Origin of the sequence: Salinihabitans flavidus (assembly GCF_900110425.1) — a bacterium.
GTDB classification, from domain to species: domain Bacteria; phylum Pseudomonadota; class Alphaproteobacteria; order Rhodobacterales; family Rhodobacteraceae; genus Salinihabitans; species Salinihabitans flavidus.
Window position 1 is genome coordinate 109,381 of sequence record NZ_FODS01000006.1, and the last position, 54,683, is coordinate 164,063.

General features: G+C 64.2%; 59 protein-coding genes and 1 other RNA gene (1 of these 60 running past the window's edge). 42 read left to right on the forward strand and 18 right to left on the reverse strand.

Annotated elements, in window-relative coordinates:
• The 15 genes from BMW66_RS07300 to BMW66_RS07370 all read left to right on the forward strand — a co-directional run.
• Nucleotides 1-282 carry the final stretch of a thioredoxin family protein gene (locus tag BMW66_RS07300; protein ID WP_093116973.1) on the forward strand. 297 nt of this gene lie to the left of the window's left edge, so the window shows 282 of its 579 coding nt (coding positions 298-579); the start codon falls outside the window, past its left edge; it ends in the stop codon at nucleotides 280-282.
• Nucleotides 283-431: 149 nt separating this feature from the next.
• Entirely contained in the window at nucleotides 432-908 is a 477-nt protein-coding gene (soxX, locus tag BMW66_RS07305) for a sulfur oxidation c-type cytochrome SoxX (RefSeq protein ID WP_093116975.1), read from the forward strand.
• A gap of 33 nt (nucleotides 909-941) precedes the next feature.
• Entirely contained in the window at nucleotides 942-1,361 is a 420-nt protein-coding gene (gene soxY / locus BMW66_RS07310) for a thiosulfate oxidation carrier protein SoxY (protein WP_093116977.1), read from the forward strand.
• 19 nt (nucleotides 1,362-1,380) lie between these two features.
• Entirely contained in the window at nucleotides 1,381-1,710 is a 330-nt protein-coding gene (soxZ, locus tag BMW66_RS07315; RefSeq protein ID WP_093116979.1) for a thiosulfate oxidation carrier complex protein SoxZ, read from the forward strand.
• Between the two features lie 74 nt (nucleotides 1,711-1,784).
• Complete coding sequence (gene soxA, locus BMW66_RS07320; RefSeq protein ID WP_093116981.1) at nucleotides 1,785-2,639, forward strand: sulfur oxidation c-type cytochrome SoxA; 855 nt, start codon at nucleotides 1,785-1,787, stop codon at nucleotides 2,637-2,639.
• Nucleotides 2,640-2,737: 98 nt separating this feature from the next.
• Nucleotides 2,738-4,435, forward strand: coding sequence for a thiosulfohydrolase SoxB (soxB, locus tag BMW66_RS07325; protein ID WP_093116983.1), 1,698 nt, complete (start codon nucleotides 2,738-2,740; stop codon nucleotides 4,433-4,435).
• Nucleotides 4,436-4,477: 42 nt separating this feature from the next.
• Nucleotides 4,478-5,761 carry a sulfite dehydrogenase gene (gene soxC / locus BMW66_RS07330; protein ID WP_093116985.1) on the forward strand — a complete coding sequence of 428 codons (1,284 nt, stop codon included), beginning with the start codon at nucleotides 4,478-4,480 and terminating at the stop codon, nucleotides 5,759-5,761.
• Nucleotides 5,745-6,782: a c-type cytochrome gene (locus tag BMW66_RS07335; RefSeq protein ID WP_093116987.1), complete on the forward strand. Its 1,038-nt coding sequence runs from the start codon at nucleotides 5,745-5,747 to the stop codon at nucleotides 6,780-6,782. The genes soxC and BMW66_RS07335 overlap by 17 nt, the downstream gene beginning before the upstream one ends.
• A 3-nt stretch (nucleotides 6,783-6,785) precedes the next feature.
• Complete coding sequence (locus BMW66_RS07340; protein ID WP_093116989.1) at nucleotides 6,786-7,499, forward strand: c-type cytochrome; 714 nt, start codon at nucleotides 6,786-6,788, stop codon at nucleotides 7,497-7,499.
• 35 nt (nucleotides 7,500-7,534) lie between these two features.
• Entirely contained in the window at nucleotides 7,535-8,797 is a 1,263-nt protein-coding gene (locus tag BMW66_RS07345) for an NAD(P)/FAD-dependent oxidoreductase (RefSeq protein WP_093116991.1), read from the forward strand.
• Nucleotides 8,798-9,109: 312 nt separating this feature from the next.
• The gene (locus BMW66_RS07350) at nucleotides 9,110-9,742 is read left to right on the forward strand and encodes an ATP-dependent Clp protease proteolytic subunit (RefSeq protein ID WP_093116993.1); all 633 of its coding nucleotides are present in this window, start codon (nucleotides 9,110-9,112) and stop codon (nucleotides 9,740-9,742) included.
• Between the two features lie 146 nt (nucleotides 9,743-9,888).
• Nucleotides 9,889-11,154 (forward strand): ATP-dependent Clp protease ATP-binding subunit ClpX, encoded by a 1,266-nt coding sequence (gene clpX / locus BMW66_RS07355; protein WP_093116995.1) that lies wholly within the window; start codon nucleotides 9,889-9,891, stop codon nucleotides 11,152-11,154.
• Nucleotides 11,155-11,310: 156 nt separating this feature from the next.
• Entirely contained in the window at nucleotides 11,311-11,694 is a 384-nt protein-coding gene (locus BMW66_RS07360) for an NADH:ubiquinone oxidoreductase subunit NDUFA12 (RefSeq protein ID WP_093116998.1), read from the forward strand.
• 17 nt (nucleotides 11,695-11,711) lie between these two features.
• Nucleotides 11,712-12,179: an outer membrane lipid asymmetry maintenance protein MlaD gene (mlaD, locus tag BMW66_RS07365; protein WP_093117000.1), complete on the forward strand. Its 468-nt coding sequence runs from the start codon at nucleotides 11,712-11,714 to the stop codon at nucleotides 12,177-12,179.
• A complete protein-coding gene (locus BMW66_RS07370) occupies nucleotides 12,176-12,757 on the forward strand; it encodes a DUF2155 domain-containing protein (RefSeq protein ID WP_245729397.1) in 582 nt (193 codons plus the stop codon). Before mlaD ends, BMW66_RS07370 begins: the two co-directional genes overlap by 4 nt.
• Here the strand turns inward: BMW66_RS07370 and aat are convergent.
• From aat to BMW66_RS07410, 8 genes are all read right to left on the reverse strand, one after another.
• Nucleotides 12,721-13,359: a leucyl/phenylalanyl-tRNA--protein transferase gene (gene aat, locus BMW66_RS07375; protein WP_093117002.1), complete on the reverse strand. Its 639-nt coding sequence runs from the start codon at nucleotides 13,357-13,359 to the stop codon at nucleotides 12,721-12,723. The genes BMW66_RS07370 and aat overlap by 37 nt on opposite strands.
• A 22-nt stretch (nucleotides 13,360-13,381) precedes the next feature.
• Nucleotides 13,382-14,734 carry an acetyl-CoA carboxylase biotin carboxylase subunit gene (gene accC, locus BMW66_RS07380; protein ID WP_093117004.1) on the reverse strand — a complete coding sequence of 451 codons (1,353 nt, stop codon included), beginning with the start codon at nucleotides 14,732-14,734 and terminating at the stop codon, nucleotides 13,382-13,384.
• Nucleotides 14,735-14,743: 9 nt separating this feature from the next.
• Nucleotides 14,744-15,250 (reverse strand): acetyl-CoA carboxylase biotin carboxyl carrier protein, encoded by a 507-nt coding sequence (gene accB, locus BMW66_RS07385; RefSeq protein WP_093117006.1) that lies wholly within the window; start codon nucleotides 15,248-15,250, stop codon nucleotides 14,744-14,746.
• A gap of 138 nt (nucleotides 15,251-15,388) precedes the next feature.
• Entirely contained in the window at nucleotides 15,389-15,925 is a 537-nt protein-coding gene (locus BMW66_RS07390) for a helix-turn-helix domain-containing protein (protein WP_093117146.1), read from the reverse strand.
• 71 nt (nucleotides 15,926-15,996) lie between these two features.
• Nucleotides 15,997-18,237 carry a phosphoenolpyruvate--protein phosphotransferase gene (ptsP, locus tag BMW66_RS07395; protein WP_093117008.1) on the reverse strand — a complete coding sequence of 747 codons (2,241 nt, stop codon included), beginning with the start codon at nucleotides 18,235-18,237 and terminating at the stop codon, nucleotides 15,997-15,999.
• A 62-nt stretch (nucleotides 18,238-18,299) separates the two neighbouring features.
• A complete protein-coding gene (locus tag BMW66_RS07400; RefSeq protein WP_093117010.1) occupies nucleotides 18,300-19,535 on the reverse strand; it encodes an aspartate kinase in 1,236 nt (411 codons plus the stop codon).
• Between the two features lie 95 nt (nucleotides 19,536-19,630).
• The gene (locus BMW66_RS07405) at nucleotides 19,631-20,077 is read right to left on the reverse strand and encodes a DUF1178 family protein (RefSeq protein ID WP_093117012.1); all 447 of its coding nucleotides are present in this window, start codon (nucleotides 20,075-20,077) and stop codon (nucleotides 19,631-19,633) included.
• An 81-nt stretch (nucleotides 20,078-20,158) separates the two neighbouring features.
• Nucleotides 20,159-20,632 (reverse strand): NUDIX hydrolase, encoded by a 474-nt coding sequence (locus tag BMW66_RS07410; RefSeq protein ID WP_342741851.1) that lies wholly within the window; start codon nucleotides 20,630-20,632, stop codon nucleotides 20,159-20,161.
• 155 nt (nucleotides 20,633-20,787) lie between these two features.
• On the opposite strand from BMW66_RS07410, the gene BMW66_RS07415 reads away from it, so the two are divergent.
• The 6 genes from BMW66_RS07415 (at nucleotide 20,788) to BMW66_RS07440 (ending at nucleotide 27,954) form a co-directional block, all read left to right on the forward strand.
• Nucleotides 20,788-21,927: a zinc-dependent alcohol dehydrogenase family protein gene (locus tag BMW66_RS07415; protein ID WP_342741853.1), complete on the forward strand. Its 1,140-nt coding sequence runs from the start codon at nucleotides 20,788-20,790 to the stop codon at nucleotides 21,925-21,927.
• A 344-nt stretch (nucleotides 21,928-22,271) separates the two neighbouring features.
• Nucleotides 22,272-25,067, forward strand: coding sequence for a [protein-PII] uridylyltransferase family protein (locus BMW66_RS07420; RefSeq protein ID WP_093117016.1), 2,796 nt, complete (start codon nucleotides 22,272-22,274; stop codon nucleotides 25,065-25,067).
• The gene (locus tag BMW66_RS07425; protein WP_093117018.1) at nucleotides 25,048-25,320 is read left to right on the forward strand and encodes a hypothetical protein; all 273 of its coding nucleotides are present in this window, start codon (nucleotides 25,048-25,050) and stop codon (nucleotides 25,318-25,320) included. Before BMW66_RS07420 ends, BMW66_RS07425 begins: the two co-directional genes overlap by 20 nt.
• Nucleotides 25,321-25,497: 177 nt before the next feature.
• On the forward strand, nucleotides 25,498-26,184 hold the full coding sequence (locus tag BMW66_RS07430) for a DUF6778 family protein (protein WP_093117020.1): 687 nt from the start codon (nucleotides 25,498-25,500) through the stop codon (nucleotides 26,182-26,184).
• Nucleotides 26,185-26,221: 37 nt separating this feature from the next.
• Complete coding sequence (locus BMW66_RS07435; RefSeq protein WP_093117022.1) at nucleotides 26,222-27,418, forward strand: RSP_2647 family RNA methyltransferase; 1,197 nt, start codon at nucleotides 26,222-26,224, stop codon at nucleotides 27,416-27,418.
• The gene (locus BMW66_RS07440; RefSeq protein WP_093117024.1) at nucleotides 27,415-27,954 is read left to right on the forward strand and encodes an RSP_2648 family PIN domain-containing protein; all 540 of its coding nucleotides are present in this window, start codon (nucleotides 27,415-27,417) and stop codon (nucleotides 27,952-27,954) included. The genes BMW66_RS07435 and BMW66_RS07440 overlap by 4 nt, the downstream gene beginning before the upstream one ends.
• A gap of 165 nt (nucleotides 27,955-28,119) precedes the next feature.
• Here BMW66_RS07440 and BMW66_RS07445 read toward each other — a convergent pair whose 3' ends face one another.
• From BMW66_RS07445 to BMW66_RS07470, 6 genes are all read right to left on the reverse strand, one after another.
• Nucleotides 28,120-28,812 carry a M48 family metalloprotease gene (locus tag BMW66_RS07445; RefSeq protein WP_093117026.1) on the reverse strand — a complete coding sequence of 231 codons (693 nt, stop codon included), beginning with the start codon at nucleotides 28,810-28,812 and terminating at the stop codon, nucleotides 28,120-28,122.
• Nucleotides 28,813-28,931: 119 nt separating this feature from the next.
• Nucleotides 28,932-30,116 (reverse strand): vWA domain-containing protein, encoded by a 1,185-nt coding sequence (locus BMW66_RS07450; RefSeq protein WP_093117028.1) that lies wholly within the window; start codon nucleotides 30,114-30,116, stop codon nucleotides 28,932-28,934.
• Nucleotides 30,117-30,120: 4 nt separating this feature from the next.
• Nucleotides 30,121-30,288, reverse strand: coding sequence for a hypothetical protein (locus BMW66_RS20290; RefSeq protein WP_093117030.1), 168 nt, complete (start codon nucleotides 30,286-30,288; stop codon nucleotides 30,121-30,123).
• Between the two features lie 5 nt (nucleotides 30,289-30,293).
• Nucleotides 30,294-31,676: a DUF2927 domain-containing protein gene (locus BMW66_RS07460; protein ID WP_093117032.1), complete on the reverse strand. Its 1,383-nt coding sequence runs from the start codon at nucleotides 31,674-31,676 to the stop codon at nucleotides 30,294-30,296.
• Nucleotides 31,673-32,134 (reverse strand): GNAT family N-acetyltransferase, encoded by a 462-nt coding sequence (locus BMW66_RS07465; RefSeq protein ID WP_093117034.1) that lies wholly within the window; start codon nucleotides 32,132-32,134, stop codon nucleotides 31,673-31,675. Before BMW66_RS07465 ends, BMW66_RS07460 begins: the two co-directional genes overlap by 4 nt.
• A 115-nt stretch (nucleotides 32,135-32,249) precedes the next feature.
• Nucleotides 32,250-33,089: an AAA family ATPase gene (locus BMW66_RS07470; RefSeq protein ID WP_093117036.1), complete on the reverse strand. Its 840-nt coding sequence runs from the start codon at nucleotides 33,087-33,089 to the stop codon at nucleotides 32,250-32,252.
• A gap of 182 nt (nucleotides 33,090-33,271) precedes the next feature.
• Here BMW66_RS07470 and dksA point away from each other — a divergent pair, with 182 nt between their 5' ends.
• On the forward strand, nucleotides 33,272-33,694 hold the full coding sequence (gene dksA / locus BMW66_RS07475; RefSeq protein WP_093117150.1) for an RNA polymerase-binding protein DksA: 423 nt from the start codon (nucleotides 33,272-33,274) through the stop codon (nucleotides 33,692-33,694).
• Between the two features lie 86 nt (nucleotides 33,695-33,780).
• Nucleotides 33,781-34,956, forward strand: coding sequence for an FAD-dependent monooxygenase (locus BMW66_RS07480; protein ID WP_093117152.1), 1,176 nt, complete (start codon nucleotides 33,781-33,783; stop codon nucleotides 34,954-34,956).
• A 3-nt stretch (nucleotides 34,957-34,959) separates the two neighbouring features.
• On the opposite strand, the gene xth is transcribed toward BMW66_RS07480, so the two are convergent.
• Entirely contained in the window at nucleotides 34,960-35,739 is a 780-nt protein-coding gene (xth, locus tag BMW66_RS07485) for an exodeoxyribonuclease III (protein WP_093117038.1), read from the reverse strand.
• Nucleotides 35,740-36,204: 465 nt separating this feature from the next.
• Between xth and BMW66_RS07490 the strand changes: the two genes are divergently transcribed.
• Genes BMW66_RS07490 through BMW66_RS07500 form a run of 3 tightly spaced genes read left to right on the forward strand, consistent with a single transcriptional unit; the run spans nucleotide 36,205 to nucleotide 38,764 of the window.
• Complete coding sequence (locus BMW66_RS07490) at nucleotides 36,205-36,714, forward strand: DUF6749 family protein (RefSeq protein WP_093117040.1); 510 nt, start codon at nucleotides 36,205-36,207, stop codon at nucleotides 36,712-36,714.
• 56 nt (nucleotides 36,715-36,770) lie between these two features.
• Nucleotides 36,771-37,844, forward strand: coding sequence for a DUF6902 family protein (locus BMW66_RS07495; RefSeq protein WP_093117042.1), 1,074 nt, complete (start codon nucleotides 36,771-36,773; stop codon nucleotides 37,842-37,844).
• The gene (locus BMW66_RS07500) at nucleotides 37,841-38,764 is read left to right on the forward strand and encodes a DMT family transporter (RefSeq protein ID WP_093117044.1); all 924 of its coding nucleotides are present in this window, start codon (nucleotides 37,841-37,843) and stop codon (nucleotides 38,762-38,764) included. The genes BMW66_RS07495 and BMW66_RS07500 overlap by 4 nt, the downstream gene beginning before the upstream one ends.
• Nucleotides 38,765-38,772: 8 nt before the next feature.
• On the opposite strand, the gene BMW66_RS07505 is transcribed toward BMW66_RS07500, so the two are convergent.
• Nucleotides 38,773-39,096 (reverse strand): HesB/IscA family protein, encoded by a 324-nt coding sequence (locus BMW66_RS07505; protein WP_093117046.1) that lies wholly within the window; start codon nucleotides 39,094-39,096, stop codon nucleotides 38,773-38,775.
• Nucleotides 39,097-39,184: 88 nt separating this feature from the next.
• On the opposite strand from BMW66_RS07505, the gene BMW66_RS07510 reads away from it, so the two are divergent.
• The 9 genes from BMW66_RS07510 (at nucleotide 39,185) to BMW66_RS07550 (ending at nucleotide 48,135) form a co-directional block, all read left to right on the forward strand.
• Entirely contained in the window at nucleotides 39,185-40,327 is a 1,143-nt protein-coding gene (locus BMW66_RS07510) for a deoxyguanosinetriphosphate triphosphohydrolase (RefSeq protein WP_093117049.1), read from the forward strand.
• Between the two features lie 62 nt (nucleotides 40,328-40,389).
• Nucleotides 40,390-42,135 carry an arginine--tRNA ligase gene (gene argS, locus BMW66_RS07515; RefSeq protein WP_093117051.1) on the forward strand — a complete coding sequence of 582 codons (1,746 nt, stop codon included), beginning with the start codon at nucleotides 40,390-40,392 and terminating at the stop codon, nucleotides 42,133-42,135.
• A gap of 85 nt (nucleotides 42,136-42,220) precedes the next feature.
• On the forward strand, nucleotides 42,221-43,201 hold the full coding sequence (locus BMW66_RS07520) for an SPOR domain-containing protein (protein ID WP_093117053.1): 981 nt from the start codon (nucleotides 42,221-42,223) through the stop codon (nucleotides 43,199-43,201).
• A 95-nt stretch (nucleotides 43,202-43,296) separates the two neighbouring features.
• Nucleotides 43,297-44,205: a glycoside hydrolase family 3 N-terminal domain-containing protein gene (locus BMW66_RS07525; RefSeq protein ID WP_425441315.1), complete on the forward strand. Its 909-nt coding sequence runs from the start codon at nucleotides 43,297-43,299 to the stop codon at nucleotides 44,203-44,205.
• Nucleotides 44,195-44,998 (forward strand): segregation and condensation protein A, encoded by an 804-nt coding sequence (locus BMW66_RS07530; RefSeq protein WP_093117057.1) that lies wholly within the window; start codon nucleotides 44,195-44,197, stop codon nucleotides 44,996-44,998. Before BMW66_RS07525 ends, BMW66_RS07530 begins: the two co-directional genes overlap by 11 nt.
• Nucleotides 44,988-45,650 (forward strand): SMC-Scp complex subunit ScpB, encoded by a 663-nt coding sequence (gene scpB, locus BMW66_RS07535; protein ID WP_093117059.1) that lies wholly within the window; start codon nucleotides 44,988-44,990, stop codon nucleotides 45,648-45,650. The genes BMW66_RS07530 and scpB overlap by 11 nt, the downstream gene beginning before the upstream one ends.
• A gap of 75 nt (nucleotides 45,651-45,725) precedes the next feature.
• Nucleotides 45,726-45,950 (forward strand): hypothetical protein, encoded by a 225-nt coding sequence (locus BMW66_RS07540; protein ID WP_093117061.1) that lies wholly within the window; start codon nucleotides 45,726-45,728, stop codon nucleotides 45,948-45,950.
• Between the two features lie 159 nt (nucleotides 45,951-46,109).
• Nucleotides 46,110-46,802, forward strand: coding sequence for an HAD-IA family hydrolase (locus BMW66_RS07545; RefSeq protein ID WP_093117154.1), 693 nt, complete (start codon nucleotides 46,110-46,112; stop codon nucleotides 46,800-46,802).
• A 136-nt stretch (nucleotides 46,803-46,938) separates the two neighbouring features.
• Nucleotides 46,939-48,135, forward strand: a complete 1,197-nt coding sequence (locus BMW66_RS07550) for a DegT/DnrJ/EryC1/StrS family aminotransferase (protein ID WP_093117156.1) — start codon at nucleotides 46,939-46,941, stop codon at nucleotides 48,133-48,135.
• 4 nt (nucleotides 48,136-48,139) lie between these two features.
• On the opposite strand, the gene BMW66_RS07555 is transcribed toward BMW66_RS07550, so the two are convergent.
• Nucleotides 48,140-48,919 carry a pseudouridine synthase gene (locus tag BMW66_RS07555; protein ID WP_093117063.1) on the reverse strand — a complete coding sequence of 260 codons (780 nt, stop codon included), beginning with the start codon at nucleotides 48,917-48,919 and terminating at the stop codon, nucleotides 48,140-48,142.
• Between the two features lie 62 nt (nucleotides 48,920-48,981).
• On the opposite strand from BMW66_RS07555, the gene BMW66_RS07560 reads away from it, so the two are divergent.
• On the forward strand, nucleotides 48,982-49,431 hold the full coding sequence (locus BMW66_RS07560) for a nucleoside deaminase (RefSeq protein WP_093117065.1): 450 nt from the start codon (nucleotides 48,982-48,984) through the stop codon (nucleotides 49,429-49,431).
• Between the two features lie 7 nt (nucleotides 49,432-49,438).
• Here BMW66_RS07560 and BMW66_RS07565 read toward each other — a convergent pair whose 3' ends face one another.
• Nucleotides 49,439-50,131 carry a metal-dependent hydrolase gene (locus BMW66_RS07565; RefSeq protein WP_093117067.1) on the reverse strand — a complete coding sequence of 231 codons (693 nt, stop codon included), beginning with the start codon at nucleotides 50,129-50,131 and terminating at the stop codon, nucleotides 49,439-49,441.
• Between the two features lie 63 nt (nucleotides 50,132-50,194).
• Between BMW66_RS07565 and BMW66_RS07570 the strand changes: the two genes are divergently transcribed.
• From BMW66_RS07570 to rnpB, 6 genes are all read left to right on the forward strand, one after another.
• Complete coding sequence (locus BMW66_RS07570; RefSeq protein ID WP_093117069.1) at nucleotides 50,195-50,851, forward strand: ceramidase domain-containing protein; 657 nt, start codon at nucleotides 50,195-50,197, stop codon at nucleotides 50,849-50,851.
• A gap of 33 nt (nucleotides 50,852-50,884) precedes the next feature.
• A complete protein-coding gene (gene gatC, locus BMW66_RS07575; protein WP_093117071.1) occupies nucleotides 50,885-51,172 on the forward strand; it encodes an Asp-tRNA(Asn)/Glu-tRNA(Gln) amidotransferase subunit GatC in 288 nt (95 codons plus the stop codon).
• Nucleotides 51,172-52,659, forward strand: a complete 1,488-nt coding sequence (gatA, locus tag BMW66_RS07580) for an Asp-tRNA(Asn)/Glu-tRNA(Gln) amidotransferase subunit GatA (protein WP_093117073.1) — start codon at nucleotides 51,172-51,174, stop codon at nucleotides 52,657-52,659. The genes gatC and gatA overlap by 1 nt, the downstream gene beginning before the upstream one ends.
• Nucleotides 52,660-52,697: 38 nt before the next feature.
• Nucleotides 52,698-53,369 carry a hypothetical protein gene (locus tag BMW66_RS07585; RefSeq protein ID WP_093117075.1) on the forward strand — a complete coding sequence of 224 codons (672 nt, stop codon included), beginning with the start codon at nucleotides 52,698-52,700 and terminating at the stop codon, nucleotides 53,367-53,369.
• 49 nt (nucleotides 53,370-53,418) lie between these two features.
• Nucleotides 53,419-54,039, forward strand: coding sequence for an N-acetylmuramoyl-L-alanine amidase (locus tag BMW66_RS07590; RefSeq protein WP_093117158.1), 621 nt, complete (start codon nucleotides 53,419-53,421; stop codon nucleotides 54,037-54,039).
• 93 nt (nucleotides 54,040-54,132) lie between these two features.
• Nucleotides 54,133-54,542, forward strand: an RNA gene (gene rnpB, locus BMW66_RS07595) — RNase P RNA component class A.
• Nucleotides 54,543-54,683: the final 141 nt, after the last annotated feature.

Sequence of the window (54,683 nt, forward strand, 5' to 3'; positions counted from 1 at the left end):
CTGATCGACACCGATGGCGAGGCGCTGTCCGAGAAGGCGGCGGCCCGCAAATGGAACGTGATGTTCACGCCGACGATGATCTTCATGCCGCCCGAACTCGACGAGAGCAAGCCGGCCGTGGCGCAGGCGGTGGCGGTGATGCCGGGCGCCTTCGCGGCGGGCACCACCTTCGACATGATGACATGGGTGGCCGAGGAACGTTACCTTGATCAGTCGGAGGAGGATTTCCAACGCTACCACGCGCGCAAGATCCGCGAAAGGAACGACGGCAGCACCGATTGATCCGCATGGGGGACAAAGGGCGCAGCATCGCCGGAGAATCATTCTCAATTATTCATTTCCATGAATTTGATGTTGCGTTTCCATCCCGCTGTGGACTACGGTATGCTTAATGACTGCAAGCCACGAACAGGCATTGAATGGGAGGAGACATGAGGCTTTGGACACTCACAGGGGCGGCGATCATCGCGGCCGGAAGCGCAACGGCGGGGCCGGTTGCCCCAACTGACGTCGCGTTTGGCGAATATGGCTCGGTAAGCGAATCGCTGACCGGGGTGCCGGGCGATCCGGAAGCTGGCGCCAATGTCGTCAAGAACAAGGGAATCGGCAATTGCATCGCCTGCCATCAGGTGAGCGCGCTGAGCGATACGCCGTTTCAGGGTGAGATCGGGCCGCCGCTTGACGGTGTGGCCGACCGCTGGAGCGAAGCGGAGATTCGCGGAATCGTCGCCAACGCCAAGAAGACGTATGATGGCACGATGATGCCGTCCTACTACAAGGTCGAAGGATATATCCGTCCCGGCGATGCCTACACCGGCAAGGCCGCGGAGGAACCTCTCGATCCGCTTTTGACCGCGCAGCAGATCGAGGACGTGGTCGCATTTCTCATGACGCTCTCGGAAGAGTGATCAGGACCGGACAACACCAAGGAGAGAAGAGACATGGAATTCACAAGACGTGACACTCTGGCGCTGGGGGCGGCCGCTGCGGCGATGACCGTTCTGCCGTTCCGCGCCAATGCCGCGACGGTGGATGAGCTGATAAACGAGTTCACCGGCGGCGCCGACGTGGCGGACAGCGGCGTGACGCTGACCGCGCCCGAAATTGCCGAGAACGGCAACACGGTTCCGATCGAAGTGGCCGCCGAAGGCGCGAGCGCCATCATGGTGCTCGCCGCGGGCAACCCGACCCCGCCGGTCGCAACGTTCAATTTCGGCCCGCTGGCCGGTTCGCACGCCGCGTCCACCCGGATTCGTCTGGCGGGCACACAGGACGTGATCGCGATTGCCCAGCTTGCCGACGGCAGCTTTGCGCGGACCAGCAAGAACGTCAAAGTCACCATCGGCGGCTGCGGCGGCTAAGGCATAAGGAGAGCAAGATATGGCATCTGGTGTAAAACCCCGCGTCAAGGTCCCGAGTTCGGCCGACGCAGGTGAGGTGGTCACGATCAAGACCCTCATCAGCCACAAGATGGAATCGGGCCAGCGCAAGGACAGCGACGGCAATACCATTCCGCGGTCGATCATTCACCGCTTCACCTGTGATTTCAACGGTGAGAACGTGATCGACGTGAAGATGGAACCGGCGATTTCGACCAACCCCTATTTCGAGTTCTACGCCACCATCCCGGAATCCGGTGAGATGAAATTCACCTGGTATGATGACGATGGTGACGTTTACGAGGAAGCCAAGAACGTCACGGTGGGATAATCCGGTCAACGGACCCAGGCAGCGCCCTGTCCTCGGTGTTGGGGGCGGGGCGGAGACCCAAGGGAGGAAATGCGATGAAATTCAAGGCAATGACGGCGATCGCCGCGCTTGCCCTCGCCGTGCCGGCGCTGGTCGTGGCGGACCCGGATGACGACAACCTCGTCATCAATGGCGAGATCGAGATGACCACGAAGGTGGAACCGGCGGACCATCTGGACGGCGCACTGCCGACAGTGATGTCCGGCTGGCACTTCCGCGCCGACGAGACACAGGCGCTTCAGATGGACGACTTCGACAACCCCGGCATGATCTTCGTCGATCAGGCGATGGACGCCTGGCAGACCGCCGAGGGGACGGAGGACAAATCCTGCGCGAGCTGCCACGAAGATCCCGCGGATTCGATGAAGGGCGTGCGGGCCACCTATCCCAAGTGGAACGAGGATGCCGGTGAAGTGCGCACCCTCGCGATGCAGATCAACGACTGCCGCGAAAACCAGATGGGCGCGGAGCCTTACAAGTACGACAGCGGACCGATGGCGTCGATGGAGGCCCTGATCTCTGTCCAGTCGCGTGGAATGCCGGTGGATGTGGCCATCGACGGGCCAGCTCAGGAAACCTGGGAGCGGGGTAAGGAAATCTACTATACCCGCTATGGTCAGCTTGAGCTAAGCTGCGCCAACTGCCACGAGCAGAATTATGGCAACATGATCCGCGCCGACCACCTCAGCCAGGGGCAGATTAACGGCTTTCCAGTCTACCGCCTGAAGAACGCACGGCTTAACACCGCGCATGGCCGGTTCAAGGGCTGTGTGCGTGACACCCGCGCCGAGACCTTCGCGCCCGGCAGCGACGCGTTCGTGGCGCTTGAGCTTTATGTCGCTTCGCGCGGCAACGGTCTTTCGGTCGAAGCACCGTCGGTTCGCAACTAAGACTTAAAGGCCCGCGCCGGGAAAGGCGCGGGCCTTCCTATGCTTAAATAATTCATACATGCGAATATGAATGGCATGACAGACGGAAAGGCAATGGCATGATCTCTCGTCGCGATTTTCTACAGGCCAGCATGGCCGCATCGGCGCTTGTCGGGGCCAGCGGGTTCGGAAACTGGGGCCGTCTTGCGGCGCAGCAATCTCTGACCCAGGATCAGCTCTTGCAATTCGACACCTTCGGGAACGTGTCGCTGATCCATCTGACGGACATTCATGGACAGCTCAAGCCGATCTATTTCCGCGAGCCGGAGATCAATATCGGTGTGGGCAAGAACAAGGGCGAGGTGCCGCATATCACCGGTGCCGATTTCCGCCGCATGTATGGCATAGAGGATGGCAGCCCGTCGCATTACGCGCTGACCTACAATGATTTCACCGCGCTGGCGCGCACCTACGGCAAGATGGGCGGACTGGATCGCATCGCCACGGTGATCGGCGCGATCCGCGCGGACCGGCCCGATGCGCTTTTGCTCGATGGCGGGGATACATGGCACGGCTCTTATACCTGCCATCACACGCAGGGCCAGGACATGGTCAACGTGATGAACGCGCTCAAGCCCGATGCGATGACCTTCCACTGGGAATTCACGCTGGGCAGCGAGCGGGTGCGCGAGATCGTCGAGGGCCTGCCGTTCGCGGCGCTGGGGCAGAACATATTCGATGCCGAATGGGACGAGCCGGCCGAAGCCTTCCCGCCCTACAAGTTCTTCGAGCGTGGCGGCGTGAAGATCGCGGTGATCGGGCAGGCGTTCCCCTATATGCCGATCGCCAACCCCGGCTGGATGTTCCCCGAGTACAGCTTTGGCATCCGGGATGAGCGGATGCAGGAGATGGTGGACGAGGTGCGCGCGCAGGGAGCGGAGCTTGTCGTCTGCCTGAGCCACAACGGCTTTGACGTGGACAAGAAGATGGCCGGAACGGTCAAGGGGATCGACGTGATCCTGACCGGGCACACGCATGACGCGCTGCCCGAGCCGGTTCTGGTCGGCGACACGATCCTGATCGCCACCGGCTCGAACGGCAAATTCGTCAGCCGCGTCGATCTGGACGTGCGCGACGGGCAGATGATGGGGTTCCGGCACAAGCTGATCCCGATCTTTTCGGACGTGATCGCGCCGGATGCTTCGGTCACGCGGCTGATCGACGAACAGCGCGCGCCCTTTATCGACCAGTTGACCGAGGTGATCGGCAAGACCGACACGCTTCTGTATCGCCGAGGCAATTTCAACGGCACATGGGACGACCTGATCTGTCAGGCGCTGATCGAGGAGCGCGACGCCGATATCGCGATGTCGCCGGGCGTGCGCTGGGGGCCGTCGGTCCTGCCGGGGCAGGACATCACGCGCGAGGACATCTGGAACGTCACCTCTATGAGCTATGGCGAGGCGTATCGCACGGAAATGACGGGCGAATTCCTCAAGGTCGTGCTGGAGGACGTGGGCGACAACCTGTTCAACCCCGACCCTTATTACCAGCAGGGCGGCGACATGGTGCGCGTGGGCGGCCTTGGCTATCGCATCGACATCAACAAGCCGCAGGGCGAGCGGATCAGCGATCTGACGCTGCTGCGCACCGGCGAGGCGATCGACCCGTCGCGCAGCTATGTCGTGGCCGGCTGGGCGAGTGTCAACGAAGGCACCGAGGGCCCGCCGATCTGGGACGTGGTGGAGGCGTATATTCGCCGCAAGGGCACGGTTTCGCTTGAGCCGAACAATTCGGTGAAGGTGGTGGGCGCCTGAGCAGGCGACCGCGAAGTGAATGTTGTAAAGGAGACAAGTCAGATGACGGAGAGCGTCAAGGGCAAGGTCCCGTCACGCCGGGCGTTCCTGAAAGGGGCGGTCGCGGCTGGCGGAGCGGTGGCCGGTGCGGGCATGGTCCGCGCAGCGGAGGGTGATCCCCTGATCACCGAGGTGCAGCCGTGGGCGAGCGGGTTTGGCGAAGGGGTCGATGCCACGCCTTACGGGCTGCCGATCCGGTTCGAGAGCGATGTGGTGCGGCGCAACGTGGAGTGGCTGACCGCGGACACGATTTCGTCGATCAACTTCACGCCGATCCATGCGCTCGATGGCACGATCACGCCGCAGGGCTGTGCGTTCGAGCGGCACCATTCGGGTGCGATCGAGTTGAGCAAGCAAGACTACCGGCTGATGATCAACGGGCTGGTGGATACGCCACTTGTGTTCACCTATGCCGATCTGGAACGGTTCCCGCGCGAAAACCACGTCTATTTCTGCGAATGCGCCGCCAACACCGGGATGGAGTGGGCCGGCGCGCAGCTCAACGGCGCGCAATTCACCCACGGGATGATCCATAACATGGAGTATTCCGGCGTGCCGCTGCGCACGCTGCTGGAGGAGGCCGGGCTCGATCCGGCGGGCGATCTGTCGGACAAGTGGATCTATGTCGAGGGGGCGGACGCCTCTTCCAACGGCCGCTCGATCCCGATGGACAAGGCGCTCGACGATGTGCTGGTGGCCTTCAAGGCCAATGGCGAGGCGCTGCGCAAGGAGCACGGGTATCCGGTGCGCCTCGTGGTGCCGGGCTGGGAAGGCAACATGTGGGTCAAGTGGCTGCGCCGGGTCGAGGTCATGGATGGCCCGGTCGAGAGCCGCGAGGAGACCAGCAAATACACCGACACGCTGGCCGACGGCACGTCGCGCAAGTGGACGTGGGAGATGGACGCGAAATCGGTCATCACCTCGCCAAGCCCGCAATCGCCGATCCCCCACGGGGCCGGGCCGCTTGTCATCACCGGGCTGGCATGGTCAGGGCGTGGCGCGATTGACCGCGTGGATGTGAGCATCGACGGCGGCGAGAACTGGCAGACCGCGCGTCTGGCCAAGCCGGGTGAGGCCAAGGCGCTGACGCGGTTCTATCTCGACATCGAGTGGGACGGGTCGGAAATGCTGCTGCAAAGCCGTGCGATGGACGACACCGGCTATGTGCAGCCGACCAAGGAGGCGCTGCGCGAGGTGCGCGGCGAGAATTCGATCTACCACAACAACTGTATTCAGACCTGGTTGGTCACGCCGAACGGGGAGGCCGAGAATGTCGAAGTATCTTAACCTTGGGCTGATCGGGGCGGTGGCCGCATCGCTCGGCGCCGCCCCGGCGCTGGCTGACGGGTATGGCCTTGGCCGTGCCGCGACCGCCGATGAAATCGCCGCATGGGATCTGGACGTGATGCCGGACGGCACCGGGCTTCCCGAAGGGTCGGGGTCCGTGTCGGATGGCGAGGATCTTTTTGTCGAGCATTGCGCCGTGTGTCACGGCGACTTTGCCGAGGGTGTGGGCAACTGGCCGGCGCTCGCGGGCGGCGAGGGGTCGCTTGCGGATGAGGATCCGGTGAAGACGGTCGGCAGCTACTGGCCGTATCTGTCCACGGCGTGGGACTATGTCCATCGCTCCATGCCCTACGGCAACGCGCAGATCTTGAGCGCGGATGAGACCTATGCCATCGTGGCCTATATCCTGTATTCGAACTACATCGTGGAGGATGACTTCGTTCTGACGAAAGACAACTTCCTTGATGTGGAAATGCCCAACGCGGACGGGTTCATCGTCGATGACCGCGAAACCGCAGAGGCGCATTTCTGGGACGCCGAGCCTTGCACGGAGAACTGCAAGGACGAGGTGGAAATCACCATGCGCGCCACGGTGCTTGACGTGACCCCGCAGGATGACGCGGAAGAGGCGATAGCCGATCAAGCCGCCGCCGAAGAGCCTGCCGCCGAAGAGGCCGAAACCCAACAGGCCGCGCTTGACCCCGAGCTTGTTGCCGAGGGCGAGAAGGTTTTCCGCAAGTGCCAGGCCTGTCACCAGGTCGGTGAGGGCGCGAAGAACCGGGTCGGCCCGCAGCTCAACGGGATCGTTGGCGCGAGTGTCGGAAGGATCGAGGATTTCCGATACTCGAAGCCGATGGCCGAACTGGGCGAGAGCGGAGAAGTCTGGACCGAGGATAATCTGGCTGCCTTCCTCGCCAAGCCCCGCGATTTCCTGAAGGGCACGAAGATGTCCTTTGCCGGGTTGCGCAAGGAAGAGGATCAAGCCGCGGTGATCGAATACCTCAAGAGCTTCGAGGAGTGATCCATGCGCCACGCAGTCCTGATCCTGTCAGTCTGCGCGGCCATCACGACAGCGGCGCGCGCCGAGGAAGGCGCGCGCCCCATTGGCGACGCGGAGCGCGGCGAGACCGTCTTCGCCAGAAAATGCGCCTCCTGCCATCAGGTCGGGCCGGATGCGCGGCACCGGATCGGCCCGCATCTGAACGGGATCTTCGGGCGCAAGGCGGCCAGTTTCCCCGAGTTCAACTATTCCCGAAGCATCGAGCGGGCCCGCGACGACGGGCTGGTGTGGGATCTGCGCCGGCTTGATGCCTATCTGGAGAACCCCAAGGCGCTTGTATCCGGCACGCGGATGAATTTCGCCGGGCTCAAGAACCAGCGCGACCGCGACGATGTTCTTGCCTATTTGCGCATATTCTCCGACAATCCACAGAATATCCCCGAGGCCGCGCCGACCGCGCGCAAGATGGAGGTGGATTTGCCGGAAGAGGTCCTGTCGATCGAAGGCGACGCGGCTTTTGGCGAGTATCTGTCCAGTGAATGCACGACCTGCCATCAGGTGGACGGCGACAACGACGGCATACCGTCGATTACCGGCTGGCCCGAGGAGGATTTCGTGGTCGCCATGCATGCCTACAAGCAGAAGCTGCGGCCGCACCCGGTGATGCAGATGATGGCCGGACGGCTGTCAGACGAGGAAATCGCCGCCCTCGCGGCCTATTTCAAGGGATTGGAGTGAGGGCATACCACAACCGAGATCTGGGAGGAGCTCACATGACGATCAACAGACGGATATTCCTGGGAACCGCCGCGGCGGCCACGATGGCCGCGCCCATGGTGATGGGGGCTTCGCACGGGCGCCCGCGCGTTGTCGTGATCGGCGGCGGGGCGGGCGGCGCCACGGCGGCCCGCTATGTCGCCAAGGACAGTAAGGGCGAGATTGACGTCACGCTGGTGGAGCCGACGCGGAGCTATTATACCTGCTTTTTCTCCAACCTCTACATCGGAGGCTTCCGCGAGCTTTCGAGCATCGCCCACAGCTATGGCACGCTGGCCAGCGAGTATGGCATCAACGTCGTGCACGATTGGGCGGTGGGGATCGATCGGGACGCCAAAACGGTGAGTCTGGCGGGGGGCGACACGCTGCCCTATGACCGGCTGATCCTGAGCCCCGGCATCGACTTCGTGGAAGGCGCGGTGCCCGGCTGGGACATCTCGCAGCAGGGGCGGATGCCCCACGCCTACAAGGCCGGAAGCCAGACCGAACTTCTCAAGGCGCAGATCGAGGCCATGCCCGAGGGCGGGGTGTTCGCGATGGTCGCGCCGCCGAATCCCTATCGCTGCCCACCGGGCCCCTATGAGCGGGTGAGCATGGTGGCGCACAAGCTGCGGGAGGAGAATCCGACCGCGAAGATCCTGATCGTGGACCCCAAGCAGAACTTTTCGAAACAGGCACTGTTCGAGGAAGGGTGGGCCAAGCACTACGGCGGCATGATCGAGCGGATCGGCCCGGATTTCGGCGGCGAGAATGTCTCGGTCGATCCGATGGCGATGACCGTGACCATCGACGGCGCGGTGGAGAATGTCGATGCCTGCAACGTGATCCCGGCGCAGAAGGCCGGGCGTATCTGCGAGCTGGCGGGGATCACCGAGGGCAACTGGGCCCCGGTGGTGCCGCAGACCATGCAGAGCCGGATGGATGAGAATATCCACGTTCTGGGCGATGCCACCAATCAGGGCGACATGCCGAAATCCGGCTTCTCGGCCAATAGCCAGGCCAAGGTCGCGGCGATGGCGGTGCGCGGGGCGCTGACGGACTCGCGCGTGTTCCCGGCCAAGTTCTCCAACACCTGCTGGTCGCTCATCGACACAGAGGACGGCGTGAAGGTGGGCGCCACCTATGAGGCGACGGACGAGAAGATCGCCAAGGTCGATGGCTTCATCAGCGACACCGGCGAGGATGAGGATTTGCGGCGCCAGACCTTCGAGGAATCTTTGGGCTGGTATGCCGGGATCACCTCGGACATGTTCGGGTAAGTCGATCGGGCCGGGCGGTCGCCCGGCCCCTTTGCGAACCCTCTGCGCCCGTCCGGCATCGTCCGGCGGACATCGTGCCGCACCCTTGCGCAGGAAAGGCGTGTCGCGCATTCGCATTTTGTTCCGCTGAGCGCGGGGTTTGCGCCCCCCTTACCCCCCATGTATCGTTGAGGCGCGCGGCCAACAGGGACGTCGCGCGGCACGCTAATTCGCCCACCGCCCCTTGCAGCCCCCCGTATGCCCAACTAAGACTCTGTTAGGTCGCGATCTGTAAGGATCGCAGGAACGACAGAAGCAGGCAGGCGCACACATATGACGGATCCTCACGAAACTTACATGAACACGCTGGTTCCGATGGTGGTCGAGCAGACCAGCCGCGGCGAACGGGCCTATGACATCTTCTCGCGCCTGCTCAAGGAGCGGATCATTTTTGTCAACGGGCAGGTGCATGACGGCATGTCGAGCCTGATCGTGGCGCAGCTTCTGCATCTGGAGGCGGAAAATCCGTCGAAGGAAATCTCGATGTACATCAATTCGCCTGGCGGTTCAGTGATCGCGGGGATGAGCATTTACGACACGATGCAGTATATCAGACCCAAGGTTTCGACCCTTGTCTGCGGTCTGGCGGCCTCAATGGGATCGGTGATCGCACTGGGCGGCGAAAAGGGGCTTCGGTTCTCGCTTCCCAACTCGGAATTTCTGGTGCATCAGCCCTCGGGTGGCAGTCAGGGCACCGCGGAGGACATCCTGATCCAGTCGCGGCACATCGAGCAGACGCGCGAGCGATTCTATCAACTCTACATGCGCCATACGGGCCAGGATTACGAGACAGTGCGGCAAGCGCTTGATCGCGACAAGTGGATGACCCCCGAGGAAGCCAAGGAATGGGGTCACATCGACGAGATCGTGGAGAGCCGCGACAAGGTCGAAGAGGAGAAGAAGTGATACCGGCACTGTGATCGCCCCGATCCCGAACGCGGGGCGATTTGAGATTGTGCCGGGCAAATGGCTGGCTTAGGCTGGCCGAAACGTGGAGGCTTTGGCAGGGTGGCGCACCCTGGGACGAGCATTAAGGCCCCGAAAGGTAGATTATGGCGACGAATTCTGGTGGCGACAGCAAGAACACCCTCTACTGCAGTTTCTGCGGCAAGAGCCAGCACGAGGTGCGAAAACTGATCGCGGGCCCGACGGTGTTCATCTGCGACGAATGTGTCGAGCTGTGTATGGACATCATCCGTGAAGAGAGTAAGGCAAGTGGCCTGAAATCCTCGGAAGGAGTGCCGACGCCCAAGGACATCTGCGAGGTGCTCGATGACTACGTGATCGGGCAGATGGTGGCGAAGCGGGTGTTGTCGGTGGCGGTGCACAACCACTACAAGCGTCTCAACCACTCGCAGAAATCCGGCGATATCGAGCTACAGAAATCCAACATCCTGCTGATCGGCCCCACGGGCTGCGGCAAGACGCTTCTGGCGCAGACACTGGCGCGCATTCTTGATGTGCCGTTCACCATGGCCGATGCCACCACGCTGACCGAGGCGGGATACGTCGGCGAGGATGTGGAGAACATCATCCTCAAGCTGCTTCAGTCGAGTGAATACAACGTGGAACGTGCGCAGCGCGGCATCGTCTATATCGACGAGGTCGACAAGATCACGCGCAAGTCGGAAAACCCGTCGATCACCCGCGACGTGTCGGGCGAGGGGGTGCAGCAGGCGCTTCTGAAACTGATGGAGGGCACCGTTGCCGCGGTTCCGCCGCAGGGCGGGCGCAAGCATCCGCAGCAGGAATTCCTTCAGGTGGACACGACCAACATCCTGTTCATCTGTGGCGGTGCCTTTGCCGGGCTCGACAAGATTATCGCGCAGCGCGGCAGGGGCAGCGCGATGGGTTTTGGCGCCGATGTGCGCAGCAGCGAGGAACGCAATATCGGCGAGGTGTTCCAGGATCTCGAACCCGAGGATCTTCTGAAATTCGGTTTGATCCCGGAATTCGTCGGTCGTCTGCCGGTTCTGGCGACGCTGGAGGATCTGGACGAAGACGCGCTGGTCACGATTCTGACAGAGCCGAAGAACGCCTTGGTCAAGCAGTATCAGCGGCTCTTCGAGCTTGAGGATGCCAAGCTGACCTTCACCGACGAGGCGCTCAGGGCGATTGCCAAGCGGGCCATCAAGCGCAAGACGGGTGCGCGCGGTCTGCGTTCGATCCTGGAGGATATCCTGCTCGACACGATGTTCGAGCTGCCCGGAATGGACAGCGTGACCGAGGTCGTGGTCAACGAAGAGGCGGTGACCTCGGATGCCGCGCCGCTGATGATCCACGGCGAGGGCGAAAAGGAATCGGCCACCGCGGGCTGATCCGGAGAGATTGCCTGGAGTCGCAAACGACGCCACCAGACGGTCGGCGTCGTTTGTCTTGGCGTCTCAGGGTATCGCGTCCCGTTTCGCGCGTTCGGGCCACTGGACCTTTGCCCCGCGATGCGGCATAGAAAGGAAGAATTTGCGGAGGCATTCATGGGCATTCTGAACACACTTCTGCGCGCGGTGACATGGTGGCATGGCAGCACGCTCAACACCCAGTTTTTCACATGGCGCAAGGGTCAGATGGTGGGTGAGGACGACCAGGGCAACATATTCTACCGCAACCGCGACGATTCCCGGCGTTGGGTGATCTTCAACGGCGAGGCGGAGGCAAGCCGGGTCAGCCCCGATTGGCACGGCTGGCTGCATCGCACCTATGACGATGCACCGAGCGAAAAACCGCTGGGGCACAAGCCTTGGGAGAAGCCGCACCAGGAGAACCTGACTGGTACCCCGCTGGCCTATGCGCCAACGGGATCAATTCGCCGCGCCCATCCGGTGGAACGGCGCGATTATGAGGCGTGGACGCCTGAATAACCCCGGAGGGGACGAAGATGTCAGCGGCACAACGCATCGAGATCGCCGTGGGCGCGGTCGTCCTGGCCGTGGCGATCGGTTTTCTGGTGTATGTGAGTCAGGCCACCGGGTTGACCGGGGGGCGCGACGGAGGGTATCCGCTCACGGCCTCTTTCCGGTCGGCTGAAGGCGTGAGCGTGGGCACGGATGTGCGCCTTGCCGGGGTGAAGATCGGCACTGTCACGAAGGTTCGACTCAATACCGAGACCTTCCGCGCCGATACCGTGTTTCTGGTGCAGGACGGCGTGGAAATTCCCGATGACAGCGCGGTTGTCGTATCCTCCGAAGGGCTTCTGGGCGGTAATTTCGTGGAAATCCTGCCCGGCGGATCGCCGTTCAACCTTGCGGCGGGAGAGGAGATCATAGACACGCAGGGCGCTGTCAGCCTTGTATCGCTTCTGCTCAAGTTCGCCTCGGGTGGTGGTGGAGAGGAAGAGGTGCAGTGAGACTGTTTGCCATATCCCTTTTGCTATGCTGGGCCGGATTGGCACAGGCGCAGGAGATCGTGGTCGAACCGCTCGACGATCCCGAGACGGACACGCAATCGGGACCATCGATCACCGAAGATGACATTCCCACCTTCAATCGGGACGGGCCGCGAATCGAGATCGAGGAAATGCCAAGAGCGAACCCGGATGCGCCATCGATTACCGAGGATTATTACCAGTCGCCAATCACGCTGAGCCCCGGTTTTGGCCAGACCGAGGAAACAGTGATTCAGCAAGAGGTCGCGCAATCGCCAGGCGCGGTGCTGCGCGGGATCGACAGGCTGAGCGGCGAGGTGGAGGACTTCGAGATTCAGTCCGGCCATTCGGCAAGACTTGAGAAACTTCGCATTGAGCTTTCGGATTGCCGCCATCCGGTCGACAATCCGACAGGCGAGGCGTTTGCCTTTCTCACCGTCCGCGATGAAGCAGAAGCCGATCCGCTGTTTCAGGGGTGGATGATCGCCTCTTCCCCGGCGCTGAACGCGCTCGATCATGCGCGCTATGACATCTGGGTATTGCGCTGCATCACCTCCTGAACCGTCGGAACCGGCGGGGCGGTGAAATCGGCCTCCTGCGTGATGGCCTCACGCAGCCGCGCGTGATAGGCGGCGCGGCTGACCTCCTGCCCTCCGAGTGACGCCAGATGCGGTGTCAGGAACTGCGTATCGAAGAGCGTGAACCCGCCGAGATTGAGTCGATCCACGAGAAACGCCAGCGCGATTTTCGAGGCATCGGTGCGGCGCGAGAACATGCTTTCTCCGAAAAAGGCGGCCCCCAGCGTGACGCCATAGACGCCGCCGATCAACGTCTCGGCGCTGTCCCACACCTCGAGCGAATGGGCCCGTCCTTTCAGGTGCAGCGCGAGGTAGAGGCGCCGGATTTCCGCATTGATCCATGTGTCGTCGCGATCCGCGCAGCCATCGACCACGGCGGCGAAGTCGCGGTTGACCGAAACGCGGAAATCCCCGCGCCGCAGCCGCCGGCGTAGTGAGCGCGAGATGTGAAAGCCATCAAGCGGCATGATCCCGCGCCGCCTTGGATCGACCCAGAAAATTTCCGGGTCGTCGCGATGCTCCGACATGGGGAAAATCCCCATCGCATAGGCGCGCATGAGCATGTCAGGTGTCAGCTCCGACATGCCTATGCGCCGAGGGACGGCATCAGCCGCCGCCCAGATTGCTTTCAAGCCAGTGTTCCAGCCAGTGAATGTTGTAGGTTCCGGCAAGAATGTCGGGCTCTGTCAGCAGGGCGTGAAACAGCGGGATGGTCGTGTCCACACCGTCCACGATCAACTCTCCCAGTGCGCGGTGGAGCCGGGCGATGGCCTCGGGCCGGTCGCGGCCATGCACGATCAGCTTGCCGATCAGGCTGTCGTAATAGGGTGGGATCGTATAGCCGTCGTAAAGTGCCGAATCCATCCGCACGCCAAGCCCGCCGGGCGCGTGGTAATGGGTGATCCTGCCGGGGCAGGGGGAAAAGTTCGGCAGCTTCTCGGCATTGATGCGCACTTCGATGGCGTGGCCGTTGATTTCCAGATCGTCCTGACCGAACGACATGGGGAGCCCTTCGGCAACGCGGATCTGCTCGCGCACGAGGTCCACGCCGAAAATCGCCTCTGTCACCGGATGTTCGACCTGAAGACGGGTGTTCATCTCGATGAAATAGAACTCACCGTTCTCATAAAGAAACTCGATGGTGCCCGCGCCGGAATAGCCCAGCTCGGCCACCGCGTCGGCGCAGATCTTGCCGATCCTGTCGCGTTCGGATTGGCTGATGGAGGGGCCGGGCGCCTCTTCGAGCACCTTCTGATGCCGCCGCTGGAGAGAGCAGTCGCGCTCCGCCAGATGTACCGCCTTGCCCTTGCCGTCGCCGAAGACCTGAATCTCGATATGACGCGGCGTGGTGAGGTATTTCTCGATATAGACCTCATCGTTGCCGAAGGCCGCCTTCGCCTCGGCGCGGGCGGTGCGGAAGGCCGATTGCATTTCTGTCGCGCTATGGGCCACTTTCATGCCGCGGCCGCCGCCACCCGCGGTCGCCTTCACGATCACCGGATAACCGATTTCCTCGCCCAGTTCGAGCGCAGCTTCGACATCGGCGATTCCCGCCTCGGAGCCGGGCACACAGGGCACGCCAAGCGCCTTCATCGTGTCCTTGGCGGTGATCTTGTCGCCCATCATGCGGATATGTCTGGCGCTCGGTCCGATGAAGGTGAGGTCGTGATCCTCGACGATCTGGACGAAATTGGCGTTCTCGGAGAGAAAACCGTAGCCGGGATGGATCGCCTGCGCGCCCGTCACCTCACAGGCGGCGATGATCGCGGGAACGGACAGGTAGCTGTCGGTGCTGGAGGGCGGACCGATGCAGATCGCCTCATCGGCCATGCGCACATGCATCGCGTCGGAATCGGCGGTCGAATGGACCGCGACCGAGCGGATGCCCATCTCGCGGCAGGCACGGATCACGCGCAGGGCGATCTCTCCGCGGTTGGCAATCAGGATTTTCTCGAACATTGTGCCGCCTTACTCGATGATGACCAGCGGTGCGCCATATTCCACGGTGGCGCCGTCTTCCACCAGGATGCGTTTCACGGTGCCTGCGCGGGGGGCGGGGATGTGGTTCATGGTCTTCATCGCCTCCACGATCAGGATCGTATCCCCCTCGCTCACCTGGCTTCCGATCGACACGAAGGGCGTGGAACCGGGTTCCGGCTGCAGGTAAATCGTGCCGACCATCGGCGAGGTGACAGCGCCGGGGTGGTCGGCAGGGTCTTCACTTGCGGCAGCGGCGGATGCGGCGGCGGTCGCCTCTGAGGCCGGGGCGGATTCTGCCGGTGCCGTGGCGGCGGCAGCAGGTGCAGGGGCTGCCATGGCGGCGGTGACATGCTGCGCGCGGCTCACGCGCACGTTGAGGCTGTCGTCTTCACCATATTCCCGCATCACTTCGAGTTCGGTCAGATCGTTCTGGCGCAGAAGCTCGGCCAGCGCCTGAATGAAGGCGACATCCGCGTCATGGGTCTTGTTCGTCATGTTTTGTCCTCTGCTGCGCTTATTGCCGTTGCGCTTCTCTCGGAAACCCCGTTCGGGCCTTATAGGCCATCGTTCGGGCCATGAAAAGCGGCGCTTTCGGGGGTGCCGGGGCATGGGATCGCGCGCCAATTGTTCCGGTCACAAGGGCATGCCCGACAATTTGGCCACCAGCTCGGCCAGTTTGCGCGCGCCGAACTTGCGCAGCAGGCGCGCGCGGTAGTCCTCGACGGTGCGGTAGCTCAGATCAAGGTCGCGGGCGACCTCCTTGCTCGTCAGTCCACGGCAGGTCAGGATGGCCACCTCGCGTTCGCGCTGTGTCAGGGCGACGACGGGGCGTTCCTCCGACAGGTCGGCAAAACTCCATATGCCGCGCTGGAATGGAGTATCGGGGGTCAGGGAAACGCCGCGCACCCGGCACCAGAAGAGGCCGCCGCCACGCCGCCGCATGATCCGTTCGTCGTTGTAACGTCCGCTTTCGCGCATGGCGGAAAGCCCGCGTTGGCCGATGATCTGGAAATCCTCCTCTGAGGCATAGAATTCACCCAGTGAGACGCCGGCGCAGGCGGCGGGCCTGTCCTCGAACATCTCGCCAAAGGCGCGGTTGGCAATTCGGATCACGCGGTTTTCAAGCATGACAAGCCCGACGGGCGCGTGATCAAAGGCGATACGATCCATGTCCATGCGCGCCACATTGCCGCCAAGCCGGTGCAAAGCCAAGGGGCAGGGCATGGCCTGTCGGGATGCGTTCAGGTCACGCCGCGCAGGTAATCCATCACCGCCGGTCGCACGGATTGATCGCCGCGTTCGCGGGACTCGACGATGACCTTGTGCACCTCTTCGAGGTTGGAGCGCCGGATCAGGCTTTTGACCGGCCCGATGGAGGCGGGCCGCATCGAGAGTGTGCGCATGCCCATTGCCGCAAGGCACAGTGCCTCGATCGGGCGGCCTGCGTCCTCCCCGCAGAAGCTCAGCGGGGTTTTCGTGCGGTTGCAGCGGTTCACGATCCCTTCCAGAAAGCTCAGGAAGCTGACGTTGAGCGTGTCATAGCGCCGCCGCACGCGCTCATTCTCGCGGTCGGCGGCAAAGAAGAACTGCTTGAGATCGTTGCCGCCGATGGACAGGAAATCCACCTCTTCGAAGAAGCGCTGCGGCGCGAAGGCAAGGCTGGGTGTTTCCAGCATCGCCCCGATTTCAAGTGACTCGGGCAGCGGATGGCCAAGGATGCGTTCGCGCGCGATGGCCTTGTCCATCTCGGCGCGGGCGGCGGTGTATTCGTCGTATTGCGCAACGAACGGAAACATGACCGAGAGCGGTCGCCCCTTGGCGGCCCGCAACAAGGCCTGAAGCTGCATCCGCATCACGCCGGGCCTGTCGAGAGCGACGCGGATCGCGCGCCAACCGAGGGCCGGGTTCGGCTCATCCTCCGCCGTCATGTAGGGCAGCACCTTGTCGGAGCCGATGTCGAGCGTGCGAAAAATCACCTTCTTTTCTTTCGCCGCATCCATGACCCGCGCGTAGAGTTGCGCGAGTTCCGTCCGCTTGGGCATCTGATTGCGGATCAGGAACTGAAGCTCTGTCCGGAACAGCCCCACACCGTCGGCCCCCGACCCTTCGAGAGAGGGCAGATCGGCCATCAACCCGGCGTTCATCTGAAGCGAGATCACCCTGCCGTCGAGAGACTGCGCCGGTTTGTCCCGTATCGAGGTATAGCGCTCCTGTGCCTGTGCCTGCATCGCGATCTTGTCGCGGAAGGCGGCGACGATGCTTTCGTCGGGGCGCAGGTGAGCCACACCGGCATCGCCGTCCACCATGATCGGATCGCCGTTGAGCGCTGCCGTCGTGATGTTTTTGGCATGAATCACCAGTGGAATCGCCAGTGCCCGGGCGACAATCGCCGCATGGGAGCCGACGGACCCTTCCTCGAGGACGATGCCACGCAGCTTGCGATCGTATTCGAGAAGCTCGCCGGGGCCGATGTTGCGCGCCACGAGGATCGGTTTGTCGGGCATCTCCGCGCCGGTTTCAGTTCCCTGCCCGGTCAGGATGCGCAACAGACGGTTCGACAGGTCGTCGAGATCGTGAAGTCGGTCGCGCAGATAGGCGTCCTGCACCTGTCCCATGCGGGCGCGGGCGGTGGATTGTTCCTTTTCGACCGCCGCCTCGGCAGAAAGCCCCTGTGCGATGTCCTGTTCCATGCGCCGCATCCAGCCCTTGGAATTGGCAAACATGCGATAGGCTTCCAGCACCTCAAGATGATCCTTGTTGCCCCGTGCGCCATCGAGCATCCGGTCCACGCCGACGCGAAGTGTTTCGATCGCGTCATGCAGGCGGCGCGTCTCGGCCTCGGGGTCGTCGGCAATGGGGTTGGTGACGACGACGCGCGGTTCGTGCAGCCAGACCTGCCCCTCTGCCGCGCCTTCCTGTGCCGAGAGCCCGCGGATCATGACCGATTGCTGGTGCAGCGGGGAAAGTGCGGCGCCTTCACCGACGAAGGCGCCAAGCTCGGTCATTTCAGCCAGCACCATCGCCACCACTTCGAGGGCGTAGACCTCATCGGCGGAAAAATCGCGCGAGTCGCGCGACTGCACCACCAGCACACCGAGTTTTTCGCCAAGCCTCTGAATCGGAATCCCGCAGAAGGAGGAAAAGCTCTCCTCCCCTGTTTCGGGCATGAAGCGAAAGCCCTTCTCTGCCGGGGCATCGGCGGTATTGATCACCTCCGACGTGCGCGCCACGCGGCCCACGAGCCCCTCACCCATGCGCAGGCGGGTCTGGTGAACCGCGTCGTGATGAAGCCCTTCGGTCGCGCAAAGCTCCAGCGTTTCGGGATCGCGGAACAGATAGATGGAACACACCTCCGTGCCCATCGAATCGGCGATCAGATGCGTGATCTTGTCGAGCCGTTCCTGGCCCGCGCCTTCCGCGGCCATGGTCTCGCGCAATCGGCCAAGGAGCTTTCGACTCTCGCTGTCGCTTCTATCGGCCATGTCAGCCCTTTACCGCGTTGCCCGGCCCTTGATCCCGCACTACCCTTGGGGGAGTGCCGCTCTCAGGCCGCCTTCTCCAGTTCGAAGGCATCATGAAGCGCCTGCACCGCGAGTTCCATGTATTTCCGGTCGATCAGCACAGAAATCTTGATTTCCGACGTGGTGATGACGCGGATGTTTATTCCTTCATCAGACAGCACCTTGAACATCTTGGCTGCAACCCCGGATTGAGAGCGCATGCCAATGCCGACGACCGAGACCTTGCAGACATTGTCATCCGTGACAAGCTCCGCAAAGTTGAGATCCTTGCCGCGAATGTCATTCATCGCCCTCTCTGCGCGCGCCACCTGATTGGTTGGCAGGGAGAAAGTCATGTCGGTGCGCCCCTCTTCCGAGATGTTCTGCACGATCATGTCCACGTTGACGCCCGCATCCGACAGGGCACCGAAGATGATCGAGGCGATCCCGGGGCGGTCGGCCACCGACAGAAGGGTCATCTTCGCCTCGTCACGGGAATAGGCAACGCCGGAGACAACATTGGATTCCATGATTTCCTCCTCATCGCAGACGAGCGTTCCGGCCTCGTCGGATTGTTCTTCGAAAGAGCTTAGCACCCGCAGCTTCACATTGTATCGCATCGCCAGTTCCACGGACCGCGTCTGAAGCACCTTGGCGCCCAGAGAGGCCAGTTCCAGCATTTCCTCGAAGGCGATACGATCGAGCTTGCGCGCCTTGTCGCAGATGCGCGGATCGGTGGTATAGACCCCGTCCACATCGGTGTAGATGTCGCAACGCTCCGCCCCGAAGGCGGCGGCAAAGGCTACTGCTGTGGTGTCCGAGCCGCCCCGGCCCAGCGTGGTGATCCGGCCTTCGGGGCTGATGCCCTGAAATCCAGCCACCACCGCCACGCGCATGCCCTGGGCGAACCTGGCGGTGATATTGTCGGGAGGGATATCCTCGATCCGGGCGGAGGAATGGGCCGAGGTCGTCATGACCGGCACCTGCCATCCCTGCCAGGACCGGGCGGGAATATCCATTTCCTGAAGCGTCAGCGCCATCAGCCCGGCAGTCACGTTCTCGCCGGAACTCACCACGGCATCGTATTCGCGCGCATCGAACAGCGGCGAGGTCTCTTCGACATAGCCGACGAGCTTGTTGGTCTCTCCCGACATGGCGGAGACGATGACGATCACGTCATAGCCCTTGGCCACCTCGACGCCGACCCGCTTGGCGGCGCGCTTGATCCGGTCGGGCGTGGCGACCGAGGTGCCACCGAATTTCATCACGAGAACGGGCATGACGGTTCCTTGAAGAAAGGGTCGCGCCGGGGTTTACGCGCAGTTTGATGACAGCGCAAGCGCGGCCGTCATGGAGCAGGCGGCCCGAAACAGGATCAGTTGGATCTGCGCCCCGGTCTGAAGGGGAGCGGTGCGACGGGAACGCCGTCCTCGATCAACGCCCGGGCGTCTTCGGGTCTGGCCTCTCCGTAGATCGCACGTTCGGGCGCTGTGCCGTCATGAATGGCGCGGGCCTCCGTGGCAAAATTCAGCCCGACGTAATCGGAACTGGTCTCGATGGTTTTTCTCAGCTCGGCCATCGCCTGTTCGGCCGGGCCTTGAGGCTGCGACAGGGGGCGCGGCGGCTCTGCCTGCGGCGCTGCGGGGGGCGCGTCGCGGCCAGAGCGCACGGCAGGGGCCATCAATGCCTTTTCCACCTTGCTGTCGCCGCAGACGGAACAGGACACCATCCCCGCCGATTGAAGCTTTTCAAAGGCTTCGGCCGATTTGAACCAACTGTCGAAACGGTGGTCGTTGGCGCATTTGAGCGAGTATTGGATCATTCCGTCAGCCCCGGTTGTCAGCCTGACAAAGATAGTCGCGGCGCGATGGGGTATCAAGTGAAATGCCCCGGAAGGGTGTCCTCACTGAAGGGCGCGGGGGTCGAAATTCCGGGCCATCGCCGCAAGATCGGGCGGATCGAGCCGGGCCGCGGCCTTCTTGGGGGAAAACCACTTGCGACGGCGCTGCCCGGCCTCGGGAAACTCTGTCTCAAGCCTGTGTGCCTCGACAGGGTAGACCATGACGAGGCACGGCAAGTCGTCCAGCCCCGGTCGACGCTTGGCATAGAAATAAAGGCCCAGTGGGTGGCCATGGACGCGCCCGCGCACCCCGGCCTCCTCCCAGGCTTCGGCGGCGGCGGCGCGCGCGGGGGTGGCGCCATCGACCGGCCAGCCCTTGGGGATGATCCAGCGGCCCCGCCCTCGGCTGGTGATCAACAGGATCTGCGTCTTGCCCTTGCGAACACGCCAGACCAGAGCGCCGAACTGGGCACGGACATCGGTCTTGTGCGCGGTCCGAAGCGCCAGTCTGGGTTGCCTCGGCATGTGGAGTGTCACGTGCTCACCTCTGCGATTCTCCGAGTAGAACGGTAGCGCAGCGCAAGGGTGGTGCCAAGGATTCCCTGCACCGCGAGCCGCAAGATGTGGGGTGGCCCATCGCGTCCCCTGCCATGTCTGGTGGCCGGCGCATAAGGCATATTCGCAAGACGGTGATGTGGAAAAAATGGGCTGTTCCCGGCGCCGCCGCCGCGCTAGCCAGAGGGAAGACCTGCAATGACACCCCGGAACGCGAGGCCCCGCCGATGAAAGCCGCCCTGATCGAGAGTTTCAACGGTCCCCTGACCCTCTCCGATATTCCCGACCCGGTCTGCCCGCGCGATGGGGCGATCGTGGCGGTGCGAGCCTGCGGGGTATGCCGGTCCGATCACCACGCCTGGACGGGCGCCGACCCGGATGTGAGGCTGCCGCATGTGATGGGCCATGAGTTTGCGGGCGAAGTGCTGGAGGTCGGACCGGACTGCCACGGCGTTGCAATCGGCGACCGGGTGACAGCGCCCTTCATCCTCGGTTGCGGTCACTGCGCCGACTGCCGCGCCGGAGAGCCGACGATCTGCGACGCGCAACAGGTGATCGGCTTCACCTTCTGGGGCGCCTTTGCCGAGCGAGTCGCCATTCCTCATGCGGGCTACAACCTTGTCAGATTGCCGCAAGCCCTTGATTTTGCTGCCGCAGCCGGGATGGGCTGCCGGGTGACGACGGCCTGGAGGGCTCTGACCGACCGCGCCGCCCTGCGCCCCGGCGAGTGGCTCGTCGTGCATGGCTGCGGTGGTGTGGGGCTGTCCGCGGTGATGATCGCCGCGGCAATCGGCGCGCGCGTGCTGGCGGTGGATGTGAGCGCCGGCGCCCTGCGTCAGGCGCGCGATCTTGGCGCCAACGCCGTGCTGGACGCCAGCGACCCAACGGACGTGGGCGCGGCGGTGCGCGAGATGACGGGCGGCGGCGCGCATGTCTCGCTCGATGCGCTCGGGGTGACGGAAACCTTCCACAACTCACTGAAAAGCTTGCGAAAACTGGGTCGGCATGTGCAGGTCGGAATGCCGGTGGGGTCCCATTCAACGGTGTCGCTGCCCCTTCTGGAGCTGATCTATGCCCGGCAATTGAGCCTGTCGGGCATGCGCGGGTTGGGCGCGCCGGGCTTTGCCAGCCTTCTGGCCATGGTGGAGGCGGACTGGATCGACCCCTCGCGCCTTGTCACACAGCGCATCCCGCTGTCGGGGGCCGAGGCCGCGCTTCGGGCGATGGACGGGGCGCAGCCGCCGGGCGTGACGGTGATCGACCGGATGGACCGCTGACCCCGGATTAGCCCGAATCAGGGTTAACGCTCTGAAAACGCTGAAAAACACGTTTCGGTATCACGTCGGTAAAACGTCGGTATCGCGTCGGTGGTGAAAACTGTGCCGCGCCCATTCAGACCCCTGTGAACACGGCGCGCGTTGCTTTTTCGAGTATTTGCGGAACAAAGAAAAGGGCAGGGCGCCTGCCGCATCTTCTCGGGCAAAATATCCCGGGGTCCGGGGCAGAGCCCCGGGGCCTGCGCGGCCTGAGCGCAAACGATCAGAGCGCGCCGGGAGGCGCACACTCAGGTCGGGCGCGCGGATGATTGACCTTCCCCGCCGCGCGCAGCACTGTCTGCCGCATGAGCATCGAATCCCGCATCACCCGCCTGCCGCGCGCGTTCGAGCCTGACCGGGCGGACGAGGCCCGCGAAAGGGTGCCCGCGCTCTCCGGCGATGCCGCGGCGCTGATCGGGGGCGCGGCGGGGTCGTCGCCCTATCTGGCCGGGTTGATCGCCAAAGAGGCCGACTGGATGCCGGAGGCATTCGATGCGCCGGAGGAGTCGCTCGATGCCGTGTTCGAGGCGCTGCGGCAGGGCGCGCCGGACAGGCGGGCGGAGGATCTGCGCGCGGCCAAGCGGCGGGTGGCGCTGCTGACGGCGTTGGCCGATCTCGGCGGGATCTGGCCGCTGGAGGAGGTCACGCGCCGCCTGACAGCCTTCGCCGATCTGGCGGTGCAGCTCGCGCTGGAGGCGACGGTGGGCACCGAGATCCGGCGCGGCAAGCTGCCCGGCGCGCGTGAGGAGGACATCGCGCAGGCCGGCGGCATGGTGGCGCTGGCGATGGGCAAGATGGGCGCGGATGAGCTGAACTACAGTTCCGACATCGACCTGATCTGCCTGTTCGACGAGACGCGATACGACCGGGACGATTACCACGACGCGCGCGCCTCTCTGGTGCGGGCGACGCGGCGCATGGCGGCGATGCTGAGCGATCTGACCGGCGAGGGCTATGTCTTTCGCACCGATCTGCGACTGCGGCCCGACCCGTCCGTGACGCCCGTCTGCATGACGATGGAGGCCGCCGAACGCTACTATGAGAGCCTTGGGCGCACATGGGAGCGCGCCGCCTATATCAAGGCGCGCGCCGCGGCGGGCGACATCGCCGCAGGGGAGGGGTTTCTCGAGACGCTGAGACCCTTCGTCTGGCGGCGGCATCTCGATTTCGCGGCGATCGACGACGCGCACAACATGCGGCTGCGCATCCGCGCGCACAAGGGCACCGGCGGGGCGATCGCGCTTGAGGGGCACGACATGAAGCTGGGCCGGGGCGGTATCCGCGAGATCGAGTTCTTCACCCAGACGCGGCAGCTCATCGCCGGGGGGCGCGATGCCGAACTGCGGCTGCGCGGCACGGTTCCGGCGCTCGCGCGGCTGGCCGAGAAGGGCTGGGTGCCCGAGGAGGCGGCGGAGGTCCTCAGCCGTCATTACCGCGCCCACCGCGAAGTAGAGCACCGGCTTCAGATGATCAACGACGCGCAGACCCATAACCTGCCGAAATCGGCGGAGGGGTTCGAGCGGCTCGCCTGCCTGATGGGCACCGATGCGGCCGCCCTGCGCAAGGAGGTTGCCGGGCGGCTCGAAGAGGTGCATGCGCTGACCGAGAGCTTCTTTGCCCCCGACACCGCCCCGTCCGAAGAGCCTGACCTGCCAGAGATCGATGGCGATGTGGTGCAACGCTGGTACAGCTATCCGGCGCTGCGTTCGGGGCGCGCGGTGGAGATCTTCAAGCGGCTGCGGCCCGAGCTTCTGGGCCGACTGGCGCGCACCGCGCGGCCCGAGGAATCGCTGGCCGCGCTGGACGGGTTCCTCGCCGGGCTGCCGGCCGGGGTGCAGGTCTTTTCCCTCTTCGAGGCCAATCCGCAGCTGATCGATCTGCTGGTGGATATTGTCGGCACCGCGCCAAAGCTCGCGCGGCACCTGTCGCGCAACCCTCAGGTGTTCGACGCGGTCATCGGCGGCGATTTCTTCGCGCCATGGCCGGGGCTGGAGGTGCTGTGCGCCGATCTGTCGGACGTGATGGGCCGCGAGGAGGATTACGAGCGCAAGCTCGATGCCGCGCGCCGCTGGGCGCGGGAGTGGCATTTCCGCATAGGTGTGCATCACCTGCGCGGTTTGATCGGGGCCGATGAGGCGGGCGCGCAGTATGCCGATCTCGCCGAAAGCTGCCTTGCCGCGCTCTGGCCCGAGGTAGTGGCGAAATTCGCCGAGAAGCACGGACCCGCGCCGGGGCACGGGGCGATGGTGCTTGGCATGGGATCGCTCGGGGTGCGGCGGCTTCATGCGCGCTCCGATCTCGATCTGATCGTGATCTATGACGCGGACGGGGTGGAGCAGTCCGAGGGGCGGCGGCCGCTGGCGGCGCGCACCTATTACGCGCGGCTCACGCAGGCGCTTGTCACCGCGATGACCGCGCCGATGGCCGAGGGGCGGCTTTACGAGGTGGACATGCGGCTGCGCCCATCGGGCACGCAGGGGCCGGTGGCCACGTCGCTGGCGTCGTTCCGCGACTATCAGCTCAACCAGGCGTGGACGTGGGAACATCTGGCGCTGACGCGGGCGCGGGCGGTGGCCGGGCAGCCGGAATTGATGCAGCAGGTCGAGGCGTTCCGCGCCGAGATCCTGACCCGGCCCTGCGATGCGGGCCGGGTACGCCGCGACTGGCAGGAGATGCGCGCGCGGATCGCCGCGGCCCGGGCACCAGCGGGGATCTGGGATGCCAAGATCGGCGCGGGGCGGCTTCAGGATGTGGAGCTTGCCGCGCAGGCGGCCTCTCTGCTGTCGGGGCAGGGGGCGCGGACGGTGCGCGATGCCTTTGCCGATGCGGTCGAGGCGGGCATTCTGGAGCAGACGCAGCGCGTGGCGCTGGAGGAGTCCTACGAACTGTGCTGGACGGTGCAGGTGGTCTCGCGTCTGCTCAGCGAGTCGGCGCTGGACCCGGAGGCGATTGGCGAGGGCGGGCGCGCCTTCCTGCTGCGCGAAACCGGGGCGGAGACGCTGGAGGAGCTCGAGGGCGCGCTGGAAGGCCGGATCGAACGGGCCGAGCGGGTGATCGGCGCGATGCTGAAGGGGGCAGGAGATGACGGACGATCCGAATGATCCGCGCGGGCTGATCCGCGAAGCCTACCGGATCGAGGGGATCGACGCGGCGCAGTGCCGGTCGATCTTTCTCGATTGGGCGCTGCGGGTGCCGGAGGGGCAGGACACGAAGGACCTGATCGCGGCGCTTCTGGAGCGCTATGGCGCGGCGCATCCCGATCATCCGATGACCGGGGTGCTGCGTCAGGGGCTGGACGGCATGCCCGCGCCGCGCCGGCGCGGGGGGTGGCGCTCCCGGTCCCGCTCCCACTGACGGCCGGTTTGCACGCCTTGGTTGCGCGGGGCTGGAAACACTTGCCTGTGTCGCCCGCTATTGTCTCCCATTTGTCAAAAATCCGCCCCATTGCGGGGTCAAACCGGCCCGGCGTGCGGGATCATCCGCAAGCGGGCAGTGACAGAATGAGGGCCGGCACGGCCTCGGAGGACGAGTATGACGTATTTTCGACTTATGGCGGTGGCGTTGATCGGGCTGAGCGTTTCGGCGTGCGGCACGATGCAGACCGCGACGCGGAACGTGCCGCTGGATCACGAAGCGATGGACATGGCGACCCCGGCGCCGTCCTATGACGTGGCGGGGGTGCGGGTGACGGTGCCCGCGACCCTCGAAGTGTCGGAGGCGAACCGCTATTACCCCAGCGGCGACATCGTCTGGCGCGGCGATGCGCGGGGCAACCGGCATGAGCAGGTGAAGGCGATCTTCGAGCAGTCCGCAGATCTGGGCCTGAGCGGTGTGGCCGGCGCGATGCCGGTCGAGGTGGAGATCGTGGTCAGGCGGTTCCACGCGCTGACCGAGAAGACCCGCTATACCGTGGGCGGGGTGCATTCGATCACCTTCGACGTGACGCTGCGCGATCCGGCGAGCGGCGCCATCCTGCGCGGCCCGCGCGAGATCCGGGCCAATCTGGAAGGCTATGGCGGGCAGCAGGCGGTCGAGGCGGAGGCCAAGGGGCTGACGCAGAAATATCGCATCACGCAGCATCTGGCGCGGGTGATCCGCGAGGAGCTGACGCAGGCGTCGGGATACGTCAGCCCGGCCGGTGGAATCACGCGGCGGGTGGAGCCCGTCGCGCCGCTTGTCGCGCAGGACGCGCGGGATACGCGGCGCGACGCGATCTGATCTTCCCCTTTCGGCGCGATGGCAGTAGGGAGGGCGCATGACAACGCCCTCCCTTCCGCATGTGCGGCTCAAACCGAAGGCCAACGCGCGCGCGATCCGCCACGGCTTTCCATGGGTCTATGACAATGAGCTGGTCACCGACCGGCGCACCAAGGCGCTTGCGCCTGGCACGGTGGCAGTGCTGGAGGATGACGCGCGCGCGCCGATGGGCCTTGTGGCGGTCAACCCGAAATCGCGCATCATCTGCCGGATGCTGGAGCCGGGCGGGCAGGCCGCGCCCGATGAGGCGTGGTTCGCGGCGCGCATCGCGCGGGCGCTTTCGCTGCGCGAGCGGCTGTATCCGGCGCCCTTCTACCGGCTGATCCATGCGGAGGCGGACGGGCTTCCGGGTGTGGTGATCGACCGTTTCGGCGATGTGGCGGTGATCCAGCCCAACGCGGCCTGGGCCGAGGTGTATCTGGAGCCGCTGGTCGCGGCGCTGCGCGAGGTGACGGGGATCGCGGTGGTGATCAAGAACGCCGCCGGACGGGCCCGAACGCTCGAAGGGCTGGATGATGAGACCCGCGTTCTGTGCGGGCAGGCGCCCGAGGGCGCGGTGCCGGTGGAGATGAACGGCGCGAGTTATATGGCCGATCTGACTGGCGGGCAGAAAACCGGGCTGTATTACGATCAGCGGCCCAACCATGCCTTTGCCGCGCGGCTCGCGCCGGGGGCGCGGGTGCTCGATGTCTTTTCGCATGTGGGCGGGTTTGCACTGGCGGCGCTGGCGGGCGGCGCGGCAAGCGCGCTGTCGGTGGACGGATCGGCCCCGGCGCTGGCGTTGGCCGAGCAGGGCGCGCGCGCCAGCGGGGTCGCGGATCGGTTCGAGACGCGCCGCGGCGATGCCTTCGACACGATGGCCGCATTGGCCGGGGAGGGGGAGACCTTCGATCTGGTAATCTGCGACCCGCCCGCCTTCGCACCGTCAAAGCAGACACTTGAGAAAGGGCTGCGCGCCTATGAGCGGGTGGCGCGGATGGCCGCGGAACTGGTGGCCGAGGGCGGGTATCTGGTCTTGTGTTCCTGTTCCCATGCCGCCGATCTGACGCGGTTCCGGGGGGCCTGCGCGCGCGGGATCGGCAAGGCGGGGCGGCAGGGTGTGTTGATCCACACCGGTTTTGCCGGGGCGGATCATCCGCTTTTGCCGCAACTGGCCGAGAGCGGGTATCTCAAGGCGCTGTTCTTCCGGCTGTGAGGCTGCTTCTGGATACCTGCGTTCTTTACCCCACGGTGATGCGCGAGGTGATTCTGGGCGTGGCGGCGGCGGGCGGGTTCACGCCGCTGTGGTCGGCGCGCATCCTTGAGGAATGGGCGCGGGCGGCGCGCAAGATCGGTCCCGGCGGAGAGGCGCAGGCGCGCGCGGAGATCGCGCTCGTGCGCGCGCAGTGGCCGGAGGCGGAGGTGGTCTGGGACCCGAAGCTGGAGGCGCGGCTGTGGCTGCCGGATGCGGCGGATGTGCACGTGCTGGCAGCCGCGATTGCCGGGGCGGCCGAGGGGATCGTGACGGTCAACGCGCGCGATTTTCCGCAAAGGGTGCTGGCGCGCGAGGGTCTGCGGCGGCTCGATCCCGATCAGCTCTTGCATGGGATATGGACCGCCGATCCGGAACTGGTGGAGACGGTGGCGCGCGCGGTGCAGGCGCAGGCCGAGCGGCTTTCGGGGGAGGACTGGCCGATGCGGGCGCTTTTGAAGAAGGCGCGTCTTCCGAAGCTGGGCAAGGCGCTGGGATAACGCATCCCCGCCTTGCCGGGCAAAGGGCCCACTCGCCCGCCCCCCTTCGCCCGGCAAGGCGGGGATGGAGCCATGGCGCCGCGCACGGTGGCGGCGCGAGGCAGGAGTATTTGGCAAATGTGAAGGGGCGCGGACGCGTGTTCTGGCGGGCGGCGTGCGCGCAGATCAGCGCAGCGCGGTGTCCCATTTGCGTTCCAGCGTCTCGATCGCCGCGATCCGCTCTGCCGTCTTGGGATGGCTCATCAGCCATGCGGGGGCGGCGCCCCGGCCCGATTGCGTGAGCGCGTCGAGCTTGTGAAAGAGCGATTTCTGCGGCGCGGTGCCGATTCCCGATTTGGTCAGCAGCGCGGCGGCGTAGGCATCGGCCTCGTATTCGTCCGAGCGCGACAGCCGCGCGGCCAGAAGCGAGGTGAGCGTGTTGGCGATAAAGACGCCGATGCCGGGCAGGAAGCGCGACAGCACCATCGCCATCGCGGTGCGCAGCGCGTTCTGCCCCGAGAAGTCGATCATCCGGCGACGCGAATGGCCGAGCGCGACATGGCCCAGCTCATGCGCGATGACGGACGCTATTTCCTCGCCCGTGACCTCGCCGTTGCGGTAGCGGTCATAAAACCCGCGGGTGATGAAGATCCGCCCGTCGGGGGCGGCGAGGCCGTTGACCGGCGCGATCTCGTAGATGTGCACGCGGATGCGGGGCAGGTCGAGCGCTTTGGCCATGCGGTTCAGCAGCGCGTTGAGCGAAGGGTCCGCCAGCGGCGTGGACTGCGAATCCAGCGTCTTGGCGGTGCGCCAGGCGGAGAAGTGATACATCACCAAGGCGTAGAGAATCGCCAGCAGGATCGGGGTGAAACGCAGCATGGGGCAGATATGGGGGCTGCGCGCGCGCGAGGCAAGACAAACCCGGCGGGCGGGGCTCCGCGCGATTGCCGCGATACATAAGGTTTCGCACGCAAGCCACTGTCATGGCGGCGTTTTACCTAGCGCGTGAGATCCTTCATGCCGCGTTCGATGCCTTCGAGGGTCATCGGCACCATCGCATTCTCGAAGATCTCTCGGATCATCGAGATGGAATGAGTATGGCGCCAGTGCCGTTCGGGCACCGGGTTGATCCAGAGGTTCGAGGGCCATTGCGCGCGGGCGCGTTCAAGCCAGACCTGACCGGATTCGGGATTCCAGTGTTCATTGGCCCCGCCGGGATAAGCGATCTCATAGGGGGACATGGAGGCGTCGCCCACGAAGATGCATTTGTAATCGGAGCCATAGGTGTGCAGCACGTCCCACGTGGGCGTCTGGGCGTTCCAGCGGCGGCGATTGTCACGCCAGACACCTTCGTAAAGACAGTTGTGAAAATAGAAGTATTCCAGATGCTTGAACTCCGTTCTTGCAGCTGAGAACAGTTCTTCCACAACCTTGATATGCGGGTCCATGGAGCCGCCCACGTCGAGAAACAGCAGCACCTTCACGGCGTTGTGCCTCTCGGGGCGGGTCTTCACGTCGAGGTAGCCGTGTTCGGCGGTGGCGCGGATCGTTCCGTCGAGGTCCAGCTCTTCCTCGGCGCCCTGCCGGGCCCAGCGGCGCAGGCGTTTGAGCGCGACCTTGATGTTGCGGGTGCCAAGCTCCACGTCGCCATCGAGATTGCGGAACTCGCGCTTGTCCCAGACCTTCACGGCGCGGCGGTGGCGGCTTTCGTTCTGACCGATGCGCACGCCCTCGGGATTGTAGCCATAGGCGCCGAAGGGGGAGGTGCCGGCGGTGCCGATCCATTTGTTCCCGCCCTGATGGCGGCTGTCCTGCTCCTTGAGGCGCTCGCGCAGCGTCTCCATGAGCTTGTCGAAGCCGCCCAGGGCCTCGATCTCGGCCATCTCCTCCTCGGAGAGGTGTTTCTCGGCCATCTTGCGCAGCCAGTTCTCGGGCAGGTTGACGGCGTCGAGCACGTCCTTCGGGCTGATCTGGTCCAGCCCCTTGAAGGTGGCGGCGAAGGCGCGGTCGAACTTGTCGAGATTGCGTTCGTCCTTCACCATGGCCGTGCGGGCGAGATAGTAGAACCCTTCGATGTCATAGGTTACGAGACCGGCCTTCATCGCCTCCAGAAAGGCGAGGTACTCGCGCAGGGTGACGGGAATACCGCCCGAGCGAAGGTTATCGAAGAAGGGCAGAAACATGCGATCAGAGGGCCATTCGGTGCACGAAGAGGGTGGCGAAGAGGCCGAGCAGCGCGAAGATCATCGCGTAGACCGCCGCATAGAGCAGGATGTCGAGCCGCTTGCCCTTGCGCCGCCTAGCGATGGTGGCGCCGGTGATGGCGCCCAGAATGGCCGCGATGATAACGATCATAGGCGTCAGAATCCCCTTTTCAGCGGGCTGAGCCCCGAAATCTCGTGCTGTTTGGCGCGCACGGCCCAGTCCGCCCCGAAGCCGTAACGCGCCCAGCCCAGACTGTCCAGACGAACGCTGCGCGCCTCCGATGCGCGGCCCGCAAGCTCCAGCGCCTCGGCATTGAGCAGCATCAGCGTGGCCAGAAGCGCCGCGTTCTCATAGCGCGCGGCCTGCGGCAGATGCGGGGTGAGGCGGTCGATTGCGTCCTTGCCCCGTCCGGAGGAAAGCTCATAGGCGGCAAGCTGCGTGGCGACGAAGGCGCGGTGCGGGCCGGTGGCGCGGGCGCGGGTGAAATAGTGATCGGCCAGCGCGAATTCGGTGTGGGCACGGTCGGCGTCGTGGGACTGAAGCAAACGGCCGAGGATATAGTGGCTGAAGCCGCGACGATGATCGCGGAGGTTGGTCTGTTCGGCGATGCGCAGGGCGCGGGCGGCGGCGCTTCGACGCTGCGCGTTGCTGACATCGGGGCCGAGGGCGGTCTGCACCGCGTCGATCCACGCGCGCGGGGTGGCGGGCAGGGGATCACTGCCACGGCCCTCTCCGGCAGGGTTGAGCCGGGCGAGGATGGCGGGCAGGCGGGCGGCCACCTGATCGCGGGTCATCCCGTTTTGCAGCGCCGGGTCGTAATAGGTGCGCAGGATCAGCATGTCGAAGCCGGTCAGCACGGCATGCATGTTGTCGTCGTTGAACACGCTGTCGGGCAGGCGGTAGAGATCGTTGAGCGGCCCGATCGCCTGCGCCAGCTCCTCTTGCAGGCAATCGCGGGTCTCCTGTGGGCTGGAATCCGCGGGCACGAAGATCGCCAGCCGCTCGCGCTTTTCCAGAAGGCTCCAGTTCGTGCGGGAGGCGCGGCGGGCGGAGCGGAAATCGGCAAGGCTCGTCACATTGGGCACCACGAAACAGGCGGCTTGCGGCAGGGACTGACGGATCTGGCTGCCGGTGACGGCCTCTATGGTGATATTGGCGGACGTGCCGGACACCTCGCGGATGTCAATTCGGGCCTCATCGCGCAGACGCGCGATCAGGGCGGTCAGATCGCTGCGCAGGCTGCGGGGCGCGCGGCCGGTGACGCGAACGGTGATCGGTTGCTCGAACCGGGTGAGACGCGGCAGGCTGCGCCCGTTCTCCAGCGCGAAGGACAGATCGAGGAAATCGCGCGCGATCTCATGGTTGGACCGTTCCGGCGGTGTCGGCCGGGCGCGGGAGAATCGTTTCATCGGGGGCAGGGTGCTGTCGGCGATGACCGCCCGGCTTGGCATGTCGCCGACCGGAACCGGGCCGCAGGCCGCCAGCGCCAGCCCGAGACCAAGCCCGAGCCCGAGCAGAAGGGCGCGGGGCCGTTTCATCCGCGGTTGTACCGGATGAAGGGCGTCTGCTTGCCGATTCGGTCGTAGAGGCGGCGCGCCACATGGTTGAAATCCTGCGTGAGCCAATAGACCGCCGGCGCGCCAGCCGCATCGGCGGCGGCATAGACCGCCTCGATCAGCGCGCGGCCCGTGCCGGTGCCGCGCACCGCCGGATCGGCATAGAGATCCTGAAGGTAGCAGACATTCTCGATCTTCCAGGCGTGGCGGTGAAAGAGGTAATGGGTCAGCCCCACCAGTTCTCCGTCGCGCTCGGCCACGAGGCCGTTGAATTCGTGCGGATCGCCGGACAGCAGCCGCGCGAAGGTGGTGCGATACACCTCTTCGGGCACGGCGGTTTCGTAATAATCGAGATAGCCCGTCCACAGACGGCGCCAGCCGGTTTCATCCTCGGGGCGCAGGGGGCGTATGGTGACGTCTTTCCGGGGCGTTTCGGTCAAATCAATCTCTCCAGATCGCGCCTGCGGTCAAGGTTGCAGGCCCTGCGGGCAACCGTGTGGATGCAATTGGCCCATAATAGGGCCGATCAGCGGCGTTGGGAAGAAGCGGCGCGCGTCAGCGGCCCGCGCGGGCCATGAAGGCGAGCCGTTCGAACAGATGCACATCCTGTTCGTTCTTGAGCAGCGCGCCGTGCAGTTTCGGCAGTGCGTCGGCCCCGTCGCGGCGGATCTCGTCGGGGGACAGATCCTCGGCCAACAGCAGCTTAAGCCAGTCCAGCACCTCCGACGTGGAGGGTTTCTTCTTCAGCCCGGTCATGTCGCGAATCTCGTAGAACTGGGTCAGCGCCTCGGTCAGCAGGGCGTTTTTGATACCGGGATGATGCACCTCGACGATCTGTTTCATCGTCTCGGGATCGGGAAACCGGATATAGTGGAAGAAACAGCGCCGCAGAAAGGCGTCGGGCAGTTCCTTTTCATTGTTGGACGTGATGATCACGATCGGGCGGTGCCGGGCGCGGATCATTTCGCCGGTCTCGTAGACATGGAACTCCATCCTGTCGAGTTCCTGAAGCAGATCGTTGGGAAATTCTATGTCGGCCTTGTCCACCTCGTCGATCAGCAGCACGACCTTTTCGCCCGCTTCGAACGCCTGCCAGAGCTTGCCCTTGCGGATGTAGTTGGACACGTCGTGCACACGCTCGTCGCCAAGCTGGCTGTCGCGCAGTCGGCTGACGGCATCGTATTCGTAAAGGCCCTGCTGCGCCTTGGTGGTGGACTTGATATTCCATTCGATCATGCGCAGGCCAAGCGCGTCGGCGACCTGCCGGGCCAGTTCCGTCTTGCCTGTTCCCGGCTCTCCCTTGACCAGCAGGGGGCGTTCCAGCGCCACAGCAGCATTGACCGCCACGGTCAGGTCGTTGGTTGCAACATAGCTCTTAGTGCCTTCGAATTTCATCAGTTTTTTCCGCCCGTCGCCTTTTGTCGCATTGCAGCATAGCCGGATCGGTAAAACACCGCAATGCGATGTGAATGGGGTAGTGACAATCCCGGAGCAAACGGATAAATCGAGCCGCGAGAGGGAGCCTGATGTCTCAGCAAATGAATACCAGGGGCGCAAGCCACGATGAGGGAGCGGAGATGAAAGCAGAAACTTTCTTGCCTGACCACTATCGTCCGGCCGAGGATGAGCCGTTCATGAACGAGCGGCAGGTGGAGTATTTCCGGCGCAAGCTGATCAACTGGCGCAACGAGCTTCTGGCGGGCAGTCGTGACACGATCGAGGGGCTTCAGGACAGCAGCCGCAACATTCCCGATGTTGCCGACCGCGCCAGCGAGGAAACTGACCGGGCGCTTGAACTGCGCACGCGGGACCGCCAGCGCAAGCTCGTTTCCAAGATCGACGCGGCGCTGCGCCGAATCGAAGAGGGTGAGTACGGCTATTGCGAGGTGACGGGCGATCCGATCAGCCTCAAGCGGCTGGATGCGCGGCCCATCGCCACCATGAGCCTTGAAGCGCAGGAGCGCCACGAGCGCCGCGAAAAGGTGCACCGCGACGATTGAGTCGCTGCCGGACCGTGGCGAATCGGAAGTGAAAAAGTCCAATGCCGGGGGTTCCGCCCCGGCGTTTTTCGTTTCAGAAAGCGACCATGAGTCTTTCCGGGATCAAGATCAGGATTATCGGCGCCGGAGTCGGCGGGCTTGCGGCAGGGCTGGCGCTGGCGCAACGCGGCGCAGTTGTGAGCGTGTTCGAACAGGCCGGCGTCATCTCCGAGGTCGGGGCGGGGATACAGGTCGGCCCCAATGGCGTGGCCGTGCTTCGGGCGCTGGGGCTTGAGTCAGCGCTGCGCGAGGGGGCGATTCGGGCACGAGCGGTCGAGTTGCGCGACCACCGTGCGGGCGCGCGGGTGCTGCGGCTTGACCTGGATGCCCTTGGGCCGGATCAGCCCTATTTCCTTGTGCATCGGGCGGATCTGATTGATCTGCTGGCCAGTGCCGCACGCGCGGCCGGGGTGCGGGTGCGGCTGCTCCAGAAAGCCGAGGGCGTCGTGCCCGGGAAGGCGCCCCGTATTTCTCTGGCCAATGGCGCGGAATCGCGGGCCGATCTGGTGATCGGGGCCGACGGGGTGCGTTCGGTCGTGCGCGAGGTGCTCAACGGTGTGCAGGCGCCGTTCTTCACGCGGCAGGTGGCGTGGCGCGCGATGGTGCCCAATGTGATCGGGCAGGGCCCGGAGGCGCGGGTGCACATGGGGCCGGGACGGCATATCGTGAGCTATCCGCTGCGCGGGGGGGAAACGCTCAATATCGTGGCGGTGCAGGAGCGCGCGGGCTGGGCCGAGGAGGGCTGGCACCGCGAGGACGACCCCGACAACCTGCGCGCGGCGTTCTCCGGGTTTGGCGGCGAAGTGCCGGAGATGCTTGCGGCGGTGGAGCGGGTGGCGCTGTGGGGGTTGTTCCGGCATCCGGTGGCGCCGGTCTGGCATCGTGGTCATGTGGCGATTCTCGGGGATGCGGCGCATCCCACGCTGCCGTTCATGGCGCAGGGGGCGGTCATGGCGCTTGAGGATGCCTGGGTGCTGGCCGAGGAGTTGGACCGCGCCGGGCAGATCGAAGCGGGGCTTGCGGCCTATCAGGCGCGGCGCGAGGGGCGTGTGAAGCGGATCGTGGGGGCGGCCAATGGCAATGCGTGGAAATATCATCTGCGCTTCGGGCCGCTTCGGGCGGCGGCGCATGCGGCGTTGCGGCTCGGCGGGGCGGTGGCGCCGGGCGCGATGTCGCGGCAATTCGACTGGATCTATCGCCACGACGTGACCCGCGGCGGGTAGGGGTCAGGCGTCGAGCGTGACCCAGATCGGAACGTGGTCGGATGGCTTGTCGCCACCGCGCACCGCGCTGTCGATCTGGCAATCGGTGAGCAGGTCGGCGCAATGCGGGCTGAGCAGCATGTGGTCGATGCGGATACCGTTGTTCCGGTTCCACGCGCCGCCCTGATAATCCCAGAAGGTATAGTGACCGGGCCCTTGTGTGCGGGCGCGGAAGGCATCGGTCAGCCCCAGATGCAGCATCCTGCGAAACGCCGCGCGGCTTTGCGGCAGGGCGAGCGCGTCGTCTGACCACGCCCCGGGGTATTTGGCGTCTTCATCCTGCGGGATGACGTTGAAATCCCCGCCCATGAGGAAGGGCTCTTCGAGCGCCAGAAGGTCATTGGCGCGCGCATGAAGGCGGTGCAGCCACGCCAGTTTATAGTCGTATTTCGGCCCCGGCGCCGGGTTCCCGTTGGGCAGGTAGAGACCGCAGAGCCGCACCGGGCGGGTGCCGATCACCGTCGCCTCGATGTAGCGGGCCTGCGTGTCGTCATTGTTGCCGGGCAGGCCGCGGGTGACATCCTCCAGCGGCAGCTTCGACAGAATCGCCACGCCGTTGAAGCCCTTCTGGCCGTGGGTTTCCACGGTGAAGCCGCGATCCTCGAAGATTTCGCGGGGAAAGTTCTCGTCCACCGACTTGATCTCTTGCAGCAGGACCACATCGGGATCGGCCTCGTCGAGCCAGGCGGGCAGGGTTTCTATCCGGGCCTTGATGCCGTTGATGTTGAAGCTCGCGATTTTCATGGTTCTGCCCCCTGACGTCGGTTGAGGCGACTCTATCCCCCAGCGTGCGGGTGCTGACAAGCCTTCGGCGGAGAATTCGCGTGAAAGACTTCTGCTGATAAGCTCATGGAACGGGACCGAATCCGGGGCATGGAATCAGTCGTGATTCCGAGTCGGAAATGCAGTTTTCGCGATGATTTCAGGTTGAGTTGCGCTGAGTCGGCTCGCCAAAATGTGGCAAAGATCAGGCAAGAAAATGGCAATTTGAAGAAAAATTTATCCATGTAGGTAGTTGATGAAAATCAATTCATTGCGGGCAAAACCTCATGTGAAACATGAGCCATTTGCTCGCATAGCAAGAAAAAATATGTTGAAAAACAAGGAATACGTGCAAGCCTGAAGGCGTTCAACACATCGCCTGGGAGGCTTACAATGCTTGTTAAATCTTCTGCTCAAACGATTAACGAAACCTTTTCGGACCGTGCGGTGCCGGCGTCCGAAACCAGCCTGCATGACGGGCTTGGCTGCGATTTGTTCACATCCGGCCTGTCGCCGGAGGTGACCGGGGATGCCGCCACCGGAGAGGCAACGGAAATGTTCACCTCGGGTCTGGTCCAGATGTTCACCTCGGGCCTTGCGCCGAGCGGCGGGGCCACGGCGGCGACCGGCGAAGGGGTGGAGATGTTCACCTCGGGTCTTCAGGCCGCCGGCGGCGCGGCGGACACCGGGGATGCGGTGGAGATGTTCACCTCCGGCCTGGTGCAGATGTTCACCTCTGGTTTGGCCCCCTCGGCGGAGGCCCGGAACACGACAGGTGAGGGCACGGAGCTTTACACCTCGGGTCTGGCCGCAACCGGCAGCGCGGCCGAGAGCGGGGATGCCACCGGCATGTTCACCTCGGGTCTGGTGCAAATGTACACCTCGGGGCTGGCACCGTCGCGGCAGGTCCGTGCCGAAGCCGGCGAAGGGGCCGAGCTTTTCACCTCGGGTCTGTGATTCGGAACGTCGGGAACGGGCGCCGGTGCGCGCCATTGCAAAGGGAGAAATGAGCCATGACCAATATCGTGCAACTGAACGTCCCGTCCCCGACGCCGCCGGTGAAGGCGCGTCATGCGGCGCTAATGTCCTGCTTTGCAGGGCAGCGCCGCATCGGCGACGACGTCTTCTGGCTCAAGGAAAACGCGGAGCTTCTCAACGTTCTGGAATGCTCCGGGGCGGAGGTGACGGAAGACGCGCTGTCCGCCTATGAGGGGTTCTATGCCAACGTGGAGCGCCGCATTCAGTTCTTTCCACAGTATTACCGCTTTCTTCTGTCGATCTGCCTCGATCTTGAGGATCTCGGGATGCGCGGCGACAAGGGGGAGGCGCTTGTGCACTGGGCGGCCGATCAGGGTTTTGCCGAGGCGGAGCTTTCGGACTTGCAGCGGTTCGAAGCGCGGCGGCTGATGCTGCGGCGCGGACGCGATCCGCTGGCGCACGATGCCGGGCTCGAGGCGCGGCTGCGCCGTTTCATCTCGCGCGCGGCCACGTTCTCCATGCCCAACAAGAAGGCGGCCTATGAGCTGACCCATGCCGTGTTCTACCTGTCCGAATACGGTCGCCACGACCCCGGACTGGACGACGGCGCGAAACGGGCGCTGGAGTTTGCCGGGCTCTTGGCATTTCTCGAACAGAATGGCGACCTGCTGTCAGAGGTTTGCGTGGCGATGCGCCATGCCGGGATGACGCCGCCAAACGTCTGGGAAGACTGGCTGATCCGCCACACGCATCGGTTCACCGTGGAGGCCGGAGAGCATCTTGGCGTGCACGACGACTATCACGAGTTCCTTGTTTGCAACTGGTTCGCCGCGCTGGCGGGGCAGGAGATGTTCGCAAAGCCGGTGACGCCGGAGCGGATGTGCTTCACCCGCCCCGGCGGTGTGGCGGGGCCGCTGCGGGAACTGTCCGAGTGCATGTTCCAGCTTGACGACCGCTCTGGCGACTGGGCGGCGATGCGGCCGGTGGTTCTCGATCATCTGTCGGACGATGCGCAGGTGATCCTGTCCTATGCGGAACGCTCCTGCGACAGGTTCGACGCCTTTTTCGAAGGGTTCGCGCGCAGTCATCCGGTGCGGGTGGCGCAATGAGCGCGCCTGCCACCAATGCGCCGATCGGGGTTTTGCCGGGGGGGATTGCGCTTCTGGGCGGGGTGCTGGTCGTGCTCTACACGGTTGTGATCTCCAGCGCCGATGCCATCACCAAGTTCATCTCCCACGGCTATGCCGCGCCGCAACTTTTCTGCGTGTCGGGGGGACTTGTCGCCGCGCTTTGTTATATCAGCGCGCGCGCGAGGGGCGGGCGCGGGGGGTTGCGCACCGGCTGTCCGCGCGCTTTGGCGTTACGGGCGGCGCTGACCGTGGCGGGATCGGTCGCGTTTTTCGAAGCGTTCCGCCAACTCCCTTTTGCCGAGGTGTTTCTTTTCATCGGTATGGTGCCGATCTTCGCCGGGCTGCTGTCGGGCCTGATTCTGGATGAACGGGTGCGCCCGACGGCCTGGACCGCGCTGCTGGTCGGCTTCGTGGGAGTCCTGTTCCTGTTTCCCGAGGGCCTGGCTTCTGTATCCTTCGGGCATGGGGTCGCCTTGCTTGCCTGTCTGGCAGGGGCGTTGTCGATGGTGCTGGCGCGCTATATCGGCAAGCGCGAAAGCAATTCGCTGGCGCAGGTCTTTCACACCAATCTGGCGCTTTGCCTCGTGATGGGGATTGCGCTGCCGTTCGTCTATCGCCCGATGCCCTTGGCGGACATGCTCTGGGTTCTGGCCTATGCGGGGTGCCTGTTCGCCGCGCGCTGGCTTTTGGTGGTGTCGCTGCGCATGATGCCAGCCTATGTGGTCACGCCGCTGATGAACCTTCAGTTCATCTGGATGGTGGTGTTGGGCGCGGTGTTTTTCGGTGAATGGCCGCCAGTGGCAACCTATCTTGGTGTGGTGATCGTGATCGGCTCCGGGTTGTTCCTGATCTATGATCAGTCGCGCACTGTGCCAGCGGTAAAACGCTCCGCCGGGTAAGGCCGGAGCTACATGGCGAAACTTGTGCCGCAGCCGCAGGAACTGGAGGCGTTGGGATTGTCGATCACGAAACGCGCGCCGATCAACTCCTCGGTGAAGTCGATGGTGGCGCTTGCCAGAAAGGGAAGGGAGACACTGTCCACCACGACTTTCTGTCCCTGTCCTTCGAGCACCAGATCGTCTTCGGACGGGGCGTCAAGCTTGATCTCATATTGAAATCCCGAGCATCCGCCACCTTCCACCGCCACGCGCAGGGCCTGACCTTTCGCGTCGGCGCCAATCTCTGCAAGCCGGGTGAAGGCGCGATCCGTGACTTTCGGGGGAAGCTGCATTTCTTGCTCCTGTTGCGGGGTTCGCGGTTCAATCCTGTTTCGCCCTGCAATATAAGCGCGGCGTGGACTGGCGACAAGGATTAGCAACATGGCAGCGCCCTATGCCTCCGATCCCGCGCGCGCAAGGGGACGGCGCATCGCGGAAGAGGAAAGCGCGTTCCGGTCCTGCTTTCAGCGGGACAGGGACAGGATCATCCATTGCAGCGCCTTCCGGCGGCTCAAGCACAAGACACAGGTCTTCGTGGAGCACGAGGGCGATTATTTCCGGACCCGGCTGACCCATTCGATCGAAGTGGCGCAGGTGGCGCGGACGATCGCGGGGGCGCTGGGGCTCAATCAGGAACTGACAGAGGGCGTGGCGCTGGCGCATGATCTGGGGCACACGCCCTTCGGCCATACCGGCGAGGATGCGCTCAATGCGCTGATGTCGCCTTATGGCGGGTTCGATCACAATGCGCAGGCGGTGCGGATCGTCACCTCTCTTGAACGGCATTACGCGGCCTTCGACGGGTTGAACCTGACCTGGGAAACCCTTGAAGGCATTGCAAAACACAACGGGCCGGTGGTGGGGGATCTGCCCTATGCGCTGGCTGACTACAACGCGGTCCATGATCTTGAGCTGCACACGCACGCCAGCGCCGAGGCGCAGGTGGCCGCGCTGTCCGATGACATCGCCTACAACAATCACGATCTGCTGGACGGGCTGCATGCCGGGCTCTTCACGCAGGAGGAGATAACCGGGTTGCCCATCGTCGGGGATGCCTTTGCCAAGGTGGACGCGGCCTGGCCGGGGCTGGAGCGGTCGCGGCGCAAGCATGAGGCGCTGCGGCGGGTCTTTGGCGTCATGGTCTCGGATGTGATCGACCGCTCGCGTCACCTTCTCAATGAGAGCGGCGCGCGGGATGTGCAGGAGATCCGCAATCTCGGCCGGCCGGTAATCCGGTTTTCCGATGCTGTCTGGGCGGATTTGCAGGACATTCGCGCCTTTCTGTTCACGCGGATGTATCGCGCGCCCTCGGTGATGGCCAAACGCCGCGAGGTCACGCAGGCCGTCGACGAGTTGTTCCCCTTCTTCCTGGCCAATACCAACTGGCTTCCCGAGGAATGGCGTCACGATATCGAGGCCGCGCGGGACGAGGTCGCGCTGGCGCGCATCGTGGCCGACTACATCGCCGGGATGACTGACCGTTTCGCGCTTCAGGAACACGCCCGGCTGATCGCGGGCCGCTGAGGGCAGCGATTGACGCGGGCGCTGGCGGTGGTAAACCGCGCGGGACACGAAAGGACCATGCAATGAACCTTTTTCAGGATATCCGCGCGCTTGTCATCGGGGCGCTGGAGATCATGCAGGCGGATGGCGTTATTCCGGTCGGGCTTGATTTTGCAAATGTGACCGTAGAGCCGCCGCGCGATCCGGCCCATGGCGACATGGCGACCAATGCGGCGATGGTGCTGGCCAAGCCCGCGAAGATGAAGCCGCGCGACATCGCGGAGGCGCTTGCCGGGCATCTTGCAGCGGACTATCGCGTGGATACGGCAGAAGTTGCGGGGCCGGGCTTTCTCAACCTGCGGCTGTCGCCGGCGCTCTGGCAGGGACTGGTCAAGTCGGTGCTGTCGAGCGGTGAGGGGTTTGGACGCTCCACCCTTGGGGCGGGCCAGCGGGTCAATGTCGAATTTGTTTCCGCCAACCCGACGGGGCCGCTTCATGTGGGCCACACGCGCGGGGCGGTCTTCGGCGATGCGTTGGCGAGCCTGCTGGATCATGCCGGTTATGATGTCACGCGCGAGTATTACATCAACGACGGCGGCGCGCAGGTCGATGTGCTCGCGCGGTCGGTCTATCTTCGGTATCTGGAAGCGCACGGGCAGGAGGTCGCCTTCGAGGACGGCACCTATCCCGGCGAATATCTGATCGAGGTGGGAGAGGCGCTGCGCCGGAAGGTGGGCGATGCCTATGTCGGCAAGCCCGAGGATGTCTGGCTCGAACCGATCCGGGACTTTGCCACCGACGCGATGATGGGGTTGATCCGCGCCGACCTGAAGTCGCTGGGTGTCGAGATGGATGTGTTCTTTTCCGAAAAATCGCTTTATGGAACGGGACTTATCGAGCAGGCGCTCGACGCGCTCGACGCCAAGGGCCTGCTCTATGAAGGGGTGCTTGAGCCGCCCAAGGGCAAGATGCCCGACGATTGGGAGCCGCGCGAGCAGACGCTGTTCAAATCCACCGAACACGGGGACGACGTGGATCGGCCGGTAAAGAAATCCGACGGCGGCTGGACCTATTTCGCGCCCGACATCGCCTATCACTATGACAAGGTTTCGCGCGGGTTCGATGCGTTGATCGACGTGTTCGGGGCCGATCACGGCGGATATGTGAAGCGGATGAAGGCGGCGGTGTCGGCGCTTTCGGACGGCCGGGTGCCGCTCGATGTCAAGCTGTGCCAGCTTGTGAAGCTCTGGAAGAACGGCGAGCCGTTCAAGATGTCGAAACGCGCGGGCAATTTCGTCACCCTGCGCGACGTGGTGGAACTGGTGGGCGCTGATGTGACCCGCTTTGTCATGCTGACGCGGAAGAACGACGCGCCGCTCGATTTCGACTTCGACAAGGTGCTGGAACAGTCGCGCGATAACCCGGTGTTCTACGTGCAGTACGCGCACGCCCGGGTGTGTTCGGTTCAGCGCAAGGCGCAGGAGGCGGGGATCGTGGTGGATGATGCCATGCTTGCGGCGGCGGATCTGACGAAGCTCGACCATGAGGCCGAGATTGCGGTGGCCAAGAAGATCGCAGAGTGGCCGCGTTTGGTGGAGATTGCCGCCCGCACGCATGAGCCGCATCGCGTGGCCTTTTACCTGTTCGAACTGGCCAGCGATCTTCACGGGCTGTGGAACAAGGGGCATGACGACCCCTCGCTTCGGTTCCTGCAAGAGGATGATGTGGATACATCGCAAGCGAAAATCGCTCTTGCGCGGGCCGTGGCCGTTGTTATTTCCGCAGGTCTTGGTATTCTTGGGGTCACTCCGGCAGACGAGATGCGGTAAAAACCGTGCGGAACTGACAGGCCGGGGTGAGGCGAAGGCAAGATTACCCCGGCGACCATGTATCGCCGGAGGCAGTGAGGCGAGAATGGCAGATTTTCCCATGACCGGGGCCCAAGAGGCGCCGTCGCAGAGCAGATCCATTGCAAGTCTGGCGAACTGGGCCGGGGCCGCAGTGTCTCTGGCGCTGATTTTCGGCGCGGGAGTCTGGGGCTACAAGCTTCTGGTGAGAGATGTGACCGGCGTGCCGGTGGTGCGTGCCGTCGAAGGCCCGATGCGGGTGCAACCCGACGATCCGGGCGGACGCCCGGCCGAGCATCAGGGGCTGGCCGTGAACAATGTGGCGGCCGAAGGGGTGGCTGCCGCGCCGGCAGATCGGCTTGTGCTCGCGCCTCAGCCGATCCGGCTTGCGGATGAGGATGTGCCCGTCACGCAGGTGAAGGCCGAGATTATTGAAGACGCGGAGGATGGCCCTGCCGAGGCAAACGAGCCGATTACAGCGCCCGAGCCGCTGAACGGCGGGCGTGCCGCGTCCATAGAGGCGCTGGCCGAGCAGATTGCCGCCGGGGCGGCGAAACTGTCCACGTCTGCAAAAGCGAGCCCGGTTGCGGACAGCTCCGACAGCGACAGCTCGACCGCCACAGCGGAAGAGGCGGAGTCCGAACCCGAAGCGACCGTTGCCGGGGGGCTTGGTGTCTCGCTCCGGCCGAAATTGCGACCCGAGGGCGTTCAACTGGCGTCTGCCGCATCGATGTCGGGGGGGGCTGACGCTCTGCCCGCTGACACGGTGGATGAGGTTGATCCGGCGAGCATCACGGTGGGCACGCGGCTGGTACAGCTTGGCGCCTTTGCCAGCCCAGAGATCGCGCGCGAGCAGTGGGATAAACTTCAAGGGCGCTTTGCCACGGTTCTGGACGGCAAGAAACGCGTGATCCAGAAGGCGACAAGTGGCGGACGGGTCTTTTACCGGCTGCGCGCGATGGGGTTCGATGATCTGAGCGATGCGCGCCGGATGTGTTCCGCACTGAAGGCGGAGAATGCCGACTGTATTCCGGTGGTGACACGTTGAGTGGTTTCGGCGCAGTCATTTCTGGCTGCGCCGGGCCACGATTGAGCCCGGCGGAACGCGATCTTTTCCGCGACCTGCGACCTTTCGGGTACATATTGTTCGATCGAAACCTCGAAGAGCCCGGTCAGATCCGCGCGCTCTGTGAGGAACTGCGCGACTGCGTGGACCATGCCGCGCCCATCCTGATTGATCAGGAGGGCGGACGGGTGCAGCGACTGCGACCGCCTTTGGCGCGCGATTGGCCTGCACCGTTTGATTTCGTTGCGCAAGCCGGGGCAGGGGCAGAGCAGGCCATGCGGCTCCGCTATCGCCTTATCGCGGAAGAGTTGCGCGCGCTTGGTATCGACACGAATTGCGCGCCGCTGGTGGATGTCGCCGAGCACACGACCCATCCCTTCCTGCGCAACCGATGCTATGGCACCGACGCACAGGGCGTGACCCGGATCGGCCGCGCCGTTGCCGAGGGGCTGATGCAGGGCGGGGTCTATCCGGTGATCAAGCATGTTCCGGGCCACGGGCGGGCGCAGGCCGACAGTCACCGCGACCTGCCGCGCGTCGCGGCGGACCGCGTGGCACTGTCGCGCGATTTCGCCCCCTTTGCCGCGCTTGCCGATCTGCCGATGGCGATGACGGCGCATATTGTCTATGACGCGCTCGATACGCGCCCAGCCACGCTTTCGCCTGTCGTGATGGATACGATCCGCGAGGAAATCGGGTTTCAGAATCTGATCATGACCGATGACATTTCGATGCGGGCCTTGACGGGAGATGTGGCGCAAAATGCGCGCGGCGCGATTGTGGCGGGCTGCGATGCGGTGCTGCATTGCAATGGCGATTTCAAGGAGATGCGCGCCGTGGCCGAGGCCGCAGGCGCCATGACCGATGCGGCGCAGGCCCGTGCAGAGGCGGTGTTGCAGAACCGGCCCAAAGCACAGCCCGTTGACATTGCCGCGCTCACGGCAGAGCTTGAGGCCCTGTTGAACGGGCGCGATCATGGCGGATAGGCAGGGAGATACGACACTGGCGCCGGATGTGGCCGAGCGGCTCTCGGCTGAGGCGCTTATCGTGGATGTGGACGGATTCGAGGGGCCGCTCGATCTTCTTCTGACGCTGTCACGCACGCAGAAAGTCGATTTGCGCAAAATCTCGATTCTCGACCTCGCCCGGCAGTATCTGGGTTTCGTGGAGAAGGCGAAAGCGCTTCGGATCGAGCTGGCCGCCGACTATCTTGTCATGGCGGCCTGGCTCGCCTTTCTGAAATCGCGGCTGCTGCTGCCCCCCGACCCGGCGGAAGAGGGGCCTTCGGGCGAAGAGTTGGCGACGCATCTCGCATTTCAGCTCGAACGGCTTCAGGCCATGCGAGACGCGGCGGCGCGGCTTATGGCCCGTGACCGGCTCGGCCGGGATTTCTTTGCCCGTGGCATCCCCGAAGATGTGACCCGGTTTCGCCGGATCACCTATACCGCCTCGCTTCTGGATCTGATGCAGGGGTATGCCCGGATCCGCACGCGCGATGAGTTTCGCCCCTACGTGATGGACCGCGATTCCGTCTTCACGATGGAACAGGCGCTTGACCGGATGCGCGGATTGATCGGCTTTGCCGGCACATGGACGGATATCGAGAGCTACCTGCCCGAAGGCTGGCAGAGCGATCCGAAAAGGCGCCGATCGGCCACGGCGTCCACCTTCGCCGCTTCCCTGGAGCTGGCCAAGGAAGGTAAGGTGGAGTTGCGGCAGTCGGCGACATTCGCGCCGATCGAGTTGCGGCGCCGGACGGAGGGCGACCATGACGGATGAGAGCGAAGCCCGCAACGACAGCCTGTTCGAGGCGCCGCCGATCGCGGAGCAGGAGCGGATGGTCGAGGCGATCCTGTTTGCCACCGCCGCGCCGGTGACGGTCAAGGACCTGAACGACCGGATGCCGCATGGCAGCGACGCCGCCGAGGCCCTTGTGCACCTGCGCAAGCGATATGACGGGCGCGGCGTGCAGGTGGTCAAGGTGGGCGATGCCTGGGCCATGCGCACCGCGCCGGATCTGGGATTTCTCATGCAGCAGGAAATGGTGGAGACGCGCAAGCTATCTCGTGCGGCGATCGAAACCTTGGCCATCATCGCCTATCACCAACCCGTCACCCGTGCCGAGATCGAAGAGATCCGGGGGGTCAGCGTGAGCCGGGGCACGGTTGATCAGCTTCTCGAGATGGAGTGGATCCGGTTCGGGCGACGTAAAATGACACCGGGCCGGCCGGTGACGTTTGTCGTGACGCAGGAATTCCTCGATCATTTCGGTCTCGAGAGCGCACGCGATCTTCCGGGGCTGAAAGAATTGCGGGGGGCCGGCCTTCTGGAAAACCGCCCGCCGCCGACCGCCATGCCGGGACCGGGCGAAACGTCAGAGGATGAAGAGGATGGCTTGCAGATCGGGCAGTCGGAACTGTTCGAGGACTGAATTTTACCAGATCCTGACTGCAAATCGGCGCATTTCATGTCCATATTGGAGGTCGGAAGAGCAAAGGATGGTGCTATGAACGTCAATATGATTATCAACATGGTCATGCGCACCGTGATGCGGCGCCTCGTCAGCCGGGGCGTGAACAGCGGCATCAACCGCATGTCGAAACGCAAGGGTCAGACCGATGAAGAGGGCGGTCAGGCGCAGGGCCAGCCCCGCACGCGCAAGGGTCACGGACGATCGGCGAAACAGGCCAAGCAGGCGATGCGGATGATGCGCCGCTTTGGCCGGTTCTGAGGGTGCCTCATCGCCGGGGATCGGTTTAGTGTGCGGGTTTGACGCAAGGTGAGGTTCAGACCCTGTGCGCGCAAGGCGGGGGCAAGGCAGTTCCGAGGTCCAAACTCTTGAATGATAAGGGGCTGGCAGAATTTCGACGGGCGTGGAATGGGGCAGGCGGTGAAAACAGTTATTTTCGATCTTGATGGAACGCTGGCGGATACCAGTGTCGACCTGATCGCCGCCGCCAATGCGGCGTTTCGTACCATGGGGGAGGGCAATCTTCTCGATCCCACAAAAGATGCGGTCACAGCGTTTCAGGGCGGGCGGGCTATGCTGCGCCTCGGCCTGACGCGGCTTGAGCGTATGAACGAGGCGGTGGTGGATGAATTTTATCCGGTTCTGCTCGAAGCCTACTCCGGGGCAATTGACGTGCACACGCAGCTTTACCCGCGCGCGATGGAGGCGGTCGAGGTTCTCAAGGCCGAAGGCTACGGCGTGGGGATCTGCACGAACAAGCCCGAGGCTCTGGCAGAGCTTCTCATGACACGGCTTGGCGCGCGCGCGGCCTTCGGGGCGCTTATCGGTGCCGATAGTCTGCCGGTGCGCAAACCCGATCCGGCCCCCTTGATCGAGACGGTGCGGCGGCTTGGCGGAGATCCCGCGCAGACTGTTCTGATCGGGGACACGGTGACGGATCGTGACACCGCGCGGGCGGCGGGTGTGCCATCCATTCTCGTGACCTTCGGACCCGGCGGCAAGGAGGTTGCGGCGCTTGAGCCGGAAGCGTTGTTGAACGACTACGCGGATTTGCCGGATCTGCTGCGGGATCTCGCGCGGCGCCGAATGGGGATTGTCGATCAGCGGCGCTGAATGACGCGATGCGCGTCAATTTTCGCGCTTATGCGGTCGGGGTCTCGTGAAATGTCGTGAAAGAAGTTATTTCGGAGCCTGAAAGATGCATTGGGCGCGTTGATTGCGCGGCAAAGATCGGGAGCATGTGATCCGCATGAGCGAGAGGTTCGAGGGCAATTTCACCCAGCAGGAGCCGATACCCGACGAGGGGATCGCAGCCGCCGTTGATGTCATGCGATCCGGGCGGTTGCATCGCTACAACGTCGCGGCGGGCGAGATTTCACAGGCGGCCCTTCTCGAACAGGAGTTTGCCGCGATGACGGGGGCGGAGTACTGCGTTGCCGTGGCGTCGGGCGGATATGCGATGGCCACGGCGCTGCGGGCGCTTGGCGTGGGCCCCGGGGACAGGGTTCTGAGCAACGCCTTCACGCTGGCGCCGGTGCCGGGTGCCATTGCCAGCGTGGGCGCGGTGCCGGTGTTCGTCGACGTGACCGAGGACCTGGTGATCGACCTTGACGATCTGGACGCCAAGGCGGATCAGGCGAATGTTCTGATGCTGAGCCACATGCGCGGGCACATCTGCGACATGGATGCGCTGATGGCGCTCTGCGAGGCGCGCGGGCTTCGGGTGGTCGAGGATTGCGCCCATACGATGGGGGCAAAATGGCGCGGTGTTCCGTCGGGACGGCATGGCGTCATCGGGTGCTATTCGACGCAGACCTACAAGCATCTGAATTCCGGCGAGGGCGGTTTTCTCGTCTCGGACGATGCCGAGGTGATGGCGCGCGCGGTGATCCTTTCGGGCTCTTACATGCTGTATGAGCGTCATCTTGCCGCGCCCCCGGCAGAGGTATTCGAGAGGGTGAAATACGACACGCCGAATGTGTCGGGGCGTATGGATAACCTGCGCGCGGCAATCTTGCGGCCGCAATTGCGCCATTTGGATGAGCAATGCGCCGCCTGGACCGAGCGGTATCGCACGGTTGAAGCGGGTTTGCGCGACACGCCGGGATTGCGCCTTGTAGAGCGTCCCGAGGGCGAGGATTTCGTGGGCTCCTCGTTTCAATTCCTGCTTCCGGACTGGGCCGAGGGGGCGGTGCGTGATGTGGTGGCGCGCTGCGCGGCGCGCGGGGTGGAACTCAAGTGGTTCGGACAGGCGGAGCCGGTCGCCTTCACCTCTCGCTATGACAGTTGGCGCTATGCGCCGAGCGAGGCGCTGCCGCGCACCGATCGGGTGCTTGCGGGACTTCTGGACATGCGTATTCCCCTGACGTTCAGCCTTGAGGATTGCGCACAGATCGCCCGGATCATTCGCGGCGAGGTCGGCGCGGTGTTCCAGGCGAAGATGTGAGGCGTCAATTGCGGCGGCGTTTGGGCTTGGGGCGGGCTTCGGGCGGTTTGGCGCCTTCGAGGCCAAGCTGATCGCGCAGGATGCGGCGGCGCACCTCTTCCACCGCTCCCGGTTTCAGGGTTCCAAGCTGAAACGGCCCGTAAGAGACGCGGATCAGCCGGTTGACGGCCAGTCCGAGGGCTTCCATCGCGCGGCGTATCTCGCGGTTCTTTCCCTCGCGCAGGCCCAGTGTCACCCAGGCGTTCCGGCCCTGTTGACGATCGAGCGTGATCTGCATCGGCTGAAATCGCTCGCGATCAATCACGATGCCCTCGCGCAGGGGCTGAAAGGTGTCGTCGCTCGGCGCGCCGTGCAGGCGCACGCGGTATTTGCGCAGCCAGCCGGTCGACGGCAGCTCCAGCTTGCGCTTGATCGCGCCATCGTTCGTCAGAAGCAAGAGCCCCTCTGAATTGAGGTCGAGACGCCCCACGGTCATGACGCGCGGCAGATCGGCGGGCAGGTGGTCGAAGATGGTCTCGCGCCCCTGCTCGTCTTTCGTCGTGGTCACAAGGCCCGCAGGCTTGTGATAGAGCCAGAGGCGTTCGGGTTCCGGTTCCGACAGGGGCTTGCCATCGACAACGATCCGGTCAGCCGGGCCGACATTGAGCGCGGGGCTGGTGATCTTGCGGCCATTCACGGCCACGCGCCCGGCCTCGATCATGCGCTCGGCCTCGCGGCGGGAGGCAACACCCGCGCGGGCCATAACTTTGGCGATGCGGTCGCCGCTGGGGGTATCTTCGGTCATGGGGTCGCTCTAACCGGGATCGGGGGATTGCGAAAGGGGCTTTGGCGGGGCATTTGGGACAGATGACGTTCAAAAGCCATATGCAGGCCGCGCTGAGCGAGGCGCAGGCGGCCGCCGCGCGCGGCGAGGTGCCCGTGGGCGCGGTGATTGTTTCTCCCGAAGGGCAGGTGGTCGCAGCGGAGGGCAATCGCGTGCGCGAACTGGCGGACCCGTCGGCCCATGCCGAGATTCTCGCGATCCGGGCGGTTTGTGCGGCGGTCGGGTCCGAGAGGCTGACCGGGTATGATCTTTATGTCACGCTGGAGCCGTGCCCGATGTGTGCGAGTGCGATCAGCCAGGCGCGGATTGCGCGGCTGTATTACGGGGCGGCAGACCCGAAATCGGGGGGGGTCGCGCACGGTCCCCGCATTTTCACCCATCCGCAAAGTCACCATGTGCCGGAGGTTTATGACGGGATCGACGCGGCGGCCTGCGAGATCCTTCTGAGGGAATTTTTTGCCGCGCGGCGGTGAGGGGCCATCAGATCTCGATCGCCTCCAGCACCTCGGGTTCGATCACGTTGACGCCTGGCAGGGCCTTGGCAAGCGCCTCGGCGGATTGCTCAAGGATCGGGAAGGTACGGTAGTGGCAGGGAATGAGCGTCTTGAAATCGAAAAAGGTTTTCGCCGCGTAGGCCGTGCGCTTCATGTCCATGGTGAAATGCCCGCCTGCCGAGAGGATACCGATGTCGGGTTTGTGCAGGTCGTTGAAGATCTTCATGTCCGACATCACGTCGGTGTCGCCTGAAAGATAGATCGTGTGACCCTCACCCTCGATCATGTAACCACATTCGGTGCCGCCATAGCGCGGGCCATCGGGTGTGGCGAAGCTGTTGGAATGAAGGGCGTTGACCATCGTGACCTTCACCCCGTCCAGATCCACGGTGCCGCCCTTGTTGAAACCAATGGTGGCAAGGTGCTCATGCTCTTCCCAATACGACATCAGGTCATATTGCCCCACGATCGGAACATTCATCTTGCGCGCCAGCGGCAAGATGTCGATGACGTGGTCGAAATGCGCATGTGTGAGCAGCAGATGCGTGCCGCCGACCGTGGCCGCGTCATGCTTGTCCTCGGGGAGCATCGGGTTGCCGGTCAGCCACGGATCGACGAGAAGGATCTGACCGCCGATCTCGATGCGAAAAGAACCGTGCCCGAGCCAGATGATTTTCATGGGATCCTCCTTACCTGTTGAGACGAGCCTAACACGCGCGACGCGGGAGGGAAGGGGGCAATAATGGACTGGATGCAGGCGGTGGACAGCTATTGCGAGCGGGGCGGTCCCGCATTCTGGGCCGAGCCGGTCAATGCGCTGACGAATATCGCGTTTCTGATCGCGGCGGCGGTGATGTGGCCGCGGGTCCGGCAGGTGCCGCTTGGGCCGGCGCTGGCCGTGGTTCTGGCGCTGATCGGAGTGGGCAGCTTCCTGTTTCACAGTGTCGCGCAGGTCTGGGCCGGGCTGGCGGATGTGGTGCCGATTGTGGTGTTCATTCTGATTTATCTCTGGGCCGTGCATCGGCATGTCTGGAATTGGCCTGTCCGGGGCGCATGGGCGGCGGTTGCGCTTTTCTTTCCCTATGCCGCGCTCATGGTGCCGGTTTTCGGCGCCATACCGGGGATGCAGACGGCGGCGGGTTATGCCCCGGTGCCGTTGCTGATCGTGGTCGAGGCGTGGCTCTTGCGGCAGCGGGCGCCGGGCCTGGCGCGCGGGATGGCCGTGGGGGCGGGGCTGTTGAGCCTGTCTCTCTTGTTTCGCAGTCTCGACACGCCGCTGTGCGGGATCTGGCCGGTTGGCACGCATTTCCTGTGGCATTGTCTCAACGCGGTTATGCTGGGCTGGATGATCGAGGTCTATCGCCGCCATATGCTTGCACCTGCACCCTCGCGGCGCTAAACGCTGGACCCGAATTGCAACGGGAGTTTCGTCATGTCGATCGACACCGATACCGCCGCGCGGATCGCCACTCTGGCGCGGATCAAGGTCGAAGAGGATGCGCTGCCGGAGCTGGCGCAGGAGTTCAACACCATTCTTGGGTTCATTGAACAGTTGGGCGAAGTAGATGTCGAGGGCGTGGAGCCGATGACCAGCGTGACGCCCATGCGTCTCAGGCGGCGTGAGGACGTGGTGACGGAAGGCGGCCAGCAGGACAAGGTGCTGTCGAATGCGCCAGATGCGCGCGAAGGGTTTTTCGCGGTTCCGAAGGTGGTGGAATAATGACCGATCTCAATGCGTTCACCCTTGCCGATGCGCGCGACCGCCTGCGCGCGGGCGATATCACCTCGGTCGAGTTGACCGAAGCCTGTTTGAACGCGCTCGAAGGGGCCGGGGCGCTCAATGCCTTTGTGCACAAGACCCCTGAAAAGGCGCTGAGCCAGGCGAAGGCGGCGGATGCACGGATTGCGGAAGGGGACGCACCGGCGATGTGCGGGCTACCGGTCGGGATCAAGGATCTGTTCTGCACGATGGGCGTGCCGAGCCAGGCCGGATCGGCGATTCTGAACGGGTTTCGGCCCGAATATGAATCGACGGTGACGCAGAAGCTTTTTGACGCGGGCGCCGTGATGCTGGGCAAGCTCAACATGGATGAGTTCGCCATGGGCAGCAGCAACGAAACCTCTGTCTATGGCAAGGTGGTAAACCCCTGGCGGCGGGCCGATGACACGGCCGAACTAACCCCGGGCGGAAGTTCCGGCGGTTCGGCGGCGGCGGTGGCGGCGGATCTGTGCCTTGCGGCGACGGGGACGGATACTGGCGGATCGATCCGGCAGCCGGCGGCCTTTACCGGCACCGTGGGAATCAAGCCGACCTATGGGCGCTGCTCGCGCTGGGGCATTGTCGCCTTTGCCTCCTCGCTCGATCAGGCCGGGCCGATGACCAAGACTGTGCGCGATGCGGCGATCATGCTGGAGGTGATGTGCGGGTACGACCCGAAGGATTCGACCAGCGCCGACATTCCGGTGCCGGATTTCGAGGCGATGCTAACCGGGGATATCCGGGGCAAGACCATCGGCATACCACGCGAATACCGGATGGAGGGGATGCCCGAAGAGATCGAGACGCTTTGGTCCGAAGGGCGCAGGATGCTGGAGGAGGCTGGCGCCAAGATCGTCGATATTTCCTTGCCGCACACGAAGTACGCGCTGCCGGCCTACTACGTGATCGCCCCGGCAGAGGCGTCCTCGAATCTCGCGCGCTACGACGGGGTGCGCTACGGCCACCGGGCGACGCTGGCGCAGGGGGATGGCATCACGGAGATGTATGAAAAGACCCGCGCTGAAGGCTTTGGCCCGGAAGTGCAGCGCCGAGTCATGGTGGGCACCTATGTGCTGTCCGCCGGGTTCTACGACGCCTACTACAACCGTGCCCGCAAGGTGCGCACGTTGATCAAGCGGGATTTCGACGATGTGTTCGCGCAGGGTGTCGATGCCATCCTGACCCCGGCCACGCCGTCGGCGGCCTTTGGACTTGGCGAGATGAATGACGCCGATCCGGTCAAGATGTATCTCAATGACGTGTTCACCGTGACTGTGAACCTTGCCGGATTGCCGGGAATCACGGTGCCTGCCGGGCAGGACAGTCAGGGCCTGCCGCTTGGGTTGCAGCTCATCGGACGGCCTTGGGAGGAGGGGGATCTGCTGAATTGCGCCCATGCGCTCGAGGCGGCGGCGGGCTTTGTGGCCAAGCCGGAAAAATGGTGGTAAGGCAATCGCAACAAAACGGTATGAGCAGGGCGTTTCCGATGCGAGCGATAATATCAGGGGTTGCCCTTCTGGCGCTGACCGCATGTGATCCGGCGATTCCCGACAGCGGGCCGGGAATCGGATTTGACAACCCGGCCAACAGCCCACAGATGCGCGAGCGACGCGAGGCTGCGGTGACGGGCAATGCGCTGCCTCCGGCGCAGGCCGTATCGGAAGAGGCTTTGGCGACGCTGGAGCGGACCCAGCCCGAAACATCGCGGCCCGCGGAGCGTTCCAACCTTGAGAACGTGGCATCGGAGGACGCGGATGGCGGCACCAATGGCATTTCCGACGAGAATGATTTTCAGGCGGTGGAAGACCGGCGGACCATCGAAACCGACGCGGAGCGGATGGCCCGCCTGCGACAGCAATACAAGGTGATCCAACCCGAAGCCATGCCGGAACGCAGCGACACCGGACCCAACATCGTGGACTATGCGCTTTCAACCACAAACCCGGTCGGAACCCGAATCTACAATCGGTTAGGGTTCAATGCGGAGGCGCGGTTTCGCCGGAATTGCGCCCGCTATGCCTCACCCGACAAGGCGCAGATCGCCTTTCTTTCACTCGGCGGACCGGAGGTGGACCGCCGCGGACTTGATCCTGATGGGGACGGCTATGCCTGCGATTGGGACCCGACCCCGTTCCGCAGAGCGGTGAGCAGCGACTGACGTGGCCGCGCTTTTTGACGTCATCGACCATCCCTCGCCCAATTTCGGGATGCGTCGGGACGGGGCGCAGCCGTCGCTGATTGTTCTTCACCATACAGCGATGCAAAGCGATGCGGCGGCGCTGGAGCGGCTCTGTGCGCCCGAGGCCGAGGTGTCGGCGCATTACCTGATCGGGGCACAGGGCGCCGTTTGGCGGCTTGTGGACGAAGAAGCCCGCGCCTGGCACGCGGGGGCGGGGCAGTGGGGGGCGATCCATGATGTGAACTCTTACTCCATCGGGATCGAACTGGACAATCGCGGGGATCACCCATTCTCCGAGCCGCAAATGAAAGCGCTGGAGGTGCTTCTGCCCCAGATCATGAGGCGTTGGGGGATCACCGCGCAGGGCGTGATAGGCCATTCCGACATGGCGCCTTGCCGCAAGTCGGACCCCGGACCCCGATTCGATTGGCGACGACTGGCACGGCAGTTTCTTTCGGTCTGGCCGGAACCCTGTCCCGATCCCGGCAACCTCTCTGACGATCTGCTTCGTTTTGGGTATCCGCCCGTGGAAGAGAGCTTGCGACTTGCGGTGTTTCGCAGGCGGTTCCGGCCCTGGGCGCGTGGGCCCGTCGATGCGGTTGACGCCGCGCTTGCGGCCGATCTCGCCGCACGCTGGCCGTTTGCCTGATCGCAGCGGGCGGGGTGTCGCGCGCGCAGCGACAGGTATTTCCTTTCGGGGATGAATTGACCTTTCCCGATGCGCCGCCTATTTCGGCACTGCGCAGAGGGCCGGATGGCCGCGGCTCCGGATCTGGTCCGGGGCCGAGGAAAGTCCGGACTCCACAAGGCAACGGTGCCGGGTAACGCCCGGCCGGGGAAACCCGAGGGAAAGCGCCACAGAGAACAAACCGCTTCCGGCGTGCCGGAAGCAAGGGTGAAAAGGTGGGGTAAGAGCCCACCGCGGACCTGGCAACAGGGACGGCATGGCAAGCCCCACCGGGAGCAATGCCGAATAGGAATGCCGCGCGGGAATGATCCCTTCGGGGATATCGCCGCAGGGCCGCCTTGGCCCCGGGCGTTCGGGTTGGCAGCTAGAGGAAATCCGGCAACGGGTTTCCGAGAGGAATGGTCATCCAGGGCCGGATCACGATCCGGCCTGGACAGAATCCGGCTTACAGGCCCTCTGCGCAGTTTTGGGGTCATCAGCCCGCCGGACCCCCGGTGACTAACGGAGCAGAATTGCAGAAATGGCGGAAAACTCCGCTTTTGCCGGGAATTCCCGGGGTAGCCCCATTGACTCGGACGAAGGGGCGGGTAAAAGGCGGGGTTCAT

Excerpts from the sequence above, each read along its gene's own strand:
- BMW66_RS07435 (WP_093117022.1), top strand. The coding sequence starts at position 26,222 with ATGACAACGCCCTCCCTTCCGCATGTGCGGCTCAAACCGAAGGCCAAC.
- gatA (WP_093117073.1), top strand. The coding sequence starts at position 51,172 with ATGACCGATCTCAATGCGTTCACCCTTGCCGATGCGCGCGACCGCCTG.
- soxA (WP_093116981.1), top strand. The coding sequence starts at position 1,785 with ATGAAATTCAAGGCAATGACGGCGATCGCCGCGCTTGCCCTCGCCGTG.
- BMW66_RS20290 (WP_093117030.1), bottom strand. The coding sequence starts at position 30,288 with ATGATCGTTATCATCGCGGCCATTCTGGGCGCCATCACCGGCGCCACC.
- BMW66_RS07590 (WP_093117158.1), top strand. The coding sequence starts at position 53,419 with ATGCGTCGGGACGGGGCGCAGCCGTCGCTGATTGTTCTTCACCATACA.
- BMW66_RS07425 (WP_093117018.1), top strand. The coding sequence starts at position 25,048 with ATGACGGACGATCCGAATGATCCGCGCGGGCTGATCCGCGAAGCCTAC.
- gatC (WP_093117071.1), top strand. The coding sequence starts at position 50,885 with ATGTCGATCGACACCGATACCGCCGCGCGGATCGCCACTCTGGCGCGG.
- BMW66_RS07430 (WP_093117020.1), top strand. The coding sequence starts at position 25,498 with ATGACGTATTTTCGACTTATGGCGGTGGCGTTGATCGGGCTGAGCGTT.
- BMW66_RS07585 (WP_093117075.1), top strand. The coding sequence starts at position 52,698 with ATGCGAGCGATAATATCAGGGGTTGCCCTTCTGGCGCTGACCGCATGT.
- BMW66_RS07340 (WP_093116989.1), top strand. The coding sequence starts at position 6,786 with ATGCGCCACGCAGTCCTGATCCTGTCAGTCTGCGCGGCCATCACGACA.
- BMW66_RS07470 (WP_093117036.1), bottom strand. The coding sequence starts at position 33,089 with ATGAAATTCGAAGGCACTAAGAGCTATGTTGCAACCAACGACCTGACC.
- dksA (WP_093117150.1), top strand. The coding sequence starts at position 33,272 with ATGAAAGCAGAAACTTTCTTGCCTGACCACTATCGTCCGGCCGAGGAT.
- accC (WP_093117004.1), bottom strand. The coding sequence starts at position 14,734 with ATGTTCGAGAAAATCCTGATTGCCAACCGCGGAGAGATCGCCCTGCGC.
- BMW66_RS07420 (WP_093117016.1), top strand. The coding sequence starts at position 22,272 with ATGAGCATCGAATCCCGCATCACCCGCCTGCCGCGCGCGTTCGAGCCT.
- BMW66_RS07570 (WP_093117069.1), top strand. The coding sequence starts at position 50,195 with ATGGACTGGATGCAGGCGGTGGACAGCTATTGCGAGCGGGGCGGTCCC.
- argS (WP_093117051.1), top strand. The coding sequence starts at position 40,390 with ATGAACCTTTTTCAGGATATCCGCGCGCTTGTCATCGGGGCGCTGGAG.
- BMW66_RS07360 (WP_093116998.1), top strand. The coding sequence starts at position 11,311 with ATGGGCATTCTGAACACACTTCTGCGCGCGGTGACATGGTGGCATGGC.
- BMW66_RS07405 (WP_093117012.1), bottom strand. The coding sequence starts at position 20,077 with ATGATCCAATACTCGCTCAAATGCGCCAACGACCACCGTTTCGACAGT.
- BMW66_RS07480 (WP_093117152.1), top strand. The coding sequence starts at position 33,781 with ATGAGTCTTTCCGGGATCAAGATCAGGATTATCGGCGCCGGAGTCGGC.
- BMW66_RS07495 (WP_093117042.1), top strand. The coding sequence starts at position 36,771 with ATGACCAATATCGTGCAACTGAACGTCCCGTCCCCGACGCCGCCGGTG.
- scpB (WP_093117059.1), top strand. The coding sequence starts at position 44,988 with ATGACGGATGAGAGCGAAGCCCGCAACGACAGCCTGTTCGAGGCGCCG.
- aat (WP_093117002.1), bottom strand. The coding sequence starts at position 13,359 with ATGTCGGAGCTGACACCTGACATGCTCATGCGCGCCTATGCGATGGGG.
- BMW66_RS07540 (WP_093117061.1), top strand. The coding sequence starts at position 45,726 with ATGAACGTCAATATGATTATCAACATGGTCATGCGCACCGTGATGCGG.
- BMW66_RS07445 (WP_093117026.1), bottom strand. The coding sequence starts at position 28,812 with ATGCTGCGTTTCACCCCGATCCTGCTGGCGATTCTCTACGCCTTGGTG.
- xth (WP_093117038.1), bottom strand. The coding sequence starts at position 35,739 with ATGAAAATCGCGAGCTTCAACATCAACGGCATCAAGGCCCGGATAGAA.
- mlaD (WP_093117000.1), top strand. The coding sequence starts at position 11,712 with ATGTCAGCGGCACAACGCATCGAGATCGCCGTGGGCGCGGTCGTCCTG.
- soxB (WP_093116983.1), top strand. The coding sequence starts at position 2,738 with ATGATCTCTCGTCGCGATTTTCTACAGGCCAGCATGGCCGCATCGGCG.
- BMW66_RS07450 (WP_093117028.1), bottom strand. The coding sequence starts at position 30,116 with ATGTTTCTGCCCTTCTTCGATAACCTTCGCTCGGGCGGTATTCCCGTC.
- BMW66_RS07460 (WP_093117032.1), bottom strand. The coding sequence starts at position 31,676 with ATGAAACGGCCCCGCGCCCTTCTGCTCGGGCTCGGGCTTGGTCTCGGG.
- BMW66_RS07550 (WP_093117156.1), top strand. The coding sequence starts at position 46,939 with ATGAGCGAGAGGTTCGAGGGCAATTTCACCCAGCAGGAGCCGATACCC.
- BMW66_RS07345 (WP_093116991.1), top strand. The coding sequence starts at position 7,535 with ATGACGATCAACAGACGGATATTCCTGGGAACCGCCGCGGCGGCCACG.
- BMW66_RS07520 (WP_093117053.1), top strand. The coding sequence starts at position 42,221 with ATGGCAGATTTTCCCATGACCGGGGCCCAAGAGGCGCCGTCGCAGAGC.
- BMW66_RS07530 (WP_093117057.1), top strand. The coding sequence starts at position 44,195 with ATGGCGGATAGGCAGGGAGATACGACACTGGCGCCGGATGTGGCCGAG.
- BMW66_RS07335 (WP_093116987.1), top strand. The coding sequence starts at position 5,745 with ATGTCGAAGTATCTTAACCTTGGGCTGATCGGGGCGGTGGCCGCATCG.
- BMW66_RS07400 (WP_093117010.1), bottom strand. The coding sequence starts at position 19,535 with ATGCCCGTTCTCGTGATGAAATTCGGTGGCACCTCGGTCGCCACGCCC.
- soxC (WP_093116985.1), top strand. The coding sequence starts at position 4,478 with ATGACGGAGAGCGTCAAGGGCAAGGTCCCGTCACGCCGGGCGTTCCTG.
- BMW66_RS07500 (WP_093117044.1), top strand. The coding sequence starts at position 37,841 with ATGAGCGCGCCTGCCACCAATGCGCCGATCGGGGTTTTGCCGGGGGGG.
- BMW66_RS07390 (WP_093117146.1), bottom strand. The coding sequence starts at position 15,925 with ATGGATCGTATCGCCTTTGATCACGCGCCCGTCGGGCTTGTCATGCTT.
- accB (WP_093117006.1), bottom strand. The coding sequence starts at position 15,250 with ATGACGAACAAGACCCATGACGCGGATGTCGCCTTCATTCAGGCGCTG.
- BMW66_RS07560 (WP_093117065.1), top strand. The coding sequence starts at position 48,982 with ATGACGTTCAAAAGCCATATGCAGGCCGCGCTGAGCGAGGCGCAGGCG.
- ptsP (WP_093117008.1), bottom strand. The coding sequence starts at position 18,237 with ATGGCCGATAGAAGCGACAGCGAGAGTCGAAAGCTCCTTGGCCGATTG.
- BMW66_RS07350 (WP_093116993.1), top strand. The coding sequence starts at position 9,110 with ATGACGGATCCTCACGAAACTTACATGAACACGCTGGTTCCGATGGTG.
- BMW66_RS07510 (WP_093117049.1), top strand. The coding sequence starts at position 39,185 with ATGGCAGCGCCCTATGCCTCCGATCCCGCGCGCGCAAGGGGACGGCGC.
- soxX (WP_093116975.1), top strand. The coding sequence starts at position 432 with ATGAGGCTTTGGACACTCACAGGGGCGGCGATCATCGCGGCCGGAAGC.
- clpX (WP_093116995.1), top strand. The coding sequence starts at position 9,889 with ATGGCGACGAATTCTGGTGGCGACAGCAAGAACACCCTCTACTGCAGT.
- BMW66_RS07505 (WP_093117046.1), bottom strand. The coding sequence starts at position 39,096 with ATGCAGCTTCCCCCGAAAGTCACGGATCGCGCCTTCACCCGGCTTGCA.
- soxY (WP_093116977.1), top strand. The coding sequence starts at position 942 with ATGGAATTCACAAGACGTGACACTCTGGCGCTGGGGGCGGCCGCTGCG.
- BMW66_RS07415 (WP_342741853.1), top strand. The coding sequence starts at position 20,788 with ATGTGGAAAAAATGGGCTGTTCCCGGCGCCGCCGCCGCGCTAGCCAGA.
- BMW66_RS07565 (WP_093117067.1), bottom strand. The coding sequence starts at position 50,131 with ATGAAAATCATCTGGCTCGGGCACGGTTCTTTTCGCATCGAGATCGGC.
- soxZ (WP_093116979.1), top strand. The coding sequence starts at position 1,381 with ATGGCATCTGGTGTAAAACCCCGCGTCAAGGTCCCGAGTTCGGCCGAC.
- BMW66_RS07555 (WP_093117063.1), bottom strand. The coding sequence starts at position 48,919 with ATGACCGAAGATACCCCCAGCGGCGACCGCATCGCCAAAGTTATGGCC.